This window comes from Haliscomenobacter sp. (assembly GCF_041740695.1).
Taxonomy (GTDB): Bacteria; Bacteroidota; Bacteroidia; order Chitinophagales; family Saprospiraceae; genus Haliscomenobacter.
On sequence record NZ_JBGSLK010000133.1, the window covers coordinates 1 to 45,288 of the forward strand.

Annotated in this window: 31 protein-coding genes; 18 read left to right on the forward strand and 13 right to left on the reverse strand. The window is 48.0% G+C overall.

What is annotated here, in order from left to right:
- Nucleotides 1-108: 108 nt before the first annotated feature.
- Nucleotides 109-2,475, reverse strand: coding sequence for a CotH kinase family protein (locus ACEW9O_RS26440; RefSeq protein ID WP_373553233.1), 2,367 nt, complete (start codon nt 2,473-2,475; stop codon nt 109-111).
- A 228-nt stretch (nt 2,476-2,703) separates the two neighbouring features.
- Nucleotides 2,704-6,312, reverse strand: coding sequence for a choice-of-anchor I family protein (locus tag ACEW9O_RS26445; RefSeq protein WP_373553234.1), 3,609 nt, complete (start codon nt 6,310-6,312; stop codon nt 2,704-2,706).
- Nucleotides 6,313-6,631: 319 nt separating this feature from the next.
- Between ACEW9O_RS26445 and ACEW9O_RS26450 the strand changes: the two genes are divergently transcribed.
- Together ACEW9O_RS26450 and ACEW9O_RS26455 are read left to right on the forward strand one after the other, a co-directional pair.
- Complete coding sequence (locus ACEW9O_RS26450) at nt 6,632-7,477, forward strand: transporter (protein WP_373553235.1); 846 nt, start codon at nt 6,632-6,634, stop codon at nt 7,475-7,477.
- Nucleotides 7,478-7,537: 60 nt separating this feature from the next.
- Nucleotides 7,538-8,818, forward strand: coding sequence for a hemolysin family protein (locus tag ACEW9O_RS26455; RefSeq protein ID WP_373553236.1), 1,281 nt, complete (start codon nt 7,538-7,540; stop codon nt 8,816-8,818).
- Here ACEW9O_RS26455 and ACEW9O_RS26460 read toward each other — a convergent pair.
- The 3 genes from ACEW9O_RS26460 to panD form a co-directional block, all read right to left on the reverse strand.
- Entirely contained in the window at nt 8,815-9,639 is an 825-nt protein-coding gene (locus ACEW9O_RS26460) for an MBL fold metallo-hydrolase (protein ID WP_373553237.1), read from the reverse strand. The two genes, ACEW9O_RS26455 and ACEW9O_RS26460, sit on opposite strands and share 4 nt — an antisense overlap.
- On the reverse strand, nt 9,615-10,622 hold the full coding sequence (locus ACEW9O_RS26465) for an NAD-dependent epimerase/dehydratase family protein (protein WP_373553238.1): 1,008 nt from the start codon (nt 10,620-10,622) through the stop codon (nt 9,615-9,617). The genes ACEW9O_RS26460 and ACEW9O_RS26465 overlap by 25 nt, the downstream gene beginning before the upstream one ends.
- 114 nt (nt 10,623-10,736) lie before the next feature.
- Nucleotides 10,737-11,084: an aspartate 1-decarboxylase gene (panD, locus tag ACEW9O_RS26470; RefSeq protein WP_373553239.1), complete on the reverse strand. Its 348-nt coding sequence runs from the start codon at nt 11,082-11,084 to the stop codon at nt 10,737-10,739.
- A 181-nt stretch (nt 11,085-11,265) separates the two neighbouring features.
- Between panD and dnaN the strand changes: the two genes are divergently transcribed.
- Both dnaN and ACEW9O_RS26480 read left to right on the forward strand, forming a co-directional pair.
- Nucleotides 11,266-12,384: a DNA polymerase III subunit beta gene (dnaN, locus tag ACEW9O_RS26475; RefSeq protein ID WP_373553240.1), complete on the forward strand. Its 1,119-nt coding sequence runs from the start codon at nt 11,266-11,268 to the stop codon at nt 12,382-12,384.
- An 83-nt stretch (nt 12,385-12,467) separates the two neighbouring features.
- A complete protein-coding gene (locus ACEW9O_RS26480; RefSeq protein ID WP_373553241.1) occupies nt 12,468-12,926 on the forward strand; it encodes a hypothetical protein in 459 nt (152 codons plus the stop codon).
- A 134-nt stretch (nt 12,927-13,060) separates the two neighbouring features.
- Here the strand turns inward: ACEW9O_RS26480 and ACEW9O_RS26485 are convergent, their stop codons facing one another.
- Nucleotides 13,061-14,725, reverse strand: coding sequence for a DUF4139 domain-containing protein (locus ACEW9O_RS26485; protein WP_373553242.1), 1,665 nt, complete (start codon nt 14,723-14,725; stop codon nt 13,061-13,063).
- Between the two features lie 899 nt (nt 14,726-15,624).
- Between ACEW9O_RS26485 and ACEW9O_RS26490 the strand changes: the two genes are divergently transcribed.
- On the forward strand, nt 15,625-16,068 hold the full coding sequence (locus ACEW9O_RS26490) for a hypothetical protein (protein ID WP_373553243.1): 444 nt from the start codon (nt 15,625-15,627) through the stop codon (nt 16,066-16,068).
- Between the two features lie 268 nt (nt 16,069-16,336).
- Here ACEW9O_RS26490 and ACEW9O_RS26495 read toward each other — a convergent pair whose 3' ends face one another.
- Entirely contained in the window at nt 16,337-17,521 is a 1,185-nt protein-coding gene (locus ACEW9O_RS26495; RefSeq protein WP_373553244.1) for a hypothetical protein, read from the reverse strand.
- A gap of 95 nt (nt 17,522-17,616) precedes the next feature.
- Here ACEW9O_RS26495 and ACEW9O_RS26500 point away from each other — a divergent pair, with 95 nt between their 5' ends.
- A complete protein-coding gene (locus ACEW9O_RS26500; RefSeq protein ID WP_373553245.1) occupies nt 17,617-19,131 on the forward strand; it encodes a hypothetical protein in 1,515 nt (504 codons plus the stop codon).
- Nucleotides 19,132-19,283: 152 nt separating this feature from the next.
- Here the strand turns inward: ACEW9O_RS26500 and ACEW9O_RS26505 are convergent, their stop codons facing one another.
- The gene (locus ACEW9O_RS26505) at nt 19,284-20,573 is read right to left on the reverse strand and encodes an acetyl-CoA hydrolase/transferase family protein (protein WP_373553246.1); all 1,290 of its coding nucleotides are present in this window, start codon (nt 20,571-20,573) and stop codon (nt 19,284-19,286) included.
- 151 nt (nt 20,574-20,724) lie between these two features.
- Here ACEW9O_RS26505 and ACEW9O_RS26510 point away from each other — a divergent pair, with 151 nt between their 5' ends.
- From ACEW9O_RS26510 to ACEW9O_RS26520, 3 genes are all read left to right on the forward strand, one after another.
- Nucleotides 20,725-21,522: a hypothetical protein gene (locus tag ACEW9O_RS26510; RefSeq protein ID WP_373553247.1), complete on the forward strand. Its 798-nt coding sequence runs from the start codon at nt 20,725-20,727 to the stop codon at nt 21,520-21,522.
- A 155-nt stretch (nt 21,523-21,677) separates the two neighbouring features.
- Nucleotides 21,678-23,309, forward strand: coding sequence for a M28 family peptidase (locus ACEW9O_RS26515; RefSeq protein WP_373553248.1), 1,632 nt, complete (start codon nt 21,678-21,680; stop codon nt 23,307-23,309).
- A 26-nt stretch (nt 23,310-23,335) separates the two neighbouring features.
- Nucleotides 23,336-24,862 carry a serine hydrolase gene (locus tag ACEW9O_RS26520; RefSeq protein ID WP_373553249.1) on the forward strand — a complete coding sequence of 509 codons (1,527 nt, stop codon included), beginning with the start codon at nt 23,336-23,338 and terminating at the stop codon, nt 24,860-24,862.
- A 130-nt stretch (nt 24,863-24,992) separates the two neighbouring features.
- Here ACEW9O_RS26520 and ACEW9O_RS26525 read toward each other — a convergent pair whose 3' ends face one another.
- Nucleotides 24,993-25,253, reverse strand: a complete 261-nt coding sequence (locus ACEW9O_RS26525; protein ID WP_373553250.1) for a GlsB/YeaQ/YmgE family stress response membrane protein — start codon at nt 25,251-25,253, stop codon at nt 24,993-24,995.
- A gap of 178 nt (nt 25,254-25,431) precedes the next feature.
- Here ACEW9O_RS26525 and ACEW9O_RS26530 point away from each other — a divergent pair, with 178 nt between their 5' ends.
- Nucleotides 25,432-29,049: a caspase family protein gene (locus tag ACEW9O_RS26530; protein ID WP_373553251.1), complete on the forward strand. Its 3,618-nt coding sequence runs from the start codon at nt 25,432-25,434 to the stop codon at nt 29,047-29,049.
- Between the two features lie 29 nt (nt 29,050-29,078).
- On the opposite strand, the gene ACEW9O_RS26535 is transcribed toward ACEW9O_RS26530, so the two are convergent.
- From ACEW9O_RS26535 to xerD, 4 genes are all read right to left on the reverse strand, one after another.
- Nucleotides 29,079-31,652 (reverse strand): S8 family serine peptidase, encoded by a 2,574-nt coding sequence (locus tag ACEW9O_RS26535; protein WP_373553252.1) that lies wholly within the window; start codon nt 31,650-31,652, stop codon nt 29,079-29,081.
- 23 nt (nt 31,653-31,675) lie between these two features.
- Entirely contained in the window at nt 31,676-33,169 is a 1,494-nt protein-coding gene (locus ACEW9O_RS26540) for a membrane dipeptidase (RefSeq protein ID WP_373553253.1), read from the reverse strand.
- Between the two features lie 36 nt (nt 33,170-33,205).
- Nucleotides 33,206-34,273 (reverse strand): peptidoglycan-binding protein, encoded by a 1,068-nt coding sequence (locus ACEW9O_RS26545; RefSeq protein WP_373553254.1) that lies wholly within the window; start codon nt 34,271-34,273, stop codon nt 33,206-33,208.
- 173 nt (nt 34,274-34,446) lie between these two features.
- Nucleotides 34,447-35,373, reverse strand: coding sequence for a site-specific tyrosine recombinase XerD (gene xerD, locus ACEW9O_RS26550; RefSeq protein WP_373553255.1), 927 nt, complete (start codon nt 35,371-35,373; stop codon nt 34,447-34,449).
- A gap of 331 nt (nt 35,374-35,704) precedes the next feature.
- Between xerD and ACEW9O_RS26555 the strand changes: the two genes are divergently transcribed.
- From ACEW9O_RS26555 to ACEW9O_RS26590, 8 genes are all read left to right on the forward strand, one after another.
- Nucleotides 35,705-36,238, forward strand: a complete 534-nt coding sequence (locus ACEW9O_RS26555) for an RNA polymerase sigma factor (protein WP_373553256.1) — start codon at nt 35,705-35,707, stop codon at nt 36,236-36,238.
- Nucleotides 36,239-36,402: 164 nt separating this feature from the next.
- Nucleotides 36,403-38,151, forward strand: coding sequence for a peptidase domain-containing ABC transporter (locus tag ACEW9O_RS26560; protein WP_373553257.1), 1,749 nt, complete (start codon nt 36,403-36,405; stop codon nt 38,149-38,151).
- Nucleotides 38,152-38,289: 138 nt separating this feature from the next.
- Nucleotides 38,290-39,669: an HlyD family secretion protein gene (locus tag ACEW9O_RS26565; RefSeq protein WP_373553258.1), complete on the forward strand. Its 1,380-nt coding sequence runs from the start codon at nt 38,290-38,292 to the stop codon at nt 39,667-39,669.
- A 13-nt stretch (nt 39,670-39,682) separates the two neighbouring features.
- Nucleotides 39,683-41,113 (forward strand): TolC family protein, encoded by a 1,431-nt coding sequence (locus tag ACEW9O_RS26570; protein WP_373553259.1) that lies wholly within the window; start codon nt 39,683-39,685, stop codon nt 41,111-41,113.
- Nucleotides 41,114-41,207: 94 nt separating this feature from the next.
- Nucleotides 41,208-41,579 carry a BlaI/MecI/CopY family transcriptional regulator gene (locus tag ACEW9O_RS26575; RefSeq protein ID WP_373553260.1) on the forward strand — a complete coding sequence of 124 codons (372 nt, stop codon included), beginning with the start codon at nt 41,208-41,210 and terminating at the stop codon, nt 41,577-41,579.
- A 42-nt stretch (nt 41,580-41,621) separates the two neighbouring features.
- Entirely contained in the window at nt 41,622-43,844 is a 2,223-nt protein-coding gene (locus tag ACEW9O_RS26580; protein WP_373553261.1) for a TonB family protein, read from the forward strand.
- A gap of 61 nt (nt 43,845-43,905) precedes the next feature.
- Complete coding sequence (locus ACEW9O_RS26585) at nt 43,906-44,802, forward strand: alpha/beta fold hydrolase (RefSeq protein WP_373553262.1); 897 nt, start codon at nt 43,906-43,908, stop codon at nt 44,800-44,802.
- A gap of 40 nt (nt 44,803-44,842) precedes the next feature.
- Nucleotides 44,843-45,205 (forward strand): hypothetical protein, encoded by a 363-nt coding sequence (locus ACEW9O_RS26590; protein WP_373553263.1) that lies wholly within the window; start codon nt 44,843-44,845, stop codon nt 45,203-45,205.
- Nucleotides 45,206-45,288 lie beyond the last annotated feature (83 nt).

Below are 45,288 nucleotides of genomic sequence, written 5' to 3' on the forward strand. Positions count from 1 at the left end.
GTTGAGGAGGTTGAGAAGGTTTAGGCTGCCGCAGAGACTTAGACAATGTTCTTGTCAACGTCGTTCGCGGCAGCCTAAACCTTCTCAACCTCCCTCAACCTTCTCAACCTATTTCAAAATCACCAGCTTCCTACCCACTCCGCCGATGCGCAGCAAGTAAGTGCCGGTTGGCCAGCTATTGGTGTTCACAATGGTTTTTTGTTGCAATACCTGCCGGGCCATTAAGCGCCCCTGGATATTGTATAGTTCTAAAGTCTCGCCTTCGATACTGGATTCAGCTTCAATGGTTACTTGATCCTGGGCTGGGTTGGGGTAAATTTTTAATCCTATGGCAGCCAAGTCCAGTACTGGTGTTGTAGTCAGGTTATTGGTCTTGTTAAAAGTTGATTTTTGGATCACAAAAGCACCTGTACCGTCGGGTACCCGGGCATAGCCCTGGTCATCCTGTTGTTCCCCAAATTCTACCCGATCCAGTTGGACGCCACTAGGGTCGGCCAAAATAAGCAATTCACCCGATTTTGACAGTTTAAAATTGCTGTGCAGCGGTCCCTGGTTTTGATCTTCGTCGGCCCAAATCGCTAAAAAGCCTTTGGGTTCGATGTAGGTATCAGTGGGGAAAGCCCATTTTTTGAGGTTGGTCAAGTTGTCGGTCAGGAAATACCCACTCAGATTGATGCGGTTGCTGGTAGTATTGTAAAGTTCGATCCAGTCATCAGCCTGTTGTTTTTCATCCAGGTCTTTGGTATTGGAGGCCAAAACCTCGTTGATGACCACGGTCGTAGCCGAGCCCAGGGTGGTCTGCACTTGATAAAAATAAACATCGTGCTCGGCACCTACCGGGTCGTAGCTGGCAGTTTTCACGTTGTTGTTCGAGACAGCTTCGATGTAGTAGCGCACATAAGTGCCCGCATCGAAAGCGGGAATGGTCGTTCCAAATACCCCGTCAGAAGCACTACCGTCGCCGTTGTTGCCGTCGTCCTTCATCTGGATTTTGGTAAAAATACCGGTCAGGTTATTGGAATAATACAACCAGACCGCTGAAATGCCTTCAGAATTGGTCACTTTGCTGCGGATTTGTACAGTTTGTCCACTTTGTGGCAGTTGCCCTTCTACGTTGTTCACCCGATACACCGTGCCACTGATGCTGGGAGAAATGCGGTTGACTTCAGTTTGGTTTCTTAAATAAGTATAGCGGGTATTGAAAAAATTCTTCAAGGTATTGATACCCGAGGTGAAGCTCGAATACCCATACAGGCTCTGCGGGTCGGTTTTGACCATTGGATCAATTTTTTTGGCCAAACGATCGATGTGTACATTCGCAACACTGGGATTGAGGCTCTGCTCCACAATGGTGCGCAAGTGGGCCAGGTAACGCTGCCGCCACGCTGGGACCGCCAACATACGATTGAGCAATGGATAGTTGATGTTGGTTTCGTTGTAAAAAGGACTCCAGCTCGCCCGACTCCCAGCTAGTGAACTGTTCCCGTCCACTTCCATGGGGGTAAGACGTTTGGTCTCAGGATCCCAATACAAGTAATAATCCATGCCCCCTTTAAACACGTAACTGTCGTCGTCGCCAAAGGCAATTTCAGTTGCCAAAAACCAGAGGGTTCGGTCGATGTCGATGTATTCGGGTAAGACCGTTTCCAGATTGGCAATGGCCGTCTGGTTCAATTTGCTGGCCGCCTGCATCAGTTTTTCCCAGGGAAAGGCCACTTCGGAACGCTTGAGGGTGTAATACGATTTGTACAAGGAGGTATCAGCGCCCAGGTAGTTGATGGCCGATTTTCCGCTACCAAATCCACCGCCACCACCTGGGCCGGGGCCGCCGCCAGTTGCACCCGATGGTACATCAGCCCGCCAGCGGATGCCGTCGTTGCTGAACCACCATTCCTTGATGAATTCCCCGTTGATTTGTTGCACGTTGGGGTAGATGCCCCAGTCCTGGTCGTTGAGGTACAAGTGGATGAAGTTGGTGCGGACTGCGGGGCTGTGTTTGCGGGCAAGCAGGCCATAAAGCACCTCGCGCAAGTAAGTGGGATCTTCAAAAGCGTTGTTAAAATTGAGCGACTCGTAGCCGCCTACGTTGAAGTCTTCTTTGCTGAATTCGAGGTTGACGGTAAAGGATTTTTTGAGTTGAGCGCTGGTCAGGCGATTGTAGGAGGTTTGGCCTTTAAACGCTACTCCGATGCTATCGTAAGTTTTACCTTCATACACCATTTTTGCTAGCAAATCACTGCTATTGCGGTAATTGTTGGTCAATTGTTGCCAATAATCGGATTGGGTAAAATAAAGGCGAACCTCTTTAATATCGGCAGTGTCATAAAAGCCATTGACCCTTTTTTCGCCAAAAACCAGTCTTTTGCCATCCTGACTTACGCTGAGGCCATCGGGAAGTTTTTGGGCTGTTAAATCATTGATCAGGCCAACGCATAACCATAGCGTTGGCAGGAAGAAAAGTATGCATTTCTTCATATTAGCTGTGTTTTTTTCTAAAGTCGCTTTAAAAATAGGCTCGCCTACGAGCTAAATATACAGCAGGCGCTTAATTGATAAGTTTAAAAAAATGGTTTTGTACTCACCTTGACAGGAAATAATGGATAAGAGCATGTCTAAAACAAATCCCGAACCTTGCACAGCGCCAAGATTCGGGATTGAAAAACAGGCAAGCAAAGGCCTTATTAATTTGGTGTTAACTCGTTTTTATTCAACTACAAATCGTACAAATTCACCATTGTCAGCCTGCAAAACATACAGACCGCTGGCAAAATTTTGTACCTCAATTTGATCTACTTTTTGGAAGCTGCGTACCCACTGTCCCATCACATTGTAAACGTTGCCACTCAGCAACTTGCTGAAATAGAGTCGGTCCTGAACCGGATTGGGATAAACTTTGAAGCTGAACGCAGCTTTTGTCAAGTCTTTGGTACCCACCGTAATTTGGGTCTTGTCCTTCACTTGGAAAATGCTCACCGAGTTGCTGGTTTCATTGGCCACCAATACCAGCGGCTGTCCATTGGGGCTTTCTTCACCTGAGATGAAAATAATGCCTTCCGAGCCACGGTCATCCTTAGCGTTATTGGCAGGCAGCACTCGATTGTTGACGTAGGTGACGTATTTAGGTGCCAGAGGATTGCTGAGGTCATAGACGATGACTCCCCCAATGCGCTCCAGGGCGATAAAAGCGTAAGGCTTTTTGTTGATTACCGCCACGGCTACCCCTTCTGGCTCAGGCCCTTTGTCGTCGCTGCGGTTTTTGGCTACAGTAGTGGTGCCATGGCTCGCATTGAACATTTTGCCATAAACCGGATGATCGCGGGTAATGCGCTCCAACTGATCGCCACTATCCCAAACGAGGGTGCCTTGATCATCCCAAATGCTGAAGGAACGGCCACCCAGCAGGTGGATTTGATCATAGTCTCCGTCGCCATCCAGGTCGCCACTGGCTTTGGTCACTACGGTGCGGCCAAGCAAATGATCCAAGCGCAGGTCGTTGGAGTCGGGGAAAACGCTGGGCTCTAAACGAATGTTCTTAATGTTGGTCACTTCAGTATAGGCACTGTATTCCCGAGAATCACCTTCGTTTGCGGTGATCAGGTAGTTTTTACCCCCTACCGCGAATGCCGCAATGGCATCCGGCATGTACACCCCGTGAACGGGCAAGTTGGCCAAATTGGCGCCAGTACTTTGGTCGCTGGCATCCAAACCATTGCCAGGTTTGTTGTGATCTTTAAAACCCAGCGGGCGCAAAGCCGGAAGCCCCTGGACGGTAGCCAGTTGTTTGGTCGTCAAATCGATGGCAGCAATGGCATTGTTTTCCTGGAGGGTAATGTAAGCTGTTTTTGAGTCTGGGCTAAAAGCAATGTATTCTGGTTCCAAATCCTGTGCCAGCGTGCTGCCACCCTCCTGACCGGTTTTCACCCCAAACACCCGCAAGCCAGCCTGACGGTAGTTGGCCACAAAAGGATTCAATGCTGAAAAATCAACTTTGGTTACCTTGGATTGGTTCAGGGTAGCAATGCCCCCACTGATGTCGATGATGCTGACACTTCCTTCGGGGTCTTCGCTGTAATCGTCCAGTGGTTCGCCTTCATTGGCAGTCAGTACAAATTTGCCATCGGGTGAAAAGCCGATGTGATCGGGTAAAACGCCTACACCCACTTCCTTAAGAATGGTGCCAGCAGTATCAATAAAAATTACTTTTCCTTCCTCATTCTTCTGGGTCGCCTCAATGGCTGCGGCAATCAAGCCGTTTTTAGCGGCAATACTGTTGATGCCACCAAGGGTATTGACTGGCACAGAACGAAGCATTTTGGGCGTAGCTGGTGTTGCAATGTCCACAATGTCAATGCGGCCCGCAATGGAATTGGCAATGAACATTCTTTTACTGGCTGGATCAAAAGCCACAATTTCGGAAGAACCACCTGTGTTGCGGAAACTCGAAAGCAATTGGAGTTCCAGACTATCGGTAGCTACGGGTGTAGCCGTATCATTGTCCCGAATGTAAAATACTTGCGCCGCATTGGTAGCCAATTGTACACCTTGGGCGTTGCGGAAACGCAAAACGAAGTATTCATCACTTTCTGCAATGGCGTCATCAGCAACAGCAATGGTAAAGGTAAGGGGCGCGGCTACCGCACCAGCAGGAATGGTCAAGGTTTGGGCCTCAAAGGTATAATCTTCTCCCACCTTGGCAGAGCCCGAAGAAATGTAGGCTTCTACACTTCCCTGGGCTGCACCTGTTCCAGTTAGAGCAAGGGAAATGCTGATCTGGTTCACATTCTCCAACACGCTTTGGCTGCGTGTAGTGTAGTTGAGGGTAGCAAAAGCTGCACCAGGAGAAGCAAGTACAGCGGCACCGCTATAGGTTTTGCCGGTGTTGAGCCCAGAAGCACGCCAATTGCTGCCCATGTTGTTGTCCAGAGCGGGGTCGATGAGTTCCAAAGATGGGCCCATTCCATCCGGGCTAGTGGGCCAAGGAGCGGCGTCATCGTAGTTGATGGTATCCAGAATTGTCCCAAGCGAGTTGCTCAGTACAATGGGAGAGCCACCATTGCCCAAAAAGCCACTGCCCCATTGTTGGAACTTTTGGCCGTAAAAGCGGCGAGCCCGTAAAGAATCCGCAGCAATCAAAAATACCCCTTTGGCCGCTAAACTTTGTTCAGCGATTACCCCCGTAGCGCTGCGCGAAAGGCGCAAGCCACCCAGGGCAATACTCGCATCACCACGATTGTAAATTTCAATGAACTCCAGCGAATCGGCCCCAGAGCCCGCATTGTACATGATCTCAGTGATGAGCAGATCTTGACCAGCATAAGTATTCCAAAGCAATGGCCCTGAAGTGAACGCTGCGGTCATGGTATTGGCCATTGGAGCCAAATCCACCAAACCATTTACGGTCAGGCGATAAGTGATGCCATTGCGCAGGGCAGTGGCGGTAGTCAAGGTAATTTTTCGGCCTACAGAGTCATAGGCAATTTTGCTGATGCGCAACGTAGGCGCGAGGCTGAAATGGGTAGTATCCGTAGCTGAAGCCCGCGTAACGCCTTCATTGACCACTATTTCAATGGTGCTGGCGTTGATCAGCACCACTGAATTGACTACTGGTGGAATTGTGTCTCTAGCCGCAGCACCAAGTACAAATGCGGTGGCATTAAAGGGCAAATCAGGTGCAGTTCCATCGGCGCTTTGGTCACCTGAAGCATCCTGTGCATCCCAGTTGAGGGTTACATCATTGATCGATGCCAAATAACCAGCTTTGTCGTTTCCGGTGCGTGGACCTTTGTACTGGCCAATGTCCGTGCCAGCTTTCAGGATGAGGGCGGACGTGCCAGCTACCAAACCAGTGCCATCCAGGGTGCCCGCAGCTACAGCTACTGTACCGTTCGCAACCATACAGAGAAAGGTAGTAGGCGTGTTCACGTCAGAACCTGTGAAAAAGAAAATGGCTTCATCGCTGTTGCTGATGCCACGGTTGCTGGCATTCACTGGCATTACGGTACCCAGGTTTACACTTGGGCCATTGGTAAGGTCGGTGAAAAGAATGACCGTGCCAGCCAAGATGGGCATGGTGCCAGTATTCCAGGCATAGGAACTTTCGGCAGCATCACGAAAAGCGGTACCGCTCCATTCGTCATCCCTAAAATAAATGGTGGTGTTGGCCGGGAGTGTTGCCAGGGCGACGATGGCCAAATCGTCATTTCCATCGGCATTGAAGCCAATCACGGCAATGTCTCCAGCATTTTGGGCGCTGAGCCAATGGCTCATCAGGATCAATCCCAAGGAGAGAAGATTACGTAGAAGTTTCAACATAATGATTCAGGTTGGTTGGTAAAAAAGCAGGATTATTCTGGTATAATTTGTGCTTAAAATGAAGTTAAAGAAAAGCAAAAAGAAGGGCTGAAACTGCTGCGGATTGGGCAATAGGCGAGAATTAATGTAGATACTTTATTCCTCTAACCTTGGATTCACATTAGGCAAAATTGCATGCGTGGATGTTTTTTTTTATTGAATTAAATGTTAAATTCATGTCTAGGTAATGGGGCAAAAATAAATGTTCATTTTTTTATTGCCCCTAAAAAGTAACCTCTTGAGGGTATTCACCGTATAGCCATTCCAAATACGCTAACTCATGAAAAAAATCTATCTCCTTGGACTGCTGTTGATCAGCAGCACTGCCTGGCTCAAAGCTCAGGACAGTACCGAAACCATCGCTCCTGATCGCCCAGGCTTTGGCGACGCGGTATCGATCGTACCCCTCAAAAACCTCCAGGTGGAAACTGGTTTTTGGTACGAAGCAGATAAAGCGACCCCACTTACTGCTAAGGGGATTGGACTGAATTCCACCCTGTTGCGTTATGGATTGGGGGATAAAGTGGAGCTGCGCTTTGATTACAACCTTTGGCAAAACCGCACTTCATCCAGTGCCCGGCCAAATGACCCTGAACAGGTCGAAACTGGCTTTTTCCCCCTGCGCTTAGGGATGAAAGCATTGTTGGTGGAAAATAAATCCTGGATTCCTACGGTTACCTTTATTGGCATGTTGGGCTTACCACGCATCGCGACGGATGCTTTCCAGCCTGCTTATTTGAGCCCGGATTTACAATTGTCCTTTGCCAATCCGATCAATGATTGGTTGACGATTTGTTACAACTTGGGGGCAAGTTGGGATGGAGACAACCCCAACCCAGAGAATTATTATGCCCTTTCTACTGAGTTCTCTTTCTCCAATAAAATTGGGGGCTACCTGCAAGGCCACGGCGCTTTTCAAAGAACCAGTCTGGGTGGCGGTAAGGTCTCCACAACCCATCAGACTTTTGCTGAAGCCGGTGTGATGTATTACCCAAGGGCCAACATCCAAGTGGATTTATCCGGCGGCATCAGGGCCTCGGAATACGACCAGGAGTGGATTTTTTATGGCGCAGACCGCAGTTATTACTTTTTGACGGCGGGTTTGTCCTGGCGGTTTCCGAGGTAATACAGCCTTTCCGGCCTAAATTGTTACCTTTGTTCATCTCTTCATCCAATTGAACAAGCAGTGGACCTACTCGTCATCATCATTTTTAACTTCATCAACGGCATATTTGCACTTTCTGAAATTGCGCTCGTATCGGTCAAAAAACAGCGCATGATTCAATTGGCGGAAAAAGGAAATGCTCGGGCACTGAAAGTACTGCAATTGCTCAAAAAACCAGAAGACTTCCTTTCGGCAGTACAAATTGGCATCACCCTGATTGGTATCGTTTCGGGCGTTTATGGTGGGGTAACCTTGACCGATAATTTCCGACCGGTAGTGGAGCAGTTTGAAGTGCTGCGTCCTTATGCCTCACAAATTGCCTACATCCTGGTAGTAGCCCTGATTACCTATTTGTCCATTGTCATTGGTGAACTGATCCCCAAAACGCTCGCGATGAAATTTGCAGAGCCAGTGGCCTTGACCATCGCGGGGTTCATTATGGTTTTTTCCAAAATCGCGCGCCCTTTTGTCTGGTTGCTGACCACGACTACCCGATTGGTTTTTATGATTTTCGGGGTTAAGCCAGCCGAGGAGGAAAAAATTACTGAAGAAGAGTTGCGTTACCTGATCAAAACTGCGGGCAGACAGGGGCTTTATGAAAAAGAAGAAAGTGACATCCACAACAATGCCATTTCTTTTGCCGATTTGCGCGCCAAGACCTTGATGACCCACCGACTGGAAGTAGAGTGGGTAGATGTCAGCGACCCCTTCGAAAAAATTGAAGCGACCTTATTACAAAGCAACCACTTTCAGTTTCCGGTTTGTGACGACAAGCACGACAATATCCTAGGCTACCTGCACGTCAAAGATTTTTTTTCCAAAAAGAATGAGCCGGGATTTCAAGTGCGCAGCATTATACGGGAGCCCATTTTTATTCCAGAAAGCCAATTTGCGATTGACATTTTGCAGCAGTTCAAAAAACAACGTTGTTATTTTGGCATCATCATTGATGAATTTGGGGCTTTTGAAGGGATCATTACTTTGCACGACCTCGCGGAGGCGTTGGTTGGTGATTTGCCGGATCAAGGTGAAGAAGAGCAAGGCATCGTGGCTCGGGAAGATGGCTCCTTATTGGTCAGCGGTACGGTATCCATTAATGCGCTCAATCATTTTTTAAAAACGGATTTTTTTACCGAGAAAAGTGGTTTTTTTACCTCTATAGCTGGTTTTGTCATTCACCATACTGAACACATTCCCAATGTTGGTGAACACTTTGAATACAATGGTCGAAAGGTTGAAATTGTGGATAAAGATGGGGTACGGATTGATCAGGTGATTATTTATCCGGAGGTTAAAAACTAACGCTCAACCAGCTCGGGACTATGTGTAAAAACAATCCTGCAATCCCGATGAGCCTCCGCAAAATCCCGCAACTCCCCAAAGGTTCGTTTATAGGCCCCCCAATCATCAAAAAACAAACGGACGATGGATTTGGGCAAAATCCCTGCCCGCCAGGGCTCAAGTTGCCAAGCCGCATCAGCAGCTAAAAAAACCGGGCCTTCCGGTGTTTGCAACAAAGCACCCAATTGCCCCCGCCCATGCCCCGGCAAAGCGTAAAGTTGAATGCTGCCATCACCAAAGAGATCATAAGCACTGTCGGCTTTTTTCAATTGACCCAAGTCTGAGTCTACAATACAATACAGGCGCTGTTCCAAATCAGCCGGGATCAGATCCGGCAAAATTCCTTTACTCACCGCAGCCCAACCCTTCACTGCACCAGCTTGCGCCCAAGCCGAAGCACTACAAAACACTTTAGCCTGCGGAAAATCCTTCAAACCCGCAATGTGATCGCCATGAAAATGAGAAATGATGATGGTTTTGATTTGATCGGGAGTGTAACCCAAAGTTTTTAAACGCTCAAGGGCGGTTTCGTGGGCTTCCAAAAATAGAGGCGTCATCAAGGCATAGAGGCGATAAGGCCAACTGGCGGTAGCCGTACGAAACCGTAGCGCATAGCCAGTATCAAACAAAATCAAGCCCTGCTCTGGATGATCAATCAAAGCCCAGGTCGCATAAAAACGGCAGTGTTTTTGCCCCTGGACAGGATCAACTACTCTGCCATGCGAGACACAGTAACCAGAATGAAAAATATGGAGCTTTACGATTGTGTAGCCTGGTACCATGTCACAAATTCTTTGACACCATCCTCAGTGCTTTGAATGGGCGTGTAATTTAATTTTTCCCGGGCTTTACTGATGTCCATCGTCATGGAAGTACTCAAAATGCCGATGCTGTAGCGGGTCAAGGCAGGTTCGCGCCCACCCATCAAATACCGATGAATGAATTCATTGAGGCTGGCCACAGTCAAGGCAATGCTGGCGGGTATTTTTTTGGTGACGGGAGGCAAATCCAATGCTTTCAGAAAAAGACCGATGCTGTCCCAGAGCGGTTTGGGTTCTCCATTGGTGATGTTGTACACTTCTCCAAAGGCGCTGTGCTCGGCATTCAGGCAACATTCTACCGCCCGGATGACATTGGCCACACAAGTCAGGTCGACAATGTTTTTGCCATCCCCTACAATTTTGAGCCGCCCTTCGTGGTAGGCCCGCAAAACCCGGGGAAAAATTACCGCATCTTCCGCGCCAATGATGGCCCGAGGGCGCAGGGCAATGGTTTCAAAATCCGAGCGATTCAAAGCTAAGGTTTCCTGCTCGGCCTGGTATTTGGTGACCGCATAATGGTTGACCATCGGGTCGGGCAGTGGGTCAGACTCTTTGATGTTGAACCGATCCTGATAGGTAAAATAAACACTTGGTGTGGAAATGAGGATGAAACGCCGCGTGCCTTGAGCCTGCGCAACCTGCAATAAATTGAGCGTAGATTTTACATTGGCGTCGTAAAATTCCTGATACGTTCCCCAAGGTGAGGACAAACCCGCGCAGTGAATCACCACATCGGCGCCAACGACCAATCGTTCACAATCCTCCAATTTGATCAAATCAGCGGATTCATAACGGCAGCCCAGGGCTTCAAATTCCGCCTTGCGCTCATTCCGACGCCCGGTACCCAATACCTCGGCTTGGGGGTAGGTTTGACGCAGGCTTTTGAGCAATCGACCGCCTACAAAGCCTGATGCACCGGTGATGAGGATTTTTTTGGGAAACATATTTTTAGAGATGAAAGATGAGAGATGAAAGATGAAAGATGCTACCGCAGAGACTTAGACAGGGTCATCGTCAAAAACGCTGCGGTAGCATCTTTCATCTCTCATCTTTCATCTTTATACAAGTCGGTTATTCTCGTCCGGGAAAACAATCCAGGGCTTAAACGTCTTTGCTTCTTCAAAATCCAGCCAGGCGTACCCAATGATGATGAGGATGTCGCCCACTTGTACCCGGCGGGCGGCGGCTCCGTTGAGGCAAATCATGCCCGAGCCCCGTTCGCCTTTGATGATGTAGGTTTCGAGGCGCTCCCCATTGTTGTTGTTGACGATTTGCACGCGTTCGCCCTCAATGAGGTTGGCTGCGTCCAGCAAGTCTTCATCGATGGTAATGCTGCCGATATAGTTCAGGTTGGCCTCCGTGACCTTCACCCGGTGAATTTTGGATTTGAATCTTTGGATCAACATAGGCTACAAAGATAAGATTTTTTAGATCAAGCGTTGAAAGGCGAAACACGTCAGGAATAAACATTGCCGAGCTCCAATCAGTTTTCCACAAGTTGTTAATTATTTGCCCGGAAAAAATAAATTATAAACATTACTTTTGTGACTTAACCTAAGTAACTTACCCGGAAAAGGACTACACGTTATGAAGTTTAGCGTATCATCATCTGATTTACTGAAGCAATTGCAAGTTGCCGCCGGTTCGATTGGCTCAAACCCTGTTTTGCCCATTCTGGAGGACTTTTTATTCAGCATTGCCGACAATAAGCTGACCATTTCTGCTACCGATCTGGATACCGCCATCACCACCCATATGGATGTGATGGCCGATACCGATGGAACAGTTGCGGTGCCAGCCAAAATTTTATTGGATACGCTAAAAGCGCTGCCCCAACAACCCATCACATTTAACATTGACGAAAACACCTTCGGCATTGAAATCACTTCGGCGTATGGTAAGTACCGTTTGTCGGGTGAAAATGGCCAGGATTTTCCAGCGATTCCCGAACCGGAGTCTGGGGATGATACCATCACACTGCCTTCCAATGCCTTGATTCAGGGGGTGAACAAAACCTTGTTTGCCACCAGCAATGATGAGTTGCGCCTGGCCATGATGGGGGTTTATTTCCAGGTGGATTTCAGCAAAATCACGATGGTGGCCACCGATGCCCACAAATTGGTGCGCTACACCTTCACCGATTTGAGCAGCGAGGTGAGTACTTCTTTTATTTTGCCAAAAAAAGCATTGAACCTCCTCAAAAACGTACTGCCCGCAGGCACCGAGGTGAAAATGTCTTTCAATAAAGCCAACGCGTTTTTCAGTTTCAACGATACCCAAATTTCTTGCCGCCTGATTGACTCGCGGTACCCGGATTACCATGCGGTGATTCCGGTGGATAACCCCAATCTGCTGACGATCGCCCGTGCAGATTTCGCTAGTTCGCTGCGCCGCATCGCGATTTACGCCAACAAAACCACCAACCAGGTGATTTTGAACGTGTCTCAGGGCACCTTGATCGTTTCAGCCCAAGACCTTGATTTTTCCAATGAAGCCACCGAAAAACTGACTTGTACTTACGACGGCGACCCACTAATGATTGGGTTCAACGCCAAGTTTTTGCTGGAAATGTTGACGGTACTGGAGTCCGACGAAGTACGCATGGAATTGTCTACGTCTACTCGTGCAGGGATTTTATTGCCAGTAGAAGAAGTGCCCGGAGAAGACATTTTGATGCTGGTGATGCCCGTGATGTTGAGCAACTAAGGGGCGATAAAAAAATAAGTGGAGAACTTTTTTGAATAAAAAATTTCTTCACTCCCAAATGTTGAGTACCCAATAAACCGTAAATGAAACACTCCATCATTCTGCTGGGCATGGTTGTAGCCTTGCTGGCAGCTTGTAAACAACAAGCCGAACTTCCCAAAACACCTGAAGAAGTAGTCAAAGCGTACCAGGCTTATTACGATCAAAATCGTTTTGATGAAGCCAAAGCACTCAGCACACTGGCGGAACAAAGCCGCCTCGACAATCTGGCCAAGATGATGCTAGAGCAATCCTCCGATTCTACCCAACTCACCACCTCCTTTCTTTCGTTACAATGCCGCACTAAGGGCGATTCTGCCTTTTGTCAATGCCGCTGCAAGGATCAATACGAAACCTACAACATCGAATTTGTGCTGCTGCGGCGCAAAAACCAATGGTTCATCGATGCGCCCAAAGAGGTAAAGTACGATTACGATATTCCAGCTGTGGACGCGGGGGTAGATACGCTGTTTAACTTGTTGGATGTGGAGAGGGAGCAGTAAAGACTAAGAGAGGTTGAGAAAGTTGAGGGAGGTTTAGGAAGGTTTAGGCTGCCGCAGCGGCTTGGACAAGGACATTGTCAAAACCGCTGCGGTAGCCTAAACCTCCCTCAACCTTTCTCAACCTCCTCAACTTTCTACGGTTTTGCTACCGTCCTATCCTTCGGATATTTCAGCCAATATTTGAAGCGCAAGGTTTTGCTGCCGTACGCTGGAACTTCCAGGTGCCACAGCAATTTGCCAAAGTCAGCGGTGTACTGTGCGCCACTTCTTTCTTCCAATTCCACCGTAATTTCATCTTGTTTGGATACCGGAATCTGATCCAGAATTTCGATGTTGACGGGGATTTTTTTGTTGTTTTTAACCACAATGTCGTAAGCCACCAACTCCCGTTTGAAATTGTTCAGGAACTTGGGCGTGTAGGCCAGATCGGTGGGTTTTACCCGCTTGATGCTGATGTCTTCATCGCGTCCAAGGGAGAGCAACAGCGTGTCAGACACCGTTTTGGTGTCAATTTCTGATTGTCCCACATAGGTGTCTTTGAAGAAAATCTGCGCCGTTCCTGACAAGAGTCCATAGCGACCATAATTCGGAATTTTGGCGAGCAGGAATACCCCAGGATCCATCTTGGGTACCGCGTGGTACTGGTAAATGGCGTCCATTTGTTCTTCCTTGTAGCGCACGGTTTGGGGCTCGGCACCGGATACGATGTTTTGAGGGGCCGTGATTTCAAATTCTTCGCCACTGGTACTTTCATCCAGCACTACTTCTTCATCCGTAACGGCTACTTCGCCTAGGTCTCCAGGGCCAGAGGAGGTTTTGGCCATGTCCCGACGTTCTGCACTGCGTACCTGCGATTGGGAGAGGTTGAAGACATTGCTTTGCAGTCCTTCCACTTTACCCGCCAGTTGATCATCCAGATTACGGGCGGGACGGGCTACGTAATAATCAATAAACTGTGGAGTCAAAATGGGGCGGTTGTTGTTACTTAGGGGCCGGGCAGAAGACAATTTGAGTTTGACCGTTTGCCAGTCAAAGCCGGATTGTTGGCTTACCACGGCTTTGTACACCATGCGCAAGGGTTTGTCGATGGCTTCAGCGCGCAGGTCGTATGCAGGAGTCCAATACGCCTGGGTGATGAAATAGACACAACTGATGTTCAGGGTCTGGGCCGTGGCGGATTCAATTTGCAGGACAATTTCGCCCAGGGTTTGGGTCTCGCGGCGATTGAGTTTACGCAACCTTTCGTTCATGCCCGCCATCAGGCGATCTTCTTTACGGCGTTCGAAAGTAATTTCCAATTGCCGATTTTTGATTTCGGTCAAACGATTGCGGTAGTATTGAGTCATTTCCTTCCAGTCGTTTACACTCAGGGAACTGTGTTCGCCTGCGCCCACGCGCTTTTGGTTTTCTTGCAGACTGCTCTCTTCCTTGCTGAGGATTTCATTTTCAGAAACCAGGCGCAGAATACGGTCATTCACCGTTTCGATAGAATCCTGCAAGTTTTTGATTGCCGAGCCATTGGGCTGATTCAACTCGATGGTTGCCCGCCGGAAAAAGGCCGACAATAAATCCGCTTTGCCTTCGATCCGCACCTGAATACTGTTGGGGTTCAGGTCGACGGACAATTTTTCAAACACGATCTGGTTGCTGCCCGCCGTCAGGCGCACCGAGGCGACATTGGTCAGTTTGGCGCCGCTGCGGTACACCGTTGCTTCGGTGATGCGCGAAGGGATGCGGGTTTCGGCCCAGGTCTGTAGGCCACTCAAAAGGAATAGGATGATAAAAAGGTGTTGTTTCATGGTGGTATTTTTTATCGGATAAGGGAAGGATGCGGGGAGTGGGGGAAATGCATAAGCGTTGGATCAAAAAAATTAAGACAAAGATACATTGGTCGAATATTTAACTTATAATTGTGTTTGAATTCATTTGTAGTTTACCTCCATTTCTTTCCTTTGATCCCTCAACTATCGTTCTGATCAACCTGCATTTATCACGTACTCGTACTCATCGGTACAGCTTTTAATTTTATTAAAGCGTAAATTTCAAATTTATGAGCTATCAACAAATCATTAGAGTGTTGCTAATGCTTTTAGTTACACTGAAAGTTGGTTTCATACACTGCCAATCGATTTGGTCAAATCCAATTACTGGGAATGACCCTGGCATTTTTAATCCTTACACTACTGGTGAGGCCAAAGACATGAACATTTCTGTATCAGGTATAGGAAGGGGCGTTGGCGTAACTGGAAATGCTGGTGATGATCGGTATAATGCGAAAGGTTGGAATTCTAGTTCCTTTGATAATGGGGACTATTTTTCATTCACCCTTATGCCAAGTGATTTATACAAAATAACATTTGGCACTTTTGTTTACACTGCTCAAACATCAGGGACAGGCCCTTCAAGCTTTGTCTTTAGATCGAGCTTAGACGGATTTACTGTAAATTTAGGCTCTCCGTCTAGTAGTGGCGCAACTATTACCCTCTCCTCACTACCTGAGATTAAATATCCTAGTTCTATTGAATTTCGACTGTATGCTTGGGGCGCAACAAGTGCTGCTGGCACTTTTAGTGTAGACGGTTTTACTTTTAATGGATCTGCTATATTACCCATACAACTGCTTTCTTTTACTGAAAGAGTAGAACAAAATCACATTCTCCTCAATTGGTCCACCGCCACCGAACAAAACAACGACTACATGGCCATCGAGCGCAGCTACGACGGCAACAACTTCTCTGAAATTGGCCGAATCAAAGGTGCGGGCAGCAGTCTGGAGCGCATTGATTACAGCTTCGTCGATCGTTTCCCGTACCAGGGCACCAATTATTACCGCCTTCGCCAGGTGGATTACGATGGCACCACCACTTTCCACAAGGTCATCGCGGTGGAATTTACTGGCGAAAGTGTGAATACCCTGGGTTTTGTGCCTACTCCGGAGGGCATTCAGGTGCAGTTTCGGGCGCCGGGTGCAGGTGGATCGATCAGGTTGGTGGATGCCGCTGGGCGTATCCTGCGGACACAAAAATTCGATGACCAAAGCTTGAGTATACAAATCAGTACGGCTGACTTGCCCCGGGGATTCTATGTGCTCCAGGTGCGGCGGGCCGATGGCAAAGTGGAGGCTTGGCCACTGGTGAAATAAAAATTAGTGCTACGGTCAGCGGCAGAGCCGCCAAAACGTCTGTAGATTTCAGGCACAAGGTAGAGTAAAGGTGCAGAGCACCGTAACACAGAAGCTGGTTGCGGTGCTCTGCACCTTTAGTCCAGAATCTGGCACTTGGTGCTACAGACGTCCTGGCGGCTATGCCGCTGGTCGTTGAACCTAAGATCACTTGGTGTGATGATTAGCTACTTGCTGCAAGTCTAATCATCATTCAAGTCGGAGAACTTCTCCAGGCACCAGGCCAAACTCAGCGCTTCTTCTTCTTTTTACCCTTACCCTTTTTTTCAAACACCTCCCCCGTTGTTTCCGAAAATGGATCAATGTCGTCAACATCGAATTCATCTGCCTCGATTTCGTAATACTGCAAGGCTTCTTTTAAAACAATAGGGTCTTTGGCCAATTTCAAATTGTGCTGATGGGATTTCAGGGTCTCTCTGGCTTCCTTCACAGCCCGCTGGCGCAAGATTTGTGTAGTGACCGGATTGGGGTGGCAAAGGTTTTGGCAGATATAGCCTTCCAGGCCAGGGGCTTTGGCCGTAGCATTCAGTTCAGCCTGCAAGTCCAGCTCTTGTGCTTTGAGTACTTGCAGGTAGTATTTGAATTCTTTTTCGGGTAAAAGGATCAAAGTGTCGCCCTCTTTTTGCAAGTATTCGGCTTGCAGACGGAGCAATTCAAAGAGGTCTTTGCGTTCGTAGGCTTCATTAACCCGCTGGATGGCTTCGGTTTTAGCCGCTTTTTTGCTTTCATCAATTTCACGGTCGGGATGCAACAGGCGAACGAGATCGCCGTAGATGTTTTTGCTTACTTTTTGGATGTCCTTTTCTTTTTGGCGCTCCCGTTCGGCTTTTACTTTTTGTTTTTCACTTCGGGCGCTTCTGGCCTCGTTTTCGGCATGTTCCCGGGCTTCGTCTTGTTTGCGTTCAGCGGCTTCCCGGGCTTTTTCCAGGATTGTTTCCAGGTCATCCTCATCTTCCAGTTCTACTTCCAGGCCAAAAGAACGCAACATTTCTTCTGCCCGCTCCTGAGCCAGCAGTTTTTTTTCCGCTTCCAATTCCTCAAGCGTCTGATCGGCATAGTGGTTGTAAATTTCCGTCAAGGCGGAAAAATCCCGATCTCTGTCTTGAAAAAGACTCTGACAATGCATCAGGATTAAAGTGGCAATTTTTTTGCGGTCGTTTCGTCCAAAAATTGGAAGGAAATAAGCCCGATGTAAGGCTTGCACTTCCTCCACCATCAAGTTTTGCTGCTTGACATGGAGAGGCAGGATTTCCTGATGGTAAAAGGCCAAACCCGAACTCACCTGGGCCTGAAGGGCGTCGAATTGCAGTTTAAGTTGGTTGATCTTGTTGAGCAAGTTGTTGAACTCCTTGTAGCGTTTTGCCCGCGAGCTAGTGTCGTTTTGCGCAACTTCGATACTGATTGGCTTTTTCATGGGGCGAAAATAACTGAAAAAGTGTATTCCCCAAATCCATTTAAACAAGCTTTTTTCACCTTTTTCACGTATCTTCGCCCCTAATTATAATCCACATGAACAATACTTTACGCGAGAAAACTACATTGCTAGCCCTAATGCTGTTCTTTTTGGGAGGAGTATCACCTGCCAAGGCTGAGGAGTATTTCAGTTACAACAGTTCCATCAAACAAGCCTACCAAAAGGCAGTGGCCCTACGGTTGGATGAAGCTGCAGCAATCTTGACCAAACTCAAGGCTCAAGACCCCCAAAACCTCGCCGTTTACCACATTGAAAATTACCTCGATTTTTTTCGCCTCTACATCAATGAAGATGTGGAAGAATACAACCGACTCAAAAAACACCTCGATCTGCGTCTGGATAAAATCAAAGCGGGCGACCCCAAATCGCCTTATTACCTCTATGCTCAAGGGGATATTTTTTTACAGTGGTCTTTAGTCAAACTGAAATTTGGCGATTTCCTGGGGGCATTTTCCAACGCGGGCAAAGCCTTTCGTTTGTTGAAAAAAAACCAGGAGAAGTTCCCTCAGTTTATGCCCAACTACAAAGATTTGGGGCTTTTGCACGCACTGGTTGGCACCATTCCAGACAATTACCAGTGGGGCGTAAAACTGCTGGGGGGCATGCAGGGCTCGATTGCACAGGGCAAAGCCGAATTGGAAAAAGTGATGCGCTATGCCCGGCAAAACGAGTTTATGTTCGCCGATGAAACCGTGGTTTACTACGCCTTTCTGGTTTTGCACCTTGAGAATGACGCCGAAGAAGCCTGGAAAACATTGCAACACCAAAACCTGGATGTAGCCAAAAATCCCCTGCATTGCTTCCTGAAATCCAGTGTGGCCCTGCGTAGCGGCCATACCACCGAGGCGATTGAGATGTTGGGCCAATACCACAAAACGGCAGGTGCCCTGGATTTTCCAGCCTTGGAATTTCAGTTGGGTTTGGCCAAATTGCGCCGCCTAGACAGCGATGCCGCGCCGCATTTTTTGAATTTCCTCAGTCGCTTCCGGGGGCGCAACAACATCAAAGAAGCGTACCAAAAACTGGCCTGGTCAGAATTGATCAAAGGTAATACTGCGGGCTACAAACGCTACCTGCAATTGTGTACACAAAGGGGTGTAGCCGATTTTGGTTCGGATAAAAACGCCCAGGAAGAAGCCCAAAGCAATACCGTCCCTGACCCAACCCTGGTCAAAGCCCGCCTACTTTTTGACGGCGGCTACTATCAAAAAGCGCATGAGCTTTTAACAGAAAAAGAAAATTACCGCTGGCCTACTCAAGCCACACAATTGGAATACACCTACCGTCTGGGTCGGGTATTACATGGCCTCGAACGCTGGGACGAAGCCCTGGGGCTTTACCGCCAAACCATCACAAATGGCCGGGAGTCCACCTATTATTATGCTTGTAATGCGGCTTTGCAAGGAGGCCTGATTTGTGAGCTGCGCAAGGATTACCCTCAAGCCCGTCGTTTCTTCCAACTCTGCACTGAAATGCGGCCGAGTGATTACCGGACGAGTTTGCATCAGGCGGCAAAGGCGGGAATGGGGAGAGTGAAAAGTGAAAAGTGAAAAGCGAATAGCAGGTACACCTGTTGTTTTTCAACTATTTGGATTGATTTTTCTGAGCTTAAAGTTTGGAGTTAGGGTGAACCCGCATTTTTTTCACTTTTCACTTTTCACTTTTCACTTTTCACTCTTCACTTTTCACTCTTCACTCTTCACTAAATTCTTATCTTCCAAATCTCAAAAGTCTCCCTCATCAATTGCTCCCGATGATCCGGGTGGGCGATATTGATCATGGCTTTGGCCCTTTCCTGGATACTTTTGCCCCACATTTCGGCCACGCCGTATTCCGTTACGATGTAGTGCACGTGGGCCCGGGTGGTGACGACACCCGCTCCAGGCTTGAGCATGGAGGTGATGCGGCTGATGCCTTTATTGGTCATGGCGGGCAGAGCAATAATGGGTTTGCCACCTTTGGAAAGCGCAGCGCCCCGGATAAAGTCCATTTGCCCACCTACTCCTGAAAAGATTCGACTACCAATCGAGTCCGCACAAACCTGCCCGGTAATGTCTACTTCAATGGCGCTGTTGATGGCGGTGGCTTTGGGATTTTTGCGGATGATGGAGGTGTCGTTGACGTATTCTATATCCAACACCCTTACGAGCGGGTTGTCATCAACAAAGTCGTAGAGTTTTTGAGAGCCGATTAAAAAGCCAGTGACCAGGTGCCCGCGGTGTTTGGCCTTGTGTTCGTTCGTAATGATGCCCTTTTCCACCAAGGGAATGATGCCATCAGAAAACATTTCGGTGTGAACGCCCAATTCGCGGTGGTTGGTCATGGCAGCTAGGGCGGCGTTGGGAATGGCACCAATGCCCATTTGCAGGGTGGCACCATTTTCTACCAGGCTGGCAATGTTTTCTCCAATTCGGCGCTCAATTTCGTCGGGTTCAGGAATGATGTGCGTAGGTAAAGCGTAATTTACTTCAATGACCTTATCAAATCGACTGATGTGGATGTTGCCATCGCCCTGGGTGCGGGGCATCCGCGGGTTGATTTCGGCAATCAAAACCTTGGCTGTTTCCGCAGCAGCCAATGAGGTATCTACCGATACACCCAAGGTTACGTAACCGTGGGCATCGGGAGGTGAAACGTGCAGAATGGCCACATCCAGGGGAATGGCGCCACGCCGGAACAAACGGGGTACGTCGCTCAAAAAAACCGGAACGAAGTCAGCCCGACCCGCTTGCACTGCCTCACGCATGTTGGCCCCTGTAAAAAGGCTATAGACGTGAAAACTATCCCGGTATTGCTCTTCGGCATAGGGCGCAGGGCCTTCGGTGTGCATCTGGTAAATTTGAACTCCACGCAGTTCATCACCGCGTTCGGCCAGGGCTTTGACCAATACTTGTGGCGCTGCTGCGCCCGTGTGGATGAATACTTTATCGCCGGAACGAATGACTGAAACGGCTTCATGGGGTGTGACGGGTGAATAAGATTTAGAGCTCATGGCTATGACTTCTTTAGAAATTATGTCCTTTGTTTAGGGTTCAAAATAAGGGGGCATTTTTGGCCCCATGAATGAGTTTTCTCTCCAAAGTTAAATGACTTTTGCAAAGGGTGCAAAAAGGCAATACCTTTGTGCTGCTCAAACAGCCTTCATGGAGTTTTCCAACTATTTGCCTTTGCCCCTGCGCGGGGAACATTCCATCTTCTACTACCTCTTGCTAGCCGTATTAGGGGCACAGATTATTTATTCACTGGGGATTGGGGTACTGTTTTTTGGAAAAAGTTCGGGTGAAAAACGTTCCAACGCCTGTTATGGCCTATTGCTCATCACTTTTGCCCTCACGCTGCTGCATTATTGGTTGGTGTTGGCAGGTATTTATGAGCGGTATCCAAGTTTGTATTTTATACCCATTTATTCCACTCTTAGTTTGCCCACTTTACTTTTTTATCATGTTAAGTTGCGCTTGTATCCTCAGTACCAACTGCGCCGCAGCGATTTGAAGCATTTCATTCTACCCATCGGGCAGTTCGTTTTTTTTGTGTTCATGTTTTTTTCCTCAATGGATTTTAAAGCAGATTATGGGCGGCAGTTTTTTAACCCTTTTTATGGGGCATTGGAGCAGGGTTTATTTCTGAGCCTCTTTTTTGCCTACCTCTTCTTTGCTCGCCGCTACGTGGTGCAAAAACGCAAAAACCTGCGCGATAAGTCGGAGTTGCGCAAGGTGTTATATGCCCGCAAGTTGTTGCAGGTGCTGTTTTACCTTTTTTGTATCCATACCTTTTTCGTGCTCAGCGATTTCATCAGTTACCAGTTTTGGGACCTCAATTTACGTTCGGTGAAGGTTTTTGCCGCCCTGGGCATCCTTTCTTTTGCGGCCATCCTTTTCTGGTTAGGCGTTTACGGCTTTCAGATTTTATTATGGGGCAGAAAAGTGCTGAATGAAGGATAGTTCGAATGACGAATGATTCGAATGACGAATGACGAATAAGGGGCACTTCGACTTCGCTCAGTGAACAGCTCAGTGACCGGAACATTCGTACTTCGTCATTCGAATCATTCGTCATTTCTCCTTACCTTCCCACCTCGCTCAAAACCATACCAAATATGATTCACCGTAGCCTGAGTATTTTACTGAGTGGCCTGCTGGTTACCGCTTGCTGGGGCCAAAGCAGTTTGCCCAAACACTTGAAAAAACCATTGGATAAAGTATCCGCCGAAGCCCTCAAAGGCCACATCGCCTACCTGGCCGACAACCGCATGAAAGGCCGCCTGCCAGGTACACCCGAATTTGATCTGGCTGGCCAATACGTGGAGGCTGAATTCAAAAAACTGGGCATGGAACCTGCTGGCGAAAATGGCACCTACCGCCAAAAAGTAGTCATCCGCACCGCCAAAACCATACCCGATCAAAACAGCATCCATTACCATTCCTCCACCCAACACATGGACCTGGAATACGGCAAGGATTACACGGTGCAGGCCGACTTCAACGTAGCCCGCAACCAGGTGGAAGCCCCCTTGGTTTTTGCTGGTTATGGCATTTCAGCGCCCAAACTCAAGCACGATGACTATGCAGGCCTGGATGTAAAAGGTAAAATTGTGATCCTGCTCAGTCGGGTACCCGAAAACAAGTTTGGCAGTACCGAAACTGCCCACCTGGCCACTACCCGCGCCAAAGTCGACATGGCCTACAAACAGGGTGCTGTTGGCGTTTTTGTGATGCCTTCACCTACGGTAGGCGGCCCGCAAGGAGGCCCCGCATCGGCACGAGGCGTGGTGTTGCCCAATGGAAAAGCCGAAGGCCGGGGTGTCAATCCTTACGCTTCAATCAAGGTAGTTGGGGCTTTGACCTGGACGGGTTTGGGTAAAATAATGGGTAAACCCGAACTGAGCAGCCGTGAATTGGCCGCTTTACTGTACAATCCTAGCACCCCAGTGGTCATTCCCGGTACTGCCCGCATCCAAACGGGTACGGTATATGAGCACCTGGAAAGTTTTAACGTAGTGGGCAAAATTCCGGGTTCTGATCCGGTGCTAAAGGACGAATACGTGGTGCACACCGCCCACCTCGACCACGTCGGGATTGGCCGCCCAGTCAATGGCGATTCCATCTACAACGGTGCACACGACAATGCTTCGGGAGTAGCCAGTTTGCTGGAAATTGCCAAAACCTACCAAAACCTGAAAAAACAACGCCCCAAACGTTCGGTGCTGATTGTGATGGTAACGGGTGAAGAAATGGGCCTGCTGGGCTCCACCTATTTTGCCAACAACCCAACCGTGCCCAAAGAAAAAATTGTGGCCGATGTCAATACGGATATGCCAACTATCCTGGCGCCACTCTTAGGTGTAGTGCCACTTGGTGCCGAGCACTCTACCCTACTGGCCACTGTCCAACAGGCTGCGGGCTACCTGGGTCTCGAAGTGATGCAGGATCACATGCCAACTGAAGTACGTTTTGTGCGCAGCGACCAGTACAGCTTTGTCCTGCAAGGCATTCCCGCGCTGCACATCAAGTATGGCCTCAAAACCAGCGACCCCAATTTTGACCTGGATGGTTTGATCAAGGATTTTACCAAAAACAACTACCACAAACCTTCGGATGAACTCAATGGGTCTTTCAATTTTGAAGCGGGCCGCACCTACGTCAAACTCAATTTTTTGATCAGCTATCTGGTGGCCAATGCTGCGGATCGCCCGACTTGGAAACCCGAGAGTATTTTTGCCACCAATTAATCGTTATCCCTTAAAGTATAGAAATCATGCATAAAATCACCTTGCTGTTGCTGGTGCTTTTCCACTCGCTGCTGGCCTACGCCCAGGTGGAAGTAGCTGCACTGGATCAATATTTTCAACAAGCTCAAAAAGACTGGAATGTACCGGGATTGTCCATCGCGGTAGTAAAAGATGGAAAGGTCGTACTGGCCAAAGGCTACGGCGTTTTGGAAAAAGGGAAAACGATTAAGGCAGATGAAAATAGCCTTTATGCCATTGCTTCCAATACCAAAGCTTTCATCTCTGCCTCCATTGGCATCCTGGTGGAAGAAGGTAAACTGAAGTGGGATGACCCGGTGCAAAAATACCTACCCTACTTTGAGCTGTATGATCCCTACGTGAGCAAACACGCTACCGTGCGTGATCTGCTCTGCCATCGGGTGGGTTTAGGCACTTTTAGTGGCGATGCCATTTGGTACAAAACGAATTACAGCGCGGAGGAAGTGGTCAAAAGGGCCAAGTATTTGCCCTCCGACTATGAATTTCGCGCAGGTTATGGGTATACCAACCTGATGTTTATTGCCGCTGGTGAAGTAGTTCGAGCGGCGAGTGGCCAGCCTTGGGATGTGTTTGTGAAAGAACGCATCTTCAAACCCCTGGGCATGGAGCGCAGCCAAACCAGCACCAGTGCCCTGGGCAATCTGAGCAATGTAGCCATGCCACACAAGAGCATTTATGGCCCCGCCGAGCCTATTCCCTATGCGGGCTGGGACAACATGGGCGCCGCTGGGGGCATCATCTCCAGTGTGAGCGACATGGCCAAGTGGATGAATTTACAGCTCAATCAAGGGAAACACGAAGGCAAAACCATCTTCAGCGCCCAAACCCAAGAAACCTTCTGGCGAATGCACAACAGTTTTCAGGTCTCTGCCGCGCAAAAGCAACGCTATTTTAAACGGCATTTTTCGGGTTATGCCCTGGGCTGGAGCATTGCCGATTATGGCGGCAGAGTGGTACTGTCGCACGGTGGCGGCTACGATGGCATGTACTCCCAAGTGATGATGGTGCCCGAAGAAAAACTGGGCATCGTGGTGCTGACCAATAGTATGACTGGCATTAGCCCTACGCTTTGTCAATACGTAGTGGATCGTTACCTGAGCTTGCCGCTGAAAGATTGGAGCAAAGAGGGTATTCCTGGCGAAGTACAACACCAGGCCGAGCGCCGCAGTATTGTGGCAAACCGCAAAGCTGTACAGGTCAAAAACACGACGCCGGGTTTACCCGCCAGCGCCCTGGTCGGCCAATACCACGACCCATTGTACGGAACGCTTGAAGTGAAGCTTGGGTCCAATCAACAGCTGGAACTGCACTTCCCACACGGGCCTCAACTGGATGCGGTACTCAGCCATTGGCACTACGATACCTATGAAATCAAATGGAAGCAAAACCACGCCTGGTATGATTTTGGTACCCTGCAATTTGTGGTGGATAACAATCGGAAGGTGGTAGGGATTGAATTTGATGTGCCGAATGAGGATATCTTTTTTGAGGAGATACATGCGAAAAGACAGTAGGGGCGATCCTTTGTGATTGCCCCCTATGCGATGGTTATGGGCGACCACAAAGGGCCGCCCATTTTGTTGGGGGCGGCCCTGTGTGGCCGCCCATTTTGTTGGGGGCGACCACATAGGGTCGCCCATACCATTATCGTCCTCGTCCTCCTCTTAACAACCCTGCTACAAAAAGCAGCACAATTGCCCCGATGACCGATTGGATGATTGTATTCACGGTAGCGCTACCTACATTGAGAGAAATATTGAGCACGCCGAATAGCCAGCCGCCAACAAAAGAGCCGACGATACCCAAAATGATGTTCCACAAAAGGCCAAAGCCGCCGCCTTTCATGATTTGGCCAGCCAACCAGCCGGATACCGCGCCAATAATGAGGATATAGATGATGTCCATTAGTAATAGGAATTTTGGTGAAAGAATGATTTATACAAGGTACAAGCAAAATTATTAAAAATGCAATAACAAATTGTTTTTGATTTTTATTTTTGACACTTGCTTTTATTTCAAATATTTATTTGGTGAAAAATAAATTACTCCTTATTTTTATAACCATAAACTAAACCATAGAGTAATGGCAAAAAAATTATACGCTTCCTTTATTGGAATCAATGCCTACCAAAGCAATAAATTATATGCGTGTATCCATGATGTGCTCAATCTGGATCGATTCCTGCGCAAGTTCTGTGCACAACAACCCATAGATACCATTGAATACCACCCCGCTTATTGGCTTGCACCACATGATAAGGGCTTCGATCAAAATGATTTGAATACCCATCAGGAGCAATTTCCAGATTTCGAGCCTGATGCGTTACCGCTACCAACCTATGCCAACATCAAGGGCCAAATCAATGGCCCTTTTGCCCATCTAAAACAAGCCCAAGCTGGCGATATCTGCCTTTTGTTCTACAGCGGTCATGGCTCCTCCATCGAAGCCCCCCAGGAGTTTTGGGGCGATAAATCCAATCGACGCAATGAAACCATGGTGTGTGTCGACAGCCGCACCAATCCGGAGGCCAGGGATTTGATCGACAAAGAAATGGCCTACCTGATTTGGGACGCCTTACACGATCCCGAAGACAAAGCGAAGTTCAAAGATGTCCACTGTTTGGTCATCATGGACTGTTGTCATTCGGGAAGTAATTTCCGGGATGACGAGATTGATCCACGTAAAATTCGCTTCCGGCACGAAACTGCATCTAAAAGCCAGGTTCGTTATGATCAATACCTGGGAAAAGAAGAAGGTTTTTTTGAACTCAATCATGAAGGTAGGGCAGAATTCGCTATTGCGCCCTATGTGCATCTGGCTGCGGCTAGAGACGACGAAAAAGCCCAAGAAACCTTTGATGGAGGCTTATTTACCTCTTGTCTGATGCGGCAATTGCAGGCGGGCGGCACCTCGAGAACTTACCGAGATTTGATGTCAAACCTGGCCATTGAAGTACGCAACCGCTCAGACAAACAAAACCCAGTGGCTTTTGCCTTTGCCGAAAAAGACCTGGATCAGCAATTTTTATCTAGAGAAATCACCCCTTATCGGGCTACTTATCCGGTTAATTTTATCAATGGGGAGTGGATTTTGTCGGCGGGTAAAATTGATGGTTTGGTAGCATCGGGGGCTTCAGGTGATACCTTGGTGCAAATTCCTGGGGTTGAGGAATTGGTCAAGGTTGTTGTGGTGCGTAATGATCAATCGGTATTAGACGGCGCTCCATTGATGAGTTTGAATCAAAATGAAGGTTATGAAGCGGTTTTGAAACGATTGGCCAATTCACCATTGCGTGTGGGGCTATCCGCTGGATTGCGACAGGCAAGCAAAGAATGCGCGGAGCTGCAAGCGGCTTACGAAATAGAGCCCCCTTTGTTTTACACCATTGATTTTTTGGCTGAAGAAGAGGTTGATGATTATGTGATTCGATTGACGATTGAAGGTGAGTATGTTTTGACCAAAAACAACAGTTCTATTCCCTTATTCAAGCGCAGCAATAACCCTTTCGTTTTTTTACGTTATGTGGATTCGGTTGGAAAATGGGTGGGGGCTTCGGTGTTAAAAAATGAAAGCGCTCAATTTTCAGCAGCGGATTTTTTGTTCACCCTTGAAAAAATAGAAGGCGAAGCTTTTGGAACTAACCCTGATGCTGTGCCAGGAGAAAAAATTGGAGTGCATGGCTCGCTCCCGGAAGAGTTGGTATGTAGGTATAAAAACGGCCGGCAACCTGCTTTTAGATTAAGTATTGCAATTAACCCAACTTCCAATTTGACCGAATGTTATTTAGGGGTGTTGTATTTAAGAAGTCTTTTTGGCATTAAAATAGATTTTATTGACCTGGATCAGAATAAACTGGTCAAAGATAAGGAGTCGCTATTTTTAAAACTTAAAACTAAAGACAATCGACTCTACAAGACTATTCCCTTTGTAATAAATAAAGCATACGAAAAATTTAACATCAATGAAATTACAGCCTATCTGAAAATCTTTGTAGCTGTTGACCCCCAAAGTTTGGCATTGCAGCGCTTTCAACAAGCAGATTTGCCATTGGATGAAAACATACCAAATTATCGCGGTGATAAAAGTGGTGACGATGGAGAACTTGGGTTCGAAGGAGATAGCTTGGGCGAGCAACGCGATTGGACCGTTTTTACCATGAAAATCCGCGTAGTTGGCCCAAATAAAGAACAGCAGGTTCAGCAAGGAACAACCGATTTTACTGCTTTTACGCTTAAAGCACCCGAAGGTTTCCAAGCAATCGCTTATGCCCTTACAGGCGATGATCAACAGCACAAACTAAAAAAAATAAACCGACTCAAAGGGGTAGACCGTGCGACGGATGCCATGGTGGATTTGGTTACCCCGCCTGAACGCTTGTTTTGTGACGTGTTGACTAGCCGCAATCCTTTCCCAGCGGGCTTGAGCTCTGCTTCGGACAATGGCGTACAAATCTTGGAACTGCGCCCCACCCAGGGTAGCGATAATTTTCCCCGCCTACAGGAAGGCCAAAAATTGACCATAGTTCCTAAAGGGCAGTCTGTTCGACAACGATCAATGGATGACGCCGATGAGGCACTTCTCGAAACTACGCTGCCTTACGGTTATGACGAGAAATCAGGTTTGTTTTACCCCTTGGGCTATGGTGACGAGCAGGGTAATATTTACATCGAAAAATTACCCCCTCCCAGCGATGGCCTCATCGAAGGCGATAAACCCTTGACCAAAGGCATTGGTCAGTCCATAAAGCTCTATTTCAAAAAAGTATTCACCCGCAAGCCAGTAGAAGTACTACGGTTGCATTGGCAAGATGTGGAAGGCAATTGGCAAAGTGAAGCAAATGCCTCTGAAATACAATTTAAACTTAAAGACCAGATCAATGCAAAAATAGTATTGGCTATTCACGGCATCACTGGAGATACGAACTGGATGTTGGCGGGTTTGCAGGAGCTGCATACCCAAGGCTCAAGAATGGATTTCATCCTGACTTATGACTACGAAAGCCTGGCTACCCCCATTGAAAATACGGCAAAAAAATTATTCCAACGTTTGACTGAAGCAGGTTTTGGCGAAGCCAATAGCCCCAAATTGACCATAGTCGCGCACTCCATGGGCGGCCTGATCACCCGCCATATGTTGGAGATAGATCAAAAAGGGGAAGATTTCATCCAACACTTGATCATGATGGGTACCCCGAATGACGGATCGGAAGTGGCTGGGCTTCGCGAGCAAGTATTCGGTTTGATTACCGATGCCTTGAATGTGGGGGGCGTGATGAAACTGGCGATTTCAGGCTTGTCTTACGTATTGAGCCAATTTGGGGCAAATGCGACCGAAACCTTAGCGCAACTCACGCCCGGTTCCCCAGTGCTCAAAGCCCTGAAGCGGACCGAAAAAATGCCGACCCAAGTTCGATATTCCCTCATTGCGGGCAACATCAGCAAAATTACCGAGGCGGAAGCTGCGGGCAATCCTTTTTTGGAACGTTTGGTGGATCAAATCAAAGGGAAAGCGGTTTATCCAGTTTTGTCCAAATTTGTGTTCAATGACAATCAGCACGATATGGCTGTGACGATTGATAGCATGGTAGCAGTTCCAGGCTTTGAACGGGGAAAACGGATCGAGGTGTGCTGTGATCATGTGGGGTATTTTGACGCAGAGGAGTGTTTGAAGCAATTGAAGGACTTGTTGAGTGAATTTTAATCAGGAAGAGGTTGGGGGAAAAAGCTCCCTCACCCCAACCTCCCCCTCAAAAAATTACTCGTCAATTTCGACCGTCCCACCCGCTTCCAATCCTCCGCACCCAGCACCTCCAGGTACTCACTTTCATCAATCCGTTCCAGCAAATCAAACAACTCAGGGTCACTTTCCAATACCTGGATCAATTCCAGCGCCAGTTGCTCATCATCTGGTTGGGCTTCAATGGCGCGGGAAGCAGGCCGATTTTTGAAAAAAGATGCAATCAACTCAACTGCTCCAAGTGGACTCACTTTGGATGCTGGGGCTGCTTGCAGATGCTGCTCATCCGGCACCCCGATGCGCAGCGCATCCAAGGCGCGCAGAATGCCGTTGCCGTAATATTTTTTCCATTCTGGGAAGACTGTTTCTTTAGCTGCTGACTGAAACAAAGCCTGACGCACCGCCTCCACTTTTTTCCAGCGCTGGCCTTCCTCGTAGTAACCCTTGGCTTCCAGTTCTTTGCGGTAATACGCAATCCAGAGTGCCGCCGCTGCCGCCACTTGTGGCGTGGCTGACGAAGTCCCTCCCCCACCCCGGGTAAAAGCCTTGTCTTTGCCCACCCAGGGCACATTGGGCGTATAAGCGGCCAGGGCGTACTTCATCCGGGAGGCCGGGCCCCAGCAGCCCTGCATGTATGCGGTATCGATTTTGGATCGACTGGCCAATAAAAACTTCTGGTCGTAGGGGCGCTGATCCTGCATGGCCCCTACCGCGGCAATAACCCGGGGAAAAGCGGCTGGATACAGCACACATTTGGGCAAAATGGCACCAGGCCCTTTGTACCAGCAGTTGCTGGCAGCGGATACCACCACGATGCCCGCTTCGTAAGCTTTGTTGATGACCTTGCTCATACCAGGACTGGGTTTGCCCGCCATCGACATGGTGATGACCTCACAGCCCAGCTCAATGGCAGCTTCCACTGCTGCTTCAAAACGTTTGGAGTTAAAAATCACCACCGTTTCGGAGATGCGGAGCGGAATCACTTCGGCGAAGGGAATTCCACCTACTTCACCCTCGTATTCGCCGAACAAATCCTGTGGGTCCACCTGGTCTCCCGCCAAGAGGATCATGGTGCCAGTGCCATGCCGATCCTGACCAGAATCAGGCGGGTCGATGGCCGAGTTTTCTCCAGGAATAAAACTGCGCCCTTCATCGTGTTTAAGGTACTTGGGCAAACCAGGCCGATTGGGAACATAACCCGTGTCGATATGGGCAATCCGAATCCGGGGCGGATTATCCTGCCATTTTTGACGAACCTCCTGCACCGCTCCGGCCAATTGGGAATACTCTGCACCGAGGTGCCAGCCCACTTTTACGCCAGGCTCAAGCTGGGCAGGGGGCCATTCTGGGAGGTAGTCATCGGAGTCAGAGCGGCCCTCTCGACTGAGCGTTTTTTGGTGCTCGAAATAAAGGGGCTCTACTTGTACTTGAATCTTTTCTGCTTTTAAGGCCGCCTGCAGGGCATGCGCAGCGTTCCAGGCATCTTTTACTGGAATATCGATTACTTCTATTTCCAGAATTTTATGCCCATCGACAATCTGCTCAGACAGAATGTGGAGCTGATCATCCTGCATGGGCTCGAAATCCACCGCTGCTGTCAATTTTAACCGGGCAAACAAAGGCGTCACTTTGTGCATGGTGCGCGAAATGGACTTTTTTACCCGTGCTGGCTCAAATCCTTCAACCAGCGTTGGCTCAGGAATATCAATGGCAAAGGGGGAGTGCGTTTTGTAGGAAGCAATTTGAGCCCCGTAGGTGAACAAGTTAGGTTTGGGAAAAGCATACTGCTCTTTTGTTTTGGCAATCAGCTCCTCCGCACTGGCCTCGGGGGCATTGGTCAGGAGTTCTTTGAGGGCTCCAGTGAACAGGCCAAATTCTTCGCCGTCAAAGGTCGTTTCCTCGTCCTGGCAAGCCGCCAATAAAGTAACTGCCGCTTTTACTTTTTGCCCCTTGCGGGCCTGCAAGTACTTTTTTTGGATCGGCTCCATGATGCTTTTCCCGCCGGATCTACTGATTTCATACCGAATGTCAGGTCCCACGCCCCGGGCGATACAGCCCCGGGTTTCCAGGCCCATGCTCAAACCTTTTTCGAGTTTGGCGATCAGATCGATCTGACCTATCGGAGCCTCGTCTCTGATCACTGTGCCGGAATGACAACTATCCGAAACCACCGTGATGCGCACCCCTTCGGCAAACTGCTGGAAACAGGCGTATAATTCATCGTCAAGCAATTCCCGGTCGTACAGGCACCAGGTTTGGTCATTGCGTTCATCATCAGCTACACCCTTTTTCTCGTTGGGAATTTGTCCGCCATGCCCTGAATAAGTGACCAACAAGATATCTCCGGCCTTCAGTTGAGCAGATTTTTCCTGAAGATAAGCTATGATGGTAGCGGCTACCGCCTCCTCATCTTTCAACAAGTGAGAAGAGTGGTAGCCTTGATCACGGGCAAACTGATTCCAAAAAATCGCATCGTTGACTGCCGCATTTAAAAAACTCAGGCTTCCGCGATAATACTGGCGATCAAACTGGTTTACCCCGATGTGCAATGAATATCCCTGTGGCATGTTGGAGTTAGTTTGGGAATGAATCAAGCTTGTGGATGTTCGGTAAAATGTTTTTTGATGAATCGTCGACCATTGTTGTACATGATGTTTTTCACTTGGGTTGCAACATCATTAAGTCCAAAATCAACCCCCGGATGGGCTTTTTGGGCTTGCTTCAATACTTCAGGTAGCATTTCGATCAGGTTCTTTTCCAGGTAAGGGTATTCCGCCACGGAAATACAGGCTTTGATTGCCGCAATCAAGCCATCAAAGTCGGAGCCCAGGGTAAGGTGATCCCAAGCTTTGGGTCCGGCACATTTGACCGCATGCAAGATCTGATTGCACAAGTGCCACAAATGTTTGGGTGCATCGAGGCGCTTCATGGGGTCTTTTTGCCCCTCGTCGTATTTTGTTTCCTGGTCTTCATGTTCCTGGTCTTCCACCCATTCTTCCCGAGATCGTTTGAGTTTTAGCCCCAGTGCCAGGTAGTTTTGATGGTCAAAAAATTCACTGGAAACTTTTTGAGCACCCAGCACCCGCCGATCGAGGATCAGACCAATCAAACCTCCTGAGTCAACAATGATTTTGATCTCCTCGTCGTAAAGGTTAAGCGACCAGGGATTGAATTCACAATCCCAAAACAAGGTGAAGGGTTTTTGGATGCCTTTGGGCTTTTTCCATTGTACCCGCACGTGTTGATCACTGTTCACCAACTCGGCTTTATCAATGTATTCCATCAATTTTTCCGACTTCCAGCTGATGCCTGTAAACCCTACATGGCTGGCAATGATAGGGATGTTTTGATATTCGTGATCGATCCGGTATTGGTAAAATTCCTTGCGGGATGCGATGCTCATGTGTTTGATGTCGATCAACAATTGATAGCCACCAATGCTTTTATCGTAGGCGGTATTGATCAAGGCTTTGCCAAAAGGGGTCAAACCTTGTCCCTTAGGCCAAAACTGCTCATTCCCCGCGATCAATTTTACACTAAAGGCGTGATTGCAGGTAGCGTACCGGGTTTGATGCACCATCGTGAGGTACAAAAAACGGTATTTGTTGTCCTGTTTCAACGTCCTTAGGTTCTCTTCAGCATTGTGTTCGTTGCTCGCGATGGAATGTGCACCCTCGATGGCCAGGATCAAATTTATTTTGTTCTCATCCAATTCGCTGAAGTCCTTGATGATTTTGATCTTGTCGGGTTTAGCGGCAACAGATGCTTCCAAATGGGCCAACTCTTCTTTGAAGTATTGCAAGTCGCCAGAGCCCGTTGGGCGGTTCATCATGTCTTTGTCGAAAAAAGACAAACCTGCGGCCAACTGCACCAAAAAACTGGTAGCATAGGGTGGCTCCAAGGTGATAAAAGTCGCTACGCCAATGTTTACATCACCTTTTTCACATTGAGTCAAACTGCTTTGTGAATCCACCACACTGACGAAATCATTATAAACTTTCCAACAATCTCCTCGGTCGGATTCAACATCATTGGACATAAAACTTTTAAAAGAGGGATGAAAATGCAGGTCAAAGCTTGCCATTTGTACTTGGGTTTATCAAGATGAATAAGAGGGTTTCTATTTGATCATGTCATCAAAATCATTCATGTCAGTGGCGTAATTTTTGATAGTGGCACCATCGAACTCAATAGCTTCTCCCCCCCGTTCTATACGGAGTTTGTGTGGGTCAAAGGTTTTAAAATCTTCATGCAAGCGGTTGAGCATCGCGATGAACTCAGGTTGGGGGAAACAATCACTTTTGTCGGTTCGGACATTGGTATGCGTCCAAAGCCCGGGATCGTAGGCTGCTCTGGAATTGAATTCAAACCATTGCTCATCGTAGGTCTGCTGCGGAATAGGGATATTGAAAAACCAGGCCATACTCAGGATCAATTTCCGACAGGCTTCAATTTGAGCAGCGGAGTAGCGGTGGTAATGGAGTGCTTTGCGAAAAGGCTTTTCCAAGGTACAAACCTGGTCGGCAGGAACCAGATGCTTTTTAGGATTGGGGGGGAACTGTACAAAAAAACTGCCGTCTGCTGCCTTTTGGACTGGGCCAATCGCACATATCTCTATACCAATAGAACTACTACTGACCTTCGCATTCAGTTTAGCCAAAGCCTTTCCTGAAGTTTTGACACCCATTCCCAGGTGATGGGCCCAATGGTATTCCATAAACGCGCGGTAGATTTTACCATCCAGCGCTGCATCCCCATTGAGTGCAGGCCCGCCGATGACGAAGGCCGTCCCAACCCGTCTTGGGGTAGTTTGATTATCGTCAATCGACCACCAATTGATCACTCCCCTCGGATCGTGAAATCCTGCGGTATGGTGCAGAAAAATGGATTGTTTGGGTTGAATTTCCTGAAAATACTCTTCCTTAGGCAAAAAAGTTTGCCGAGCGGGCGATAGCCAATCGATGATATTGGTGCTGAAGGTATAACCGTGCTGAAAGAGTATGGCCCAGGTTTTGGGGCCAACGATGCCATCCGCTCTGAGTTGATGTTCGCGTTGAAAAAGTTTGACTTGCTCGAAGGTTTTGGGGCCAAAATCCCCATCAATGGCAATTGTTTTACCGGTGTTTTTGAGCAGGGTTTGGAGTACCCTTACCGAATGGTTGCTTGAATTTAACTTTAGGGTTTGCATAGGGTTTGGCGTTTGTTCTGTGCGCTTGAAGATAATGATTTTTAATGTATTACAATGTTTATTTTGAAAAAAATGATATTTGATAATAAAAAAATGAGTTTGATACTTATTTTCGTTTTTAAATAATAAAAATGAGTCATGCTGTGTTTGAAATCACCAAAGAAATCAAACAATTACTCTAACCCCCTCCGATTCCGCGGATGAAACCTCAATATCGTCTCCCGTAAATAATCCGTATCCAAATGTGTGTAAATCTCTGTCGTCAAAATCGACTCATGCCCCAGCATGTCCTGGATCGCCTTTAAATCGGCCCCACCTTCCAATAAATGGGTAGCGAAAGAATGCCGAAAAGTATGTGGACTTACTTCCTGGGTAATTTCCGCAGTGACCGCCGCTTCTTTGACGATCAAAAAAACCATCACCCGGCTCAGCCTTGCTCCACGCCGGTTGAGGAAAACGTAATTTTCGTGCCCTTTTTGGATGTTGGGCATTTGATGGCGTACACTATTCAAATAAAAGCCCAGGTGCTTGATCGCATCCGCACCGATGGGAATGATCCGTTCCTTATTGCCCTTGCCAATGATGCGAATGAACTCAATGTCCAAAAACAGGTTGGACAAGCGTAAATCACACAACTCACTTACCCGCAACCCACAGGCGTACAATACCTCCATGATGGCGCGATTGCGCAAGCCCAAGGGAGTACTCAAATCAATGGTGGCCAGCATAGCCTGGATTTCTTCGTAACTCAATACGGATGGAATCGCGCGTTGCAGCCTTGGCCCTTCCAATAAGGCGGTTGGATCGTTTTGGACACCCCCTTCCAGCAGGAGGTATTTGTAAAAAGTTTTAAGCGCCGAAATCAACCGCGCTTGCGAAGGGGCACTGAGTCCCAGTTCATTCAGCGACATCAAAAACTGGAACAAATCCTCCGTTTGTATTGCACTGGGGGGCACCTTCCGCTCCTGCAAATGCAAGTATTCCGCCAGTTTCCCCAAATCGCGTTTATAGGCTTCAATGGTATTGGCCGACAAACTTCGCTCCAACAACAGGAAAGCTTCAAAACCACGAATCCAGGGTGACCATAATTTATTTTCCATTGGGATAAAGGGGCGATAAAAAAATAAGTGCTCATTTTGCCAAAGGATTAGATGAGTAAGCGCTTAATTTTAAGTGTCTTATCTAATCCTTTGGCTCAAAAAAAAATGAGCACTTATTTTTGCCCCACTGCAAAGGTAAAGCGACCGATTTAAAAACAGGAGCTACAACGATTCTTTTTTATTTGGCTTAAAATCAGTATATTATATTTATAGTAGTATTTTTGTTAAATCTTTTTCAGAAAAAATTTGCACAAAGACTTGCATGCAGCACAAGCACACACTATCTTTGTTGATGGTAATACTATTTTTTTAGGTAGTAAAAACTTTAACCATGTCCACGATCGAATTTTCAACTCAGTTTGACCGTCTGCGCAGAACGCTGTTCTCTTTCGCCCTTAATCTGACCAAGGACGAAGAATCCGCCCGTGATTTGGTACAAGAAACTGCATTCAAAGCGTTTAAATACTGGGATCGCTACGAGCCCCAAACTAATTTGCGTGCCTGGCTAATGACCATCATGCGCAACTCTTTCATCAATGAATACCGCAAGCGCAAGCGCCGTCAAACACTAAATGACAATACTTCCAACGATTTTCTCCTGGATTCAGGCAACCAAACGGTCACCAACCAAGGTGAATCTGCCGTAATGCAAGAGGAGATCATCCAAGTGGTAAACACTTTGGAAGACTGGGTGCGCATTCCCTTCCTGATGCATTTTCAAGGGTTTAAATACGAAGAAATTGCCGATGAATTGGAAGTGCCACTGGGTACCATCAAAAGTAGAATTTTCTTTGCCCGCCAAAAATTACAGGCACAAATGCGGAAACTGTATACCGCTAAACAAATTGAAGATATTTTGAGTTAATTTGTGCGTAGTAGTGGGGCAAAAATAAGTGTTCATTTTTCCTGAGTCAAAGGATTAGATAAGAAACTTAAAATGAACCGTTTACTGATCTAATCCTTTGGCAAAATGAAACACTTATTTTTTTATCGCCCCGTAGTGACCTTAATCTAAAAACTTAAATGTGAATGGCTGGTAGTACCAATATTCATCCGCTAAAGCGTTTTTTCAAATTGTTAAAGTTAGACCGCAAAGACATCTCCTACATCTACATCAATTCCATCTTTGCGGGGCTAATCGGGTTGATTCTACCCCTCGGCGTACAAGCCATCATTGGACTGATCAGCGGGGGCGATTTTTCTGCTTCCCTCTGGATGTTAATTGGTGTAGTGACCATCGGTACTGCCTTGACGGGTATCATCAAAATCATGCAAATCACCATTATGGAGACCATTCAGCGACGGGTCTTTGTGCGCAGTTCTTTTGATTTTTCGTACCGTTTACCCCGTTTAAAACTGGATTCCCTGGCGCGGTTTTATCCCCCAGAATTGGTCAATCGTTTTTTTGATACCCTCAATTTGCAAAAAGGCTTGCCCAAAATCCTGATCGATTTTTCTGAGGCCATTCTCAACATTACTTTTGGTGTGATTCTTATGGCCTTTTACCATTCCTTTTTCGCTTTTTTTGGCGTGTTTTTGGGATTTTTACTTTTTTTGGTGTATCGATTTACGGGGCCACGGGGTTTATCGTCCAGTTTGAGTGAATCCAAATACAAATACGAAGTAGTGTATTGGCTGGAAGAAATGGCCCGCTCGCTGAGTACCTTCAAAATGGCGGGTTATACCCCCTATCCTTTGCGGCGTACCGATGGTTTGGTATCCAAATACCTCGACAACCGGGCCGAACACTTCAAAGTACTCAAGTTCCAGTACGCGGTCATCGTTGCTTTCAAAGTGCTGATCACTTTTGCCTTGTTGGCTTTGGGCAGTTATTTGGTCATCAACAACGAGATGACCATCGGTCAGTTTGTAGCAGCAGAAATTGTGGTGATCCTGGTGATTGGCAACGTGGAAAAGGTGATCCTGACCATGGAGGCCATCTACGATGTCTTGACTGCCTTGGACAAACTCGGTTTTATGACCGACCTCCCCATCGAAAAAAGTGACGGCTTGCGCTTCGATCAAATTGACCGGGAAAAGCCGATGCATTTGCAGGTCGAAAACCTGAGCTTCAAATTTGAAGATTCCGATCGCCCAACCTTAAATGGGGTTTCCTTGGAAATCAAACCTGGTGAACGGGTTTGTATTGCAGGCATCCAAAGTTCTGGCAAAAGTACCCTGCTACAGCTCATCGCCGGGATTTACGCCGATTTCGAGGGCAGTATAGCTTACAATGGTTTCCCTTTAAAAAGCCTGGATTTGTGCAGTTTGCGCGGCAACATCGGCGACTACATCCACGAATCCAATATTTTTACTGGAACCATCCTCGAAAACATCACCTTGGGCAACCCCGATACGCCCCTGGAGGCCATTGTAGACTTAGCTGAACAATTGGGTATTGCCACTTACATCCGCAATCTGCCGAATGGTTACAATACCATTTTGCTGCCGGAAGGCCGCAATATCCCCCACACCATCCGCACGAAACTGATCTTATTGCGTGCTGTAGTTACGCAGCCCAAGTTGCTTTTGGCCGAAGACTTTTTTAAAAGCCTGGAGTCCAAAGACCGTGATTTTATTGCCAGTTTCATCGCCCGGCGCGATGCCCCCTGGACCCTGGTCGCTGTTTCCAGCGATCCGGTATTGGCGGCGCAATGCGACCGCTTGTTGCTCATGGAGAATGGGCAAATCATTGCCGAAGGCACCTGGCAATCCTTACAAGATCACCCGGTTTTTGACACGGTGTTTCGCAGTAAAGAAATTGAATTATTGGGTTGAGAAGGTTGAGTGAGGTTGAGGAGGTTGAGGCTGCCGCAGGGATCCTTGCACTTCGGCTACGCTCTGTGACCGGATCGCTGCGGCAGCCACGACCTCCCTCAACCTTCTCAACCTTCTCAACCTTCTCAACTAAAAAACATGCTCAACATATCACCAGACTCGATCACTGCACAAATTCAGCAGGAGAAATACAAGTCATTTGAGAAGACTTCCCTCTCCAGTGCCAACGTCATGTTTGCGCGCTGGATGGGTGGATTGTTTTTGCTGGCCCTCATTTTTATGTTTTTGCCCTGGACCCAAAACATCCAATCCAAAGGTAAAGTCACTACCCTACGGCCAGAACATCGCCCCCAAACCGTACAATCTACCATTGCCGGACAAATCGAACGATGGTACGTGCGGGAAGGGGACACTGTCCGCAGAGGGGACACCATTTTGCATTTAACCGAGATCAAATCCGACTATTTTGACCCCCAAATAGTCGAGCGCACCCAAAAGCAGGTCAATGCCAAAACGGGCTCCATCGGTGCCTATCAGCGCAAGGGCAATGCCCTGAGCGACCAAATCAGCGCTTACCAGGAAGAACTGATCCAAAAGCGCAACCAACTGCAAAATAAGGTGCAACAGTCCCGGCTCAAAATCATCACCGACAGCATCGCTTTCCGACGGGCCGTACTGGATGATTCCATCGCCCGGGTGCAACTCGCCCGTACCGATGCCTTGTACAAAGAGGGCATCAAGCCGCGCACCGACGTGGAAGACAAACGTTTCAAAGTGCAAGAAACCGAAGCCAAAGTGGTGGATGCCCGCAACAAGGTGAACATCGCCCGGCAGGAGCTACAAATCGTTCGCACCGAATTACGCCAGGTGGTAGCTGAAACTGCCCAAAAGATCGCCAAAGCTGAGTCGGACATTGCCAGCGCTTTATCCGAACAGTTCGCTACCGAAGCCGACGTCAGCAAATTGTCGATCCAGGTAGAAAACTACCGCCAACGCAATACCTTTTACTATGTGCTGGCACCTCAAGATGGTGTGGTGGCCAAAACACTACAAGCCGGGATCGGTGAAAACATCAAGGAAGGTGAAGCCATTCTCAGCATTTTGCCCAAGCAATATACGCTGGCAGTGGAAATGTACGTCAAACCCCTTGACTACCCATTGATCAATCTCGGTCAGGAAGTGCGTTTTCTTTTTGATGGCTGGCCTGCCATCGTTTTTTCGGGTTGGCCGGGTTTTTCTTTTGGGACTTTTAAAGGCGATATCGTCGCCATTGACAACATCATCAGCGACAATGGCAAGTACCGCATCTTGATTGCGCCGGAGGAAAAGGATGGAAAAAAATGGCCCACGGCCTTGCGCCCAGGTTCGGGTGCCCAGGGCATCGCCCTTTTGCAAAACGTGCCTTTGTGGTACGAATTGTGGCGCCAGCTCAATGGTTTTCCGCCCAATTATTACCAAAAGGAAGAAGGAAAATCGGAAGAACCCAAATTGAAGGCACCTGTTAAGAGCTTGAAATAAAATGAGACCTTTTTTGCTGTTATTTGTTTTGCTGGTAGCAATTGGACCACTGTACGGTACCCAAACCATCGATTCTTTTCCGGTGTTGCCCCTTACTCAGTTTTTGGGCAACATCAAACAAGAGCATCCCATTGCCCGGAATGCGGACTTATTAATTCGCCAGGCCGAGGCCCAGGTTCGCCAGGCGCGTGGAGCTTTTGACCCCAAACTCTATTCCGATTGGCAACAAAAATCTTTTGATGGAACCCGCTATTACCGCGTAGGAGAAGTGGGAGCCAAAGTCACAAGCCAATGGGGCATGGAGTTCAAAGGCGCTTTTAATAGTGCCAGTGGTACTTACCTGAATCCTGAAAGCAGGCTACCCGACCCTGGCCAGGCGGTGTTGGGGCTCACGGTGCCCTTGCTCAATGGCCTGTTGTTTGATGGCAATCGAGCTGGACTACAAAATGCCCAACTGGATCGGGACGGACTGGCTGCCGAGCGCCAGGGTTTGCTCAACGACTTGCTCCTGCAAGCCGGCATCACTTACCTCAATTGGGCCATTGCCTACAACCAGTGGCGCGTCACCGAGCAGGCTTACCAGCTGTCCTTAACCCGTTTTCGGGGGATTCGGGCGAGTTATTTTTTAGGGGACAAACCAGCGGTGGATACCATCGAAACCTTCACCCAAGTGCAAAACTGGCAACTGGAGCTCAACGACGCCCTGGTAACGTACCGCAATGCCACCCTGAGCATGCAAGCGCTCCAGTGGGATCAGGGACGGGCACCTGCGATCGGTGACAACTGGAATTGGCAACCCCTCCCCTTACAAAATGTGGTGCAATTGCCCAGTCTACCCATCGATTCTTTTACTCAACAACTAGCCCTGCGACACCCTGATTTGCGGACCATCCAGGTTGATCTGCGCCAACTAGAGGTCGATCGCCGTTTGGCAGCCGAGCAATTCAAGCCACGTTTGGATTTGAGTTACAACTTCCTGGGCCGGGGTTTTGACTTTACCGCTCCGACCAAAGAGGATCCAACCCTGACCTTAACCGAAGCACTGGGAACCAACTTCAAATGGGGACTCAATTTTTCATTCCCCCTGTTCCTGCGCAAAGAGCGCGGTAAAATGGAGTTGGTACAAATCAAACAGCAACAAACCGGCAATAAATTTGAGCAAAAACAGATCGAAATCGAGAACAAGCTCCGGGGCTATTACAATGATTTCGAGAACAGCCGCAATCAAATCCAACGTTACGAAGTGCTGTTGCGCAACCTGCAAGCGTTGCTCCAGGCCGAACAACGCAAGTTTGAAGTAGGCGAAAGCTCGATTTTTTTGATCAACAGTCGGGAGCAAAAACTGATCGAAACCCAATTGAAATTCAATAAGTTACAAGGGCAGTTTGCGAAAGATCTGTTGTCGGTATACTGGTCGGCAGGGCGCTTGTTCAGCGCGTTTTAAGCTATAACTAAAAAATACGTCAAAAAAATAGCTCCAATAGTTGTTTAACTAAAAAATACGTTATACATTTGGTTCAACAAGTTTATCGATCGATATGAAACAGTTGACCAAAGCCGAAGAAGAATTGATGCAGATCATGTGGGACCTAGGCCCCTGTACCGTTGCTGCCATGCGCGACTACATCGCCGAGCAGCAAGGACAAGCCAAACCTCCCCATAGTACTGTATCCACAATTGTGCGCATTTTGGAAGAAAAAAAATTTGTGGGCCACAAAGCCTACGGCCGCACCTATGAGTATTTCCCCCTGGTGTCCAAAGATCAATACGGCAAACAAAGCCTCCGCAAGTTGGTCAACGACTACTTTGCGGGCTCAGCCGCTGGTCTGGTTTCTACATTGGTACAAGGAAATGACCTCAACCTACAAGACCTATCGAAGCTAATGACCGAACTAGACGAAGACAACTGACGGTATTCATCATTTATAATTCATCATTCATCATTAGAGAAGATGAACTACCTACTCAAAGTCGCCATTTGCTGGCTGGTATTTTATGTATTGTACCGTTTGATTTTGGAAAAAACGACCTTTTTCCGACTCAACCGTGCCTACTTATTGATCACCCTACTGTTGGGGCTGGTGGTGCCGATGGTGCGTATCTCCCTGGGTGCCCCAGTCGACCCAACCGAGCATACCAATTGGTTACCCGAAGTGGTGGTGCGGGCCAACAACCTGGTCAACCAACCCTATACCTTACCTGAGATCACCATCCAGGTGCCGGCAAGCGCAGCATGGGACGTATGGCCCTGGTTGTATTGGGGCGGTGTGGCCTACTGTTTGTTGCGCTTTTTGGTAGGTCTTTTTCAGTTGTACCGCATTTACCGCCGGGGCCACAAACAAGCGATGGGCAAGTATACCCTGGTGTACAGTGCCGAGGTAAAAGCGCCCTTTTCCTTCATGCGTTGCCTGTTTTGGCCCGCTGAACTCGAAGATGAAAACCTCGAACGCGAATACATGTTGCGCCACGAGGAAACCCATATCCTGCAATACCATACGCTGGACGTATTGTTCAGCGAAATCATCAAAGCCATTTGTTGGTTCAACCCACTGGCTTACCACTATTCCCAGGCATTAAGAGACGTGCACGAATATTTGGCCGACGCGGCGGTGCTTCAAAACGCCAACCGCAAACAATACGGCCACCTTTTGATTAGGCAATCTTTGTCCGGACCTTCGATTGCCCTCGTAAACCATTTTTCTACATCTCAACTCAAAAAACGTATTCACATGATGATGCGCAAAAAAACACAGGGCCGGGCACAATTGCGCTATGCGCTAAGCTTGCCACTGCTGGTTGGACTGGGCTTTTTGTTTGCCCAAATCAACATTGAGGCCCAAGTGCCTACTACCTCGCAAAATTCAACCCTGCCACCGCCGCCACCCATGATGGTGCCAACTGTAGTCGAAAAAGGTCAGGCCCAACAACCCATTCACAGCAACCTGTCCAAGGAAGTGGTAATTCGTAGAGACACCGTACCCAGCTCGGTCAAAGAAGTGGTAGTAACTGGTTATCAATTCAAAGCCATTCCTGATAAATCAATTGTAGTGGAAGGTTTTCCCTTGCAACCCAATCAGGTAAAAGAAGTAGTGGTTCAGGGATATGCTTTACGCCCCCAAGCTCCTCAAGAAGTGGTCGTCACAGGCTACCCCTCCCGGGCCAATACTGCTAAAGAGCTCGTAGTCGTAGGGTACCCTTCTCGGCGAGACTCTGTTCCAGCTACCGTTTTTAAAGTCGTTGAAAAAATGCCAGAGTACCCCGGTGGAACGGATGATTTGATCAAGTTTTTATCACAAAACGTGCGTTACCCGGAAGTAGCCAAAAAAGAAAACATCCAGGGTATGGTCGTGGTGCAATTCATCATCGATAAGGATGGTACGATCAAAGATCCCCACGTGGTACAAGGCATTGGCGGTGGTGCCAATGAGGAAGCCCTGCGGGTGGTCAAAATGATGCCCAAATGGAAGCCCGGCTCGCAGAAAGGGCAGGCCGTAAATGTACAATTCAACCTGCCGATCCGCTTTATGTTGGAAGGTGGGGTGATTGAGAAAAAAGGTGATGCGTCTAAAGAAGTATTCAAAGTGGTGGAGCAAATGCCTGCCTACCCGGAAGGACAAGGAGCTTTACTCAAATTTTTAGCAACAAATATCAAATATCCCACAGTTGCCAAAGAAAATGGTGTAGAGGGGATGGTTGTGGTCCAATACGTCATTGAAAAAGACGGCAGCATCAGCACTGCCCAGGTAGTCAAAGGTATTGGGGCAGGTTGTGATGAAGAAGCTTTGCGCGTGGTCAACGCGATGCCCAATTGGGTAGCAGGCAAACAACGGGGTCAGGACGTAGCCGTCCAATTCAATCTGCCCATTCGTTTCAAATTGGAAGATAAGAAGTCCACTGCATTGCCTACCAATGCGAGTCCCCTCAAAGTACAGGACTTCAAAGCCTCACCCAACCCCAGCAAAGGGCTCTTCAACTTGAGCTTCCGCGCGGAGGGTAAGGCGACCAACATAGAAGTGTACAACATGGCCGGACAGCGGGTGTACCAGCAGTCGCTCAATAAATTTGACGGCACTTACAATGGTCAAATCGATCTAAGCAAACAACCCAAAGGTGAGTATGTAGTGCGAATTACCCAAGGTAGCGAGCAATACAGCCAAAAGGTGTTGAAGCAGTAAGAAACGGTTTCAAAAACAACACCATGAGGCAATTATTTTCACTTTAATTCCATCAAGCAGCATGAAAATAGTTGCCTCATTTTTGCTCTGCCTCTTCGCGCTGGCGACTCAGGCCCAAACAAAATTGGTCCGCATCAAGGGGCACCAATACCAGGTGTATACCAAAGGATTTGAATTAAAAAAAGCAGGTGTACCCACCATCATTTTTGAAAATGGCCTGGGAATGGCTCACGGCAACTGGGATACCGTAATCGATGAAATCGCAAAATTCGCTCCCGTTTTTGCCTATGATCGGGCGGGCATCGGCCAATCCGACAAAGTTTACCAGCTGCCTACGGTTCAAGTGGTTTCCCAAAACTTAAAAGCTATTCTGGATACCTTACACATTGCCCCGCCTTACCTGTTGGTCGGGCATTCGATGGGTGGCTTGTACAGCCGCGCATTTGCCGGGTATTACCCGCAGGACATTGCGGGATTGGTTATGTTGGACCCAGCGGATTTTACCGAAACCAAATCCGATTGGAACAACATTTTTCGAAGCATTGGGGTGCCTGAAAAGAAGCTTGATGAGATGCTGTATACCCGTTTATATCAACCTTCTACTGTCGTCGACTCCGTACATTACGGCCCCTGGAGTGAAGCGCAGGTTCTGGGTGCCTTGCGGCGTACCGATTTTGGAGAAATCAAAAACCTGCCGCTACCCAATGTCCCTATTTATTTTTTTATGGGTGGCAAATTTGAAGTCCCGGTAGATCGACGAAGTAAGGATTTTGACCAGGAAGCCTTCTTCCATGTACGGACAAATGTGAACATTGAACGCTGGCGGAAATTCATCTACCAATCCAGCAAAGGTGGCTCACTCATCTATTTATCCCAATGTGGACACTTTATCCACCGCGACGATCCCAAGGCAATAATTGCACATATTAAATTTTTATTGGACAGTTTGAATGATTGATAAAACGTTTACCTTTGGGTCAATAACAAAACTGTGCCCAATGAAAAATTCTACTAACCCACAGCACAAATCCGGTTTTTTTTTAACCCTAAGTTTTTGTATCCTCCAACTAACGCTGGCTTTGGCCCAAACCGACCCTTTGACTGTAGTGGATGAGATGCCTGGCTTCCCCGGAGGGATACCTGCCTTAAGAAAATACCTTGATACAAATCTTGATTTCCCCCTCGTTGCCGATCTTGCCGAAGAACGCCTGGTCATTGTGGAGTTTGTCATCAATGCTGAAGGGAAGCCCCTTGATCCCAAAATCATCTGGGGACAGAATGATACGGCAAACATAGCAGTGAAAAAACATACTACTGGACATTTTTACAAAAAGGCTTCCTTTGCGGTTTTAACAAGCTAAAGACATGCCTTAAAAATTCAAGGAGGGAAAAACACTTTTTGGTCAAGACGCTCAATCCTTCCCTAAAAATAGAGACCTCCAGG

Coding starts and splice junctions, on each gene's coding strand:
- ACEW9O_RS26440 (WP_373553233.1), bottom strand. CDS start 2,475: ATGAAGAAATGCATACTTTTCTTCCTGCCAACGCTATGGTTATGCGTT.
- ACEW9O_RS26445 (WP_373553234.1), bottom strand. CDS start 6,312: ATGTTGAAACTTCTACGTAATCTTCTCTCCTTGGGATTGATCCTGATG.
- ACEW9O_RS26450 (WP_373553235.1), top strand. CDS start 6,632: ATGAAAAAAATCTATCTCCTTGGACTGCTGTTGATCAGCAGCACTGCC.
- ACEW9O_RS26460 (WP_373553237.1), bottom strand. CDS start 9,639: ATGGTACCAGGCTACACAATCGTAAAGCTCCATATTTTTCATTCTGGT.
- ACEW9O_RS26465 (WP_373553238.1), bottom strand. CDS start 10,622: ATGTTTCCCAAAAAAATCCTCATCACCGGTGCATCAGGCTTTGTAGGC.
- panD (WP_373553239.1), bottom strand. CDS start 11,084: ATGTTGATCCAAAGATTCAAATCCAAAATTCACCGGGTGAAGGTCACG.
- dnaN (WP_373553240.1), top strand. CDS start 11,266: ATGAAGTTTAGCGTATCATCATCTGATTTACTGAAGCAATTGCAAGTT.
- ACEW9O_RS26480 (WP_373553241.1), top strand. CDS start 12,468: ATGAAACACTCCATCATTCTGCTGGGCATGGTTGTAGCCTTGCTGGCA.
- ACEW9O_RS26485 (WP_373553242.1), bottom strand. CDS start 14,725: ATGAAACAACACCTTTTTATCATCCTATTCCTTTTGAGTGGCCTACAG.
- ACEW9O_RS26490 (WP_373553243.1), top strand. CDS start 15,625: ATGGCCATCGAGCGCAGCTACGACGGCAACAACTTCTCTGAAATTGGC.
- ACEW9O_RS26495 (WP_373553244.1), bottom strand. CDS start 17,521: ATGAAAAAGCCAATCAGTATCGAAGTTGCGCAAAACGACACTAGCTCG.
- ACEW9O_RS26500 (WP_373553245.1), top strand. CDS start 17,617: ATGAACAATACTTTACGCGAGAAAACTACATTGCTAGCCCTAATGCTG.
- ACEW9O_RS26505 (WP_373553246.1), bottom strand. CDS start 20,573: ATGAGCTCTAAATCTTATTCACCCGTCACACCCCATGAAGCCGTTTCA.
- ACEW9O_RS26510 (WP_373553247.1), top strand. CDS start 20,725: ATGGAGTTTTCCAACTATTTGCCTTTGCCCCTGCGCGGGGAACATTCC.
- ACEW9O_RS26515 (WP_373553248.1), top strand. CDS start 21,678: ATGATTCACCGTAGCCTGAGTATTTTACTGAGTGGCCTGCTGGTTACC.
- ACEW9O_RS26520 (WP_373553249.1), top strand. CDS start 23,336: ATGCATAAAATCACCTTGCTGTTGCTGGTGCTTTTCCACTCGCTGCTG.
- ACEW9O_RS26525 (WP_373553250.1), bottom strand. CDS start 25,253: ATGGACATCATCTATATCCTCATTATTGGCGCGGTATCCGGCTGGTTG.
- ACEW9O_RS26530 (WP_373553251.1), top strand. CDS start 25,432: ATGGCAAAAAAATTATACGCTTCCTTTATTGGAATCAATGCCTACCAA.
- ACEW9O_RS26535 (WP_373553252.1), bottom strand. CDS start 31,652: ATGCCACAGGGATATTCATTGCACATCGGGGTAAACCAGTTTGATCGC.
- ACEW9O_RS26540 (WP_373553253.1), bottom strand. CDS start 33,169: ATGGCAAGCTTTGACCTGCATTTTCATCCCTCTTTTAAAAGTTTTATG.
- ACEW9O_RS26545 (WP_373553254.1), bottom strand. CDS start 34,273: ATGCAAACCCTAAAGTTAAATTCAAGCAACCATTCGGTAAGGGTACTC.
- xerD (WP_373553255.1), bottom strand. CDS start 35,373: ATGGAAAATAAATTATGGTCACCCTGGATTCGTGGTTTTGAAGCTTTC.
- ACEW9O_RS26555 (WP_373553256.1), top strand. CDS start 35,705: ATGTCCACGATCGAATTTTCAACTCAGTTTGACCGTCTGCGCAGAACG.
- ACEW9O_RS26560 (WP_373553257.1), top strand. CDS start 36,403: ATGGCTGGTAGTACCAATATTCATCCGCTAAAGCGTTTTTTCAAATTG.
- ACEW9O_RS26565 (WP_373553258.1), top strand. CDS start 38,290: ATGCTCAACATATCACCAGACTCGATCACTGCACAAATTCAGCAGGAG.
- ACEW9O_RS26575 (WP_373553260.1), top strand. CDS start 41,208: ATGAAACAGTTGACCAAAGCCGAAGAAGAATTGATGCAGATCATGTGG.
- ACEW9O_RS26580 (WP_373553261.1), top strand. CDS start 41,622: ATGAACTACCTACTCAAAGTCGCCATTTGCTGGCTGGTATTTTATGTA.
- ACEW9O_RS26585 (WP_373553262.1), top strand. CDS start 43,906: ATGAAAATAGTTGCCTCATTTTTGCTCTGCCTCTTCGCGCTGGCGACT.
- ACEW9O_RS26590 (WP_373553263.1), top strand. CDS start 44,843: ATGAAAAATTCTACTAACCCACAGCACAAATCCGGTTTTTTTTTAACC.